This is a genomic window from Paraburkholderia unamae (assembly GCF_003268775.1).
Taxonomy (GTDB): domain Bacteria; phylum Pseudomonadota; class Gammaproteobacteria; order Burkholderiales; family Burkholderiaceae; genus Paraburkholderia; species Paraburkholderia unamae.
Genome location: NZ_QLSU01000054.1, coordinates 1 through 43,624 on the forward strand (window position 1 = coordinate 1; position 43,624 = coordinate 43,624).

Consider the following 43,624-nt stretch of genomic DNA (forward strand, 5'->3'; position numbering starts at 1 on the left):
AAGAGTTATCCACACCGGAATAGATGTACTACGCTGTCTCGGGGTGGGTCAAATTTAGATGAAAACTGTGGGTCAGGATTCGGTGAACGCCAACAACTCGATTTCTTCTGTATCCAACGCTACTTTCGAAGCATCTAAGCCTAACTTCCCCGGCGCACTCGTACATTAGGTGGCTAACCGTTTCAGCTCTTCGAAATCCGCAACGACATGCCGATCGCCCTGATCCTGTCCCTTAATCGATACCAGCTTGTCGGATGGCACAGCAAGAGAAACACGACCCGCTGAATTCCGGGTATTTTGCACTGTTGAATGACGCCGTTCTCCCGATGGCCCCGACAAGTCGCCGCGCCTGACCGGGTGAACGTCACCCTCGTGACGGAGGCTCAATTGAAGGGACACCGAGTCTTTCCGCTTCATCTCCTCATCTGGATCGTGTTCGCGTTCCTGCTTCTGTTTGTGGGCGTCCTGGTAACCAGTGCGGGGTTCTTCATCACGCGGGATATTCTCCAGTCCGCAGCTAGTGATTCCGCCCGGCGCATAGGCCGCGAAATTATGCTGGATGTTGAAGGTTATGTAACACCGGCCGAAATGGCGGTGAGGCTGATCAGTCACAGTAGCCTGGCCGACGCAACAACGCTCGATACAAGGATGACGCGGCTTGCGCTGCTGCGCGACGCGCTTGAAACGTCACCAGTGCTGCAGTCCCTGTATGTCGGCTACGCGACCGGCGACTTCTTCTATGTGAGGCATTTGTCGAACGACGCGGACCGGTCAATGTTCGCCGCCCCAAAGAATGCGGATTACATGGTCCAAAGCATTACCCGGGACCGGCAGGGACCACAGGGGCGCAACATCTACCTGGACAGAGCATTGGTGCCGATCGAGACGGCGGACGACCCAACCTTCGCGAGACAATACGACCCAAGAAGGCGCCCCTGGTACATCGAGGCAGTCTCCGCTGGCGATCTGATCCGAACTGCGCCCTATGTTTTCTTTACAGATAAGGGCGCTGGCGCAACGCTCGCGATTCCAGCCAGCAACAAGGGGGCCGTTGTCGGCGGTGACATCCGGCTGGACATGCTGGGACAGATGCTCTCGCACATGCGACGTACGAGCCACACCGTGATCGCTCTCCTCGACGTCAACGGCCACTTGCTGGCCTCCGGTTCGGACATCGGCGGTGCTTCTGCTGCGCAGGTCACCGAAGGCCACGCACTATTGCGGCCGGCCAGTGAATACGGCGTACCGGTTCTCACCCATCTGGCGTCGAGGGCCGCCGCACTCGGCGACGCTACGCAAATGGATGAGATTGCAAGGATCGGCGGGCGTGACTGGTACACGTGGGTCGAGCGTCTGGTTACCGGTGGCGGCAAGCCGTATTTCCTGGTATTGGCCATACCCCAGGACGAACTGCTGACTGGGGCGAAGCGACAGGCGCAGGCGGCATTGGGGCTGACGATCCTTGTTCTTCTAATCGCAATTCCGGTCACATGGCTCTTCGCTCGTGCCATATCCCGTCCGCTTCAGGTGCTTGCTGGTCAGGCCGCGGCAATTCGCCGACTCGAGTTCGGCGAAACTTTTGTGATCCGGTCGCGGGTCAGCGAGGTGAACGGCCTGTCGCGCGCGATGGACGAGATGCGCCTCGCCATTCGCAGGTTTCTTGACATCATGCGTGAGGTGGCTTCCGAACCTGATCTGGACCGTCTGCTGCCGCAACTGATGAAGGAAATTATGCAAGTGGCCGGCAGCACGGCGGGCGCACTGTACCTCGTGCAAAACGAGGTAATGGGGCCCGTGTATGGCTGGTCGGGTGGTGCAGGCGAGATCACTTCGGCGTTGAGCAGCATGCCGCTCTCGGCCGCGCCACCGATTGTGCATCGGGCTACTGCAGAAGGTGCAGTTTGTGCAAGTGCGCTTGCGGACGCCGCCGACTTGCGTGACCAGATTGGTCAGCTCGTCTCAGGCAACGCAACCCACGTGGCGATTGTCCCGCTGATCAACCGGCAGCGTGATCTGGTCGGCATGATGCTGTTGCCACGTGGCAGACCATTCGAGACCCCGGAACTGGCTTTTATCGGTGCACTGGCGGGGCTGCTTGCCAATTCGATTGAGGTACGCGGTCTGCTCAAGACGCAGCGCGAACTGTTCGATGACTTCATCCGAATGATTGCCGGTGCGATTGATTCGAAGAGTCCGCACACAGGAGCCCACTGCGCGCGCGTGCCCGAGGTAGTAAAACTGATCGCCAAGGCGGGCTGCGAGGCACGCAACGGTCCCTTCGCGGACTTCGCCATGAGCGCGGCCGACTGGGAGGTGTTGCATGTCGCGGCGTGGTTGCATGACTGCGGAAAGGTGACCACTCCCGAGTACGTTATCGACAAGGCCACGAAGCTCGAAACACTGCATGACCGGATCCATGAAATCCGCATGCGCTTTGAGGTGCTCAAGCGGGACGCCGGGATTCGGTGCCTGCAGGAAAGGCTTGCAGGCGCGGACGAAGCGACAGCGACAGCGAAGCGCGATGTCGAGTTCCGGCAGCTCGATGACGACTTTGCGTTCGTCGCGGCCTGTAACCTCGGCGCCGAGTACATGGAGGAGACGCGCATCGAACGGCTGAAGTCGATTGCGTCGCGGACCTGGCTGCGCACACTCGATGACCGGATCGGTATCTCACAGGAAGAGTTATCGCGCAAACTGCGCACGGCGCCTGCATCATTGCCTGCCGTCGAGCCTCTGCTTGCGGACAGGCCCGAACACTGCATTGAGAGGTGCGCATCGGACCGGATCCCGCCCGACAACCCCTGGGGCTTTCACCGCGACACCCCCGAGCTGCTTTATAACCGCGGAGAGATGTACAACCTTTGTGTCGGAAGAGGCACCTTGAGTGCCGAGGAGCGGTACAAGATCGAGGATCACATTGTGCAAACCCAGATCATGCTGTCCCGTCTGAACTTTCCAAAGTATCTGCGCCGCGTACCGGAGATTGCTGGCAATCACCACGAGACAATGGATGGTACGGGTTATCCGAGACGGTTGAGGAAGCAGGAGATGAGCACCCTTGCCCGCATGATGGCGGTGGCCGATGTCTTCGAAGCCTTGACCTCGAAGGATCGCCCGTACCGGAAATCGAAGACACTTTCAGAGGCGGTGCAGATCATGGCCTCCATGAAGAAGCGAGGACAAATCGATCCCGATATATTCGAACTCTTTCTGTCATCCGGCGCATACCGGACGTATGCCGAGCGCTTCATGTCTGCCGAACAGCTGGACGAGCTCGATATCCGGCGATACGTCGGATCGTGGCAAGAGCGCGCGGATTCGGCCGGGCGCTAGCCGCGGAGGTAGCTCCCGGTATCGTGGCGAACGGGGTTGCGAGCTGCGGGATGACCGTCCCACTCCCCTACCTGCGCCTGTAAATGCCACAGTGCGACCGGCAGAAACGGGTCGGTTTCGTTCAAAAACGCCCCAACGCCATCTGTTACGCGGCATAGATCACATCATCGATGACGGGCATCGAGGCATCGCCCAGACTGAAGCGATCGACCGGAGAGTCTCATAGGACCATCGTCCGATTGAATCTCACCCCGTGCGTGCCACTATTCGCAGCAGGCATGTAGCCGGCTTTGACGTTCGGCGCCAGACGCGTCTGATGGCTCACCAGGGGCAGTGGTAGAAAGCTGGATTCCTGACGAGCCTCGCCTGCATGGCAGGCATGACTCGCTTTAGGCACGCTCTGGTGGAAGGTGCCCGGCCACGTTTGAGGCTATCCTGCGCGTGAGATCAAACTGCGTCGCGTTATTGCCGCAGACCGGCAGAGACACACTCCACCAGGCGCCCGCTACCCTCATGTATCCGCTCTCCTCCGCGCTGGTGGTCCTCGCGCTGCTCTTGCTGGGCGCGCTGATCGGCGTCGTCGTGCGGCCGCTGCTGCCTGAAGAACACAAGGCTCACCAGACCGTTCAGCTCGTGCATCTTGTCGATGGCATGCTGGTTACGTTCGCGGCACTTGTCCTCGGTCTGATGACCGCATCCGCGAAAGGCACCTTCGACAGCGCGTCGGATGACTTCCGTGCCCTCGCCTCAGACATCGTCCAGTTCGATAACACGGCACGCGAGTTTGGCGGGGACGCTGATCAGGTACGCAGGCTGATGCGAGCATATCTGGCGGCGACCATTGCCAGCACGTGGCGTCACGAGAAGCCGCCGCCCGGGGACTTCTATCCGCGGGAACTCACGCCGAAGGATGTGACGGAAAATCTCGACGATGTCCAGCTCGACCACATGTTGAACCTGGCCGGCATCGAATGGCGCCGCCTCGTCGCACATGACCGCAATCATCAGGATCTGCTCGATGATGGGCGAGACCAGTTCTCGCGAATCGTCCAAGCTCACTGGAAACTCATCCAGGAGGTCCACAGCTCCATTTCGCTGCCGTTTTTCATGACCCTCGCCTTCTGGCTGTTTGTTATCTTTCTGAGCTTCGGATTGATGGCGCCGCGCAATCCGCTCGTGCTCATCACGATCACACTCGGCGCGATTTCGATCGCTTCCGTTGCCTACGTCATCGTCGACCTCGACACCCTCTTTCGAGGAATGATCGTCGTGTCGAGCCAGCCGCTACGTGACGCGCTCACTGCGATAACGCATTAGCGTTAGCAAACTGTCGGCGATCCACTGCCGTCTGATACGCGCCCCTTTAGAGCCAACCCTCGCTTACTGCTCGAGTGCGACAGATCGCCACACGGCCGCCCCGACGCAAAGGACCATATTGCAACGCAACACGACTGCGCGCGATGTGCTGCGGCTGAACCAAGGCGAGATTATCGAAAATCGCAGCTGTGTATTGCGCCCAGCCGGTGCCATTCTCCCGAAATTCGCATGTTCCTCCTGTTTAATTAAGGAATCCTGAAATGAGTGAAAACCTCTGCTACATGATCGTGGCAATTGTGTCGCTCACTGCGATCGCCCTGAGCATGGCGCACGTCATGCCGCTTTGACGCGAGGCGAACTACATGCTGCGTTTAGCTAATTGATATCTCGGGATGGAAGTTCAGATGGAAATAACCGGATCGCAAGAACAGCATGCTGAGTGCGCCGGGTGTGAAAACCCGCAACACCGCGCAAAGGCCAGGCACCGACATAAAAGGCACAAGCTGTGGCGGGACGTGAAGTGGGCGGTAATTGCGTTCGCCGTGCTGTGCGCGGCAAACGTGCTGGTGTTCGAACTCCACTGGTAGCGCCTGGCGACTGGAGTCAACCGGACCCGGCCGGCCTTCGCGTTGAATGAATAGTAACGTATGGAAGTCGCATCATGAGCGCACCTGCTGAAAGCGCACCCCGGCAATCGTTGGCGTTACCTGTGCGTCCTCGACGCGCTTCATGGCTGAACCGTGCATTGCCTGTCCTGGTTCTGATGGTGTTGCTGAATCTCGCCATGAATATCGTGCAGACATCGCTTGATTTCGGCAGTCTCAACGAGCAAGCGGCTCGCCGGCTCGACACGCTGGCAACGTCGATTGCGCTGCGCATCCAGGATCGCGCCAGAGCAGTGGATCTCACTTCGTTGTCCGTCATCAACGCCATCGACACGCAAACACTCAGCGACCGCAAACTTGCACAAATCGCCTCGCAATATCGTGATGTCTTGGGTGATGTGTCCATCGCTGTACTCGATCCCTCCGGGCGCATGCTCGCGGCGTCGGATCAGGCGCGAGATTTGCGTGAGTCATGGCTTTCCGTGCTACACAACGAAACAGTCGCGAGATCGGCTGCCTATGCGCAGCCCGTTCACGATGACTCACGCCGGGGTCTGCTCTTCGTGAAGACGCATCGCAGCGAAGCCGGCGCACCCGATGCACGCATTGCCGTGGTGATACCGCTGGACCAGGGGCTGATGAAGGGAGTCGATCTCAGGCCAGGCAGCGCGGCCCTGCTGCGTAACCATGACGACCGGGTGATCGCCCGATACCCCGCCGTTCCTGCACTCGACCCGGGGAATGTGGACCGCAGCGACGGCGCGAAGCATCCGGGGCCGACCGCGTCGACCTGGTACGCAGTCTCCCGATACGACGGTGTGAACCGGCTCGAGACCAAACGGAACATCGCCATCGGTTCATCAAACGACATCTGGAATCTGGATCTCGGCTACGCAGTCGATGAATACCGTCTCCCCTGGCAACGCAGCCTTTCCATAAATCTGCTAGGAATGGCTGTCCAGGTTGCACTGCTTGTCGCGGGAATCGTCATGCTTCGACGTGAGAAACGCCTCCATGAGGAGGTGGATAGCTGGGCAACCCTGGTGACGACTGTCATAAGCGGCATGCCCACGCCAATCGCCCTTGTGGACGCCAACACGGGAAAAATCAGGCTGGCCAACGAAGCGCTCGTAAGCCTTTTCGGCGTGTGGGCCGCTGCCGGCGAGCACTTCTCGGCACTGTATGCAGATCCGTCTGACTGGACAGACATGGCCGTGCACGACGCGGGCGAGCCAGTGGCCATGTCGACGTGCACAGGCCCCGTTGACATGGTTGTGCGATGTTCACGGCTTCCGGGCCAGGACAGCGGAAAACCAGACTTCGGAACGTTGCTGGTCACGCTGACCGACGTCAGCCAGCAATGCGAGCAGATCAGGCAACTGCGCACCGAGGCGGACTTCGACACGCTGACCAAACTGCCCAATCGACGCCATTTCGCCCGCGCAAGTGAGCGTGCTGTGGCGCATGCGCAGCAAAGCCAAAGTCCGCTCTGCGTACTGGCGGTGGACATCGACCACTTCAAGCGGGTCAACGACACGTGGGGGCACGCGGTCGGCGACCGGGTTCTCGAGGCCGTAGCTGACCGGTTCAGTGGCGCACTTCGTGATCAAGACCTGGCCGCCCGGGTGGGCGGCGAGGAGTTCGCGGCGATCCTGCAAGGAGCGTCTTCCGAACAGGCCGAGGCGATCGCCGAACGAATCAGGCTCGCTGTGGCTGGCGCGCCGATTGTGGTGGGAGACGGGACAACCGTTCGCGTGACCGTGAGCCTCGGCCTCGCAAAGTATTGCGCTGGCGAGCCTGATCTCAGCGCTGCGCAGGCCCGCGCCGATGCAGCGCTGTATCGCGCCAAGAACTCGGGGCGCAATCGGGTCGCGGCGGATTTCGACATTGCAGCCGAGGCGGCGCAGGCGTGACGTTCGTCGAATTGACCGGAAAGTCGCGGTCCACCTACAGCATGAAATTGTCCATATCCTGTCGCACCGCGCACTTTAACTACGGCCGCTCGATCCGGTCCTCCGCCATAACAATGGCTAGATGGCTGGTTTGACCTGGGAACGGTCGTCGTGCCAGTGACGGCTGAAAAGACCGCTTCGGGTCGAACTGGGACCGATAAACAATGGCCGAGCTGATTGGCCCGCGTCCGGGCGAATCACCTTGTCGGAACCCGCAGTCCGTCAAGCACCCTCATCTGCCTGCGCCTCGTCACATGCGCCGTCTGCCTTGCAAACCGCGCGCCAACTTGCCTGCTTCACGCCAGCACGATAGTCAGGATGCCTTCAGGTAAGTAGCGCAACGTGCGTGAATGCGTTGCACGATCGGTGAACGATAGTCGAGAAACCAACCGGTGCGCAGGTTGAAGAGCCGGTGCAATCCGCATCGCCCTCCGGAAAGGGGACACCGCTCTCCTCCGCAGCAATCGTGCGGGACGCCGCCTCCAGCCTGGCGCGCTCCAGCCAGTCGCACTCAGCGCCGTTCAAGGCCAGCCAGATCTGCGCCGATTCGATCAGATGATCGGTGCGCAGCCACACGCCCTCGCGGGCGAATGCAAAGATCTGTCCGACCACGAGAAAACACAGCAACTCAGCGCGGGCTTCGTCGTCAAGTTTTCTCTCCACTTCCGCTCCATTGCGTGGGTTGCTCGCGCGGCGGCTACCGGGCTGGCTCCCGCCTGGTGCCCCCTTGGCACTGCTCGAACAATTTACCGCGTCGGACGACAGAGCGCAGAGGCAGTTCGACCAGCAGTGGAATGGCCGATTATCCGCTGATCCATGCGCTGGTGGGACTTTGCTGGATGAACCGTCGTCGATTCGCTCCGACAAGCGCAACACGGCAGCCGACTAGTGAAATTTGTGCGCCTGCCGACGGCGCGCAGTCGCAAGCAGCGCATTATCGCCGGTGTTCTCGTCTGGCGCCGCACCTGAACTGTCTGCCACGACCACATGGACATCCTGCGCAAACGCTTCCTGAAACCGCTCCCGTGCGTGCGCTACGCACTCCGCCTCAGTCCCTTCGCCAGCCGCGGCTACGGCCTGAGCCGCAGCCTTTGCCGCGAGACCGAATACCGCGACGGCTTCGTCCCACGTCAGCCCGCTCGAAATTGCTTCTTCGATGAACCGTTCGACGAGTTCGCCTGCTTTCACCCTCAACATACCCATGAATTCTTCCTCGCCGATACTAGAGCAACTTCAATTGCGCGCGACTGCCATCATCCTGGCTGCGTGCTTCACGCACCGCCCCCGCAGCGACGCGCGAAGATGCAGGCCCGACCTGTTCCTGTCGCGATATCGCTTCCGTACCCTGACACTCTCGCCGCCAGTTAGGGCTCAGGACGACCGAAGAGAACACCACATTGGGCCCGATCTGTATGAAACTGTTCATGGCACCTTCGCCCCGGTTAGCGCCAGGTCGGCGTCGCCGATCACGGCAAAGACTGCTGACGACGTCCGCTCATTCAATCCTGCTACCCACCCGCCGTGAGGATAATCGAGCGCGACGGGCGCACGCAACATCGCCCGAAAGCTCGTCAGATGCCCATCCTCGCTTCGACGTCGCGTGAAGTGAACTGGACGCTCTTCACTTTCACGCACTGACGCGCAGGTGAATATCCACGACATTCGCATCACTTGTGACGTTCAGCGTCGGGATCAGGCACCGGTAGCGTCGACCAAGCGTAACATGCCCTCTGCAGTCTCCGGGTTGGCACTGCGAAACCGGTTCGGGCCCGCCTGCACGTCATCGTTCGCCCGTCGCTGTGTGTGAAGGGCAGAAGCGCACCAGAATGGTGACGCAGACCTGCCTTTCGAGTGTGACGAGGGAGGAATCCGTAATGCTTCGAAGTTTCGGCGACTCTTCCCAGGTGCCTTTCCTGTTCCGTTTCAGAATCAGTCTTCGCGGCGCAGCCATCCTATGCCGTCACCACGGATCAGAACGACAAATGTCAGCAATGTGCCTGGGTCCCTGAAAGCCGGACCTGTGTTGTTCGTGGAGCTGCTGATTGGCAGGTGTCATCCCGGCGTGGTAAAAAGTCGTCCCTTGCGGGTGATCGCCCTTATGCGATGCCGTACTCTCGCGCTTTTCAGGTTTCAAAATCGACAGGATTCAGAAAGTGGCAACTGGCACAGTGAAATGGTTCAACGATGCGAAAGGCTTTGGCTTCATCACCCCGGATGACGGCGGCGAAGACCTGTTCGCCCACTTTTCCGAGATCAAGACGGAAGGCTTCAAGTCGCTGCAGGAAAACCAGAAAGTTAGCTTCGATGTGAAGATGGGGCCGAAGGGCAAGCAGGCCGCAAATATCAAGCCCGCCTGACCGGGGCGCATCGCATCCCGATGTGTGGCCCGCTCTGCGGGCCATTTTTTGCCCTCTAACCATGCCAGACTGCCCACCGATGTCGCGGCCCACAGCACCTCGGGACGCATACGTGGCGAGCCGCCGCGGTCCCGCGCAAAATGCCGGTGACCGGGATTCCGTTTGCCATGTAGATTGCTCAAATCAGGCGAGGCAAGTACCGGAAATTGGCGGCGCTATCCTCGGCAGGTGACCGTCGATGCCACCACCCAGTCGATCGACGTCGGGCGCCGTGCTTTCAGGGGAATCTCGAATGTATCGTTCATTCTCGAGCGCGGCTTCGCTGGTGGCCGGTTGACGGTGGCCAGCGTCATGAGCGGGCTGTGCAAGCCCTCGCTCCATTCGTCGATCCGACGATTCAAGGTGGCAAGCAGAGTACCGCGCCCTCCTCGAAAAAAATATCGGCTTGCCGTCGGCACCGTCGTCCCCCGAGCTATTCGCCACTTCAACTGGCTCAAACGCCCTTGACGCCTCAAGCGGGGTCACGAATGGTTACCTGTATTACTACGGTACTTAATTCGCTATCCTATTTATTTCATATGCTCCACGGAGAACCCGTACTTCATGAAGCCCGTCATCCTCGCCCGGGCGTACATTTACGCATCCTTGTGCAAATGAAGCATCAAATATCAACTGCGCGGCGTTTATAATGATCGTCTTCAGGATGTCACCGCTCGCATGGAGCCCTACTATATGAGTCAAGCCCGCGGGCGATATGCGGGATCCCGCGACAGCGGCCAACGCCAACCTCGCCACGAAAAGAAGCCTCAGCCCAACCGGCAGAGACAGCCGTATGTGAAGGCGGCTGTCCAGGACTCCACACAGACGGCCTCCGTTTTCAAGACACGGTCGTTCCAGTTTCTCGTCAACGCAGTGGGCGCGGAAAATATCGCCATTGCGCTTGAGTCCACGATGACGCGCGTGGCCGAACTCATGAAGGGCGAGAGATTCACACCCGAGACCGCCTTTCATATGGAAACTACGCTCGGGTTGCCGCACGGTTTTTTTGACCAGCCCAATCCCGGGCTCACAGCCGAGACGATCTCCCGGCTGAAGTCGCCACTCGACTTCATTCAAACAGACGACGGACAGGATGGAGAGTCCGAAGCATCCAATCCGGCGTCTGCCCTGACCGTCGATCAGCAACCATCTCTTGAAGACAGTTTGTCCGAGGAAGCGCAAATGCCCAGGCAACCAACCGGCGGTACGACCAAGGCCGTCAAGACCAGTCCTGGCGCTGCGGCCGGACAGCCCGGAGCCCAGACGCCGAAAATAGCTTCGCGTGCAAAAGACAGAACGTCCCCTGAAACGACCAAGCAGCAATCGCTGGCACTCACCGATGGCGCCGACGTAGAGAACATCCGACGTGCGAACCTCCACGTTCTCACGAGTCACAACGGATCGAAAGCAAAGCTTGGTGTGGTCATGGACCTGAGTGGGTCCAACATGGCCCACCGGCTGCATGGCAAGAAACGCCTGGACACGGTTGAAGCAAACCGGTTCACGGAGCGCCTTGGTTTGCCAGCGGGCTGGCTGGACACCCCGCGCTCCGAAGACGATATTCCGGTGTCGGTGTCGCGTATGCTTGCGCCTGCGCCGCGCCGACGTGCATCCGCTCAACAGCCCGAATCGGTTGCGCCTGCAATGAACGATGTGCCAGCGAAGGCCGCCGTTACGAAGGCGCGTGGACGGCGCACGCGGGCGGGCGATGCAGAACGGCCGTCAGCTGTTTCTGCGGATGTCGCAGGTGAGAAAGAGGCGATCGTGACCAGCGAGCAAGATCCTGTAAATGGCTTTCCCGATGACTTTGCCGCTCGCCTGCCTGAAGAAATTAACGACGTTGCCCGGGCAGGCACACCAGCAACCCCTGAGTCGTTCGCCGCGTCCGCAGTACCGCAGCGAAACCCGGCAACCCTCCCCTTCGCTTCCGTGACGAGCCTGGACAATCTTCACGGTATTGAGCCGATAGCAGAAGCCTTGATCAAGACGCTGGCAGGCAAGGCACGCACGGGTCGCCTGGACGAACTAAAAGCCCTGGAACTGCTGCAGCAGGCAATCCTGTTATGAGCCTGTAGTAGCGGACCAGGCTCCTCGCGCCATGATGTACAAGGCGCATCAGGGGGCCCGGTTCCGGTATGCACAAAAGTTGCGCACTGTCAGGTCGACTTGCCATCGACCTGCCTGGCCGGGCTAAAGCAACGTAGACATCCTGTTTTCCATCGTCAGAACCTGATCGTATCGAACGGGACATCGATCCCGTGATGCTGAAGCACAGCGTCCCGAAATACCCGCCATTCACCTCCCCCAGCCGGCTCATGTGTGCAGTGCAGGCATTGGTCCGCACCGGCCAGCTGTTCGGTCACGGTTCGATGCACGTCGATTCCGAAGCGTTTGCTGAATCGCCCCACGCACGAGCCGTCGTGCGCGGTCACCCACACGGTATCGCCCAGCGAGGACACGTCAATGGCGTAAGGTTGCGTCACGTTCATTTCCTGTTAATCCGGCGGCAATCGTGCGTCAGGTCAGCGTTGCCCTGCTTCTGGCAGGCACGTCACCGTCAGTCCCAGCGAGCGGGCGAGCGCCACCGCCTCGTCAGGCGTGTCACAACAGTCGACCCAGAAGTCTGTTCCGGCAACGGCGATTGCGTAGGGAGGAACGTCATCGCCACATTCGTTCTGGCGGTAGATCACAACTTCCGGGCTGCACGAGAGGTAATGTGCCATCTCGCCCCTGCATTCCGGATACACCTTCGCAACATGTGCGCATTGCGCAGCTGACATCGTTTTCATCTTCTCTCTCCAATGCCGCGTCGCCATCATCACTCGAGGCATGACTCGCCTTCGAACGTAACGGGTGCTGCATGACGAATTTTACAGCGCACGGGCGGGCAGAAAAGCCCAGGCTTCACGCACGCCTTTTCTGCGAGCGCGCCACGCCAGCAACGTCGCTGACTACGTGTACGCAATATGCAGGGCTTTTCGGACCTTCGCGAACGCTGCGCTACGCGCCAACGCCGTCGATGGTGTGCGCTGGGTCAGTGCGATACTCCCTCCTCTGTCGAACAGCACGACAGCCAGCTCTGGAGCCATCATTCTCGACACGTAGAGTACTCCGTCCACATGAGCCGGATGCGTGTAGATCGCCCGTGACCAGCGCATCGGAATTCCGTAATTCGCCGTGCCAAACAGCCCGGCGTGTGCGCCAAGTACGTTCATGCCCTGGCCGGTCAGATCTGCAAGCGTCAGGTCCATCCCCTCGAACGTATGGATAAAGCGCCGCTTCACTTCATCGGCCGCGACCTGATATCGGGTCCCAACCGGCTCGAGATCATGCAGCAGGGACTCTGCGACCGCCGTGGCCAGATTCAGGCCAAAGTAACTGGTCCCGTATTCCCTTTTCGGATCGTCAAAGCGGTGGCTCGCAGTGCGTCCAAAATGCGGTTCGTTTGAGTCATAACTTGAGATCCTGACCAGACGTTTGGCCTTCACTTTGACGACCGGCAACGCAAACGTGCTGAAATTCTTCGCGGGGTTCCTGAGAGCACGGGCAACCAAATGCTATTCCTCCGCGTAGCCCGCTGCGGCCCGCAGGACCATCGACAGGTTGACCTTCCCTACCTGATCAATGCTGTTGCGACCGCCCTGCCTGCGCCCGGGCTGCTTGCCACCGATTACCTCCAGCGGGGTGAGGCCGCCGAGTGAGCGCCGCGGGTTCGTGAAAAACGCCCATTTACTGGCACCTGGCAACTCTTTGAGCTCCCTGGAGACGCGGGCAACCGTGCGGCGGTCGAGGCTCTCGTCCACAAAAAAAGCCGGGTAATAGCTCACCCCGTTGGGACCATCGACCGTGAAGATGGAACCGGTCTTCAGCCGCTGGTTGATTGCCTGCCGCGTGACACCTGCGCGGCCCATGAACTCCGCAGGCTCAAGCAGTTTGCCTTCCCTTGCGAGTTTCGCTCGGGCGGCCATTGCTTCTGCAAACATTTCCGCTTCGGCGGAGGACGCGCCGGCACGCCGCCCTGCCCTGGGGTCCACTGCGGTGCGGGCGCGCTGTGCGGGAGCACGGCGGCTGTGGCCCGCGCCTGGCGTGCTCGACGGCGCGACTTCACCCGCAGCGTCGGCTACGGCTGTCAGCGCATCATCGAATCCCTGTGCGAACAGCGCGATCGACTGCGCGAATCGCTGCTGCTTTTTAGCGGGAAGCTGACCGATGTCGGCCTGAATCGAAGCCGCCACGACCTTGCGGATCGCTTCCGGGGTGCGCGCGCCGGTACGATCCAGCACCTTCGCAGCCCGTACAAGCAGCCGCGAAAACTCTGACGCCTGAATGGTTGCCGTAGACATGAGCCTTCTCCAAGGGAACGGTTAAGCCTATCCCGGATATGGAGACATCGTCAAGCTTGTCAAGGAAGTAAAGGAAGTGAATCTCACCTGCCAATCCACTGGCCAGCTGTCGTGGTGGCGCAAACGGCTCCGCCCCTTATTAAATGCCGCCTTGCTGCACGCCATTGTTTTGCCGCCGGCAGGCGTTTGCGGTCAGGAGGAGAACTTGACGGTTAGTTGCGTCTCGCACCGATGACTTGCGAACCTGTCTGTCCGGCCATCATCTGATCGGGGGACGTCGGCGCGCGGTACACGGTCTTCCGCGGGCGCCCCGCGTTCGTCAGTACGCCGTCGGCGCAGCGACCTGTGAGGAGATGGGAAAGATGGAGGACCGCAGTAAACGTTACACAAGAAGGTCTCATGCACGGACCCACCACCGGGCTCGCAACCCCGATCGTGCAAACCTAAATCTGGCGCTCCCACTTGATTCCGGGCTGACGATCTCAATATCGCACGCAAGATCCTAATCAACCGGCAACCAGACATGCCCAACAAGAAGAACTCCCGATCGACGCGTCGGCCAGCTGCCGGAGCGCACGCAAAGTCGAACTACCGGCGCACCTCAACGACCTTGAGGCCGAGGGAGTGGACCAGCACTGTTGCATCCTCCGGTGTCTCGCAGCAATCAATCCAGAAGGCGGTACCGGCAACGGCGATTGCATAGGGCGGGACATCGCTGCCGCATTTGTTCTGCTTGTAGATCATCACTTCAGCACCAGCCTCGAGGGAGTCGGTCATCTCAGTACGACACTCCGGAAAGACCTTTGCAACGTGGTTAGCTTGGGCAACTGTAAGACGCATGGTGAAATAACTCAGTGGAAACGGACGATCCGAGAGACGAACTCGGTGACACCGATACGCGATCACATCGCGTCAGCCTGGCAAGCTGAGAGGGTGCCACGAAATTCTCGCCGTCTAGATGTGTTCCCCGGGCGCTTACACACCTTTTGCTTCGCTGGGTGCATCTCGAATCAGAACTTCCTCGACAAGGCTGTCGACCTGGGCCAGCGTCGCGTGCACCAACAGACGCTGACCAATTTCAACCAGTTGCCTCATCGGTGGCAGCGGCAGCTTGCGCAACTCAGTGGCATTGATTTGCGTACTCCCGGCGAGCGTACGGAAGTGTGCGTCCACCAGTTCGCTGCTTAGAAAAGCGGCGATCCCCTTAGCCTCGTCGACCGTCATCGTTCCGCCTTGGCGCACGATGTAGTTCAGATGGTTCTCGAGGCCAATCGTGGCGCCGGGTAATGCCCCGGAATACGGAGCCGCAGTGATCCAGCGTTCTGCCTCCTTGGGGCTGAACCGTCGGAGGACGACCATGGGTTGATTGGGCACGAGCATCCAGGCCGACGCTTCGACGGCGGCAATGTGTTCGAGTTTCTTCTGGATCGGCCACTGCATGCGCATGGGGTGAACGTGCTGCATCCACAGAAGGGGGACGGTCTTTTTGCCTACGTGACTTTGGATAAAGTCAGTCGCTCTGAACGCCACTACCGGCCCTGTTGCCCCCCTCAGGCCATGAGTTGCGAGGGTGTCGCTCCAGCGGTGAAACGCATCCTCATGTTCGCCGTGCAGGGCAATCATCCGCTCGTTGTCCGCTCCGACCAGCCGAGCGAACGCCACAGCCGTGACCGTTGCCGCGCCGAGGTCCGCCACACCCTGACTACGACTGACAAGGATATCCAGATTCGGCTCCCGCTCCGCGCGCGCTGTGGCCCAAAGGATAACTGCCTCCTGCAAAATCTGATCGTCGGAGAAGTGCGCTTTCCGGCTTTCGAACACATGCAATGCGTCGAACCGCAGCCAATGCAACATCTGTCTGCGAACCGCTGCGAAATACGAGCCACTGAGCCATGACCGTGGCGTGATAAAACAGTACCGGCCAGTGGCGTCGACGAGTCGTGCACACGCGGCAAGGAACAGGCCATAAATATTTGGCTGGCCGTACACGGCGTAAGCATGGGCCGAAGCACGCTCGTCCGACTTGTTAAGCTTCAGGTAAGGCGGGTTCGCGATGATGATGTCTGCCAGCGCTCGACCATTGATTGCCTCATCCGACAAGAGAAAATCAGTGTAGAGCACGTGAGCCGTACAGAACGTGCCCTGGCGGCCTTGCGCATACGATCTGCGAGTCGTCTAAGCGACGGCAACAGTCGGTCGTCTACCTCAAAAAGGGTGAGGTCAATGACCTCTGGCGGCGTAGGCCGATCCAGAAGCTCCGACACCGCGGCGGCTGCAAGAATGCCAGCACCCGCGGAGGGCTCGAGTATCCTGACGGTCGCACCCTCGACTCCAGCAATGACACGGCGCGCCATACACGCGGCGATTGCAGGAGGCGTCATGAACTGGCCAAGCGATTTTTGCTCATCGCGTTCGAGTTCAGCGATGAACGCGCGGCCACACCTATGTGCATATTCGACTAAAGACATGGTGCGTATTGTCCTATGGCGCACGACAACTGTCAGCATCAGAAACGCGTCTCGTTCATAGTGGAATACGCGTCACGCCTTGCGAAGATACCGAGCTGCTTGACGCGTTGAACGCAGGAGTCGCCGGCGACAGCCGTCTAGCGGCACGAGTTTCCGTGTGCACCGCGCTCGAAAACTTTCAATGCCGAATTATCCTGCATTCCGGCGGCAGATTTTCTGCAACCCCGACGCTATCAACACCCATATATTCTCGAATAATCTTTGAATTCAGAGAAATTAAACAGGAATTACTTTTATTCAATTTTGACGCGGATGAGAGGGACTGCCTTCGCGTGGCAGTCACGGATAACTGTTCGAATATGCGCGCTGCGAGGTGCGTGTCTGTGCACCGTTGCGAACCGCCGCAATGGAAGTCCACCTCACACCGGATCTTCGCTGCTCATGGTCGCCCCTGAAGGACGACCGGGCAAAACAACAGCCAGGTCATTGACATCGGTACCGCAAGCAGACCAGAGTCAGCCCCACGGCAAAACGATCTATTCGCGAATCAGAAACCGGTCGCGATTCTTCGCGTCCTTGATCCAGTTGGGTACGCGCCCCCTGCCGGACCACGTAGCCCCGGTCGCGGGGTCGCGATATTTCGCGGGTGACACACTATGTGAAAGCCTCGGCCTGCCGCGACGACTCCCGAAAATCTCCCGCTCCGTGTATCCGAACTCGATGACTTTTGCCCGGATATCCGCGAGAACCGCGTCGTACTCCTGCTGACGGAGGGCGATCGCCTGACTCTCGAGTTCGGCGAGTTGTGCTTTCAGTTCCCTGTACGTTGCCATGAATTATCTCCCCATGTAGAAACCACGCACTCATGGTAGTGATTTTCCCTCGACGCTGACTGGAACTGGGCCAGCTCATCAGCCGGTAAGACGATGGTCTGAGAAGCGAGAATTCACCAGCGGCGTCAACCCTCTACTACTGGGCTTACGGCGAACGCCCGCACTTTTTTATCAGAACGGCCCGTCACAACGCCAGACCCGTTAGCTAGCCGCGAGTCGATCTATGGATAATGCCAGCTTTGAAGCGTGGCCTCAGAAAACTGCAAATATCACGCGCAGCTGCGCCAGACACGTAAATGATCGACTGGGCAAAGCAACCGCATTACTCATTGACCGGTATAGTCTTTGCGCGCCCCATGGCTGTGAGTCTTTATGCCTGACTTACTCAGTGGAGGTTCTGAAATCCATGGAATGCTTACCGATCCTGCGATGACATCATCGATTTCCAGAAATGATGAAGCATGACGTTGTTGCGAATGGTTAATATCGGACTCCTATTTTTATGGATTGGAAAAAATCCAGTTAAGGAATCGAAGGTTAATCCATCCGTAGCCTGAACACCGCAAATTCGAAGCACCTGCCTACCCGCGTGCATTGGATCAACGGCGTAATCCAATGCCACTGGAGTTCGCGAAAGCCGGATCTTATTGGACGAAGGCAGCCTGGGGGCGAAGAGAGGATTGGAGGGGCCGTCTGCATCGGCCTGGATGAGAGGGACGTTGTGTCAAGTGCCGCCGGGCCGCCCGACTGCGCACAAATCTTGACGACCACAGCCTTCGCCCTTTAAATACGCGTTCCGGATCAATGGAGTTTCGACGTCTGGCGACGGCGAGCCGTCGCCAGAAGCGGATTCTCGTCGGCATCAGCGTCGCTCCTCTGCGCACTGCCGTCCGCAATGACGACATGGACCTCCTGCGCAAATGCATCCTCGAAACAACGGCGCGCGAGCGCGAGGCATTCAGATGCCGGGGCATGACCGCCACTCGCCGCAGCCTGTGCGGTCTCTTTCGCAGCCAGCCCCAGCGCAGCGACTGCCTCATCCCACGTCAGTCCGGTCAACATCACTTCCTGAACGAGCTTGCCAGCGATAGCGCCGATCCTTGCCTTCCGTTCATCATCCATTGCTTTGCTCCTGCGGTGCAGCATGCCGCTCACGTGCGGCATCCCTCGTCCATTCATTTTTGCATTTCAGGGGAGCGCGGCGCGCCTCGCCGCATCCTGCCGGGCTATCTCCACCGCACAGTCACCGGTTGTAGCCGTCAGCACCTTTCCGGTCTCGCCGTCATACATGACTGCTCCATCCTCGCAGTATGCGGACATAGCATCGAGAAAGCGTGAGCGGACGATTCCTCGCGCTTCATTTTCGGCGGCGCGACCGGGCTGGCAGCGTTGTTCTCTCCCTATAGCCTCTGAAGCACGAAATTCGCGGCAGCATACCGTGCGTTGCAGTTCCATATCTCCTCGCCGTCGCGGTAGAAAGTCGCCCAGCCGTGACTCACCGTAACCTTCGCCTTTGGGAATACGCCACTGTGTCCATTAGCGGCGGCAGACAGAAGGTTCCTTTCCCGGCAGATCGCCCAATATTCGCCGTCCTCGGGCACGTCAGCTTCGGGTCTTGCCATTTCTTCAAATCTCCGTGGACCTACTCCATCTCTCGAAATATCGCTGGGCCAACGATGAAGCCAACGACTTCTGTCATGCTCCGGCCGCAGTCCCGAGGCGTACGCCGGACCTCATGCGCGCGCAAACACCTGGGCATATTCGCGAGACGCGCAACTGCGCACAGGAACGACGAAAAACGGCTGTCGAGATCGCCAGCCAGTGCTCCGCGATCGATCCGGATGCCTTTGCAAAAGCCAGTCGAGGCCGCCTCAACGTGCGTCGAAATACCAGTCGAACTCACGGAAACCACGCCCCTCACCCCCTGTGATTTCGAGATCGGGATGATATTGGGACTGCATGCTCTAGTTTTCTACGCCTTGGAACGCAGCATTCGGGCGGCATCTCGCATCCGCTTCGCAGCGGCACGCGGCGTATCGGATACGAGCGCCCAGTCGTGATGCCACCATGCGATCACGGTAGCCGCCTCGATCACAGTGCGCGCAGCGATCACGTCGCGCACTTCGTCAGCGACCTCATCCCACCATGTAGCACCTTCGCCATCGCTTGCGCGCGAATCGACCGCCTCGCGATAGATCGCTTTCGCGGTGTCGAGGGTGATATGCATCACGAACTCCTAGATATTTGAGCGAATCTCGACGCAGCCTTCATGCGACTCAACGGTCTCTGTACTGATGTGCAAAGCTGCGCCACTCGCTGGTTCGACCATTTGCGCGTCGTTCCGGCTGCGCTTGAACAGGCATTCAAGCACTCCCGCACAGATGTTCGACGAAGCATGGCTTGCGCAAGTTAGCTACCCGATTTCACGGAAGATCGCTGGACCGTTGATCAATCCGACGGCGATTGTCGTGCTCCGGCCGTAATTGCGAGGCTCATGTCTAACCTCGTACCCGTCTTCGTCGCGCGCTACTCGGGCAATATGCTCTTCGACCGTCGAGTCCTGATCACGCACCGCCGCCAGATCCCGCATCACCAGGTCACCCGGCAAAGAGCGGAGGCATTCCAACAAACTCGACATTTTTCTTCCCTTGTTAATCAGTGGCCGGCCGGGCATCGCTTTCCGGTCAACCGAAGGCTCTGGTCAACGGAAATCCACGCCGCTCACGAAGGACATCTTCTGCCCGCGCCAGTGAGGCGAGCCGGTATCGCGCCGACGAGCAGTCCGGCGGCTCCAGCGCCCACACGTGCGGTTCGTGCGCCCTGGCCATATCTTCGATCTCGGCTCTCGTCGGCTCCTGGTGCAGGGTCTCATCGGTCGCCGAATTCCGCATCGTCATATTGGTTCTCCGACTCACCGCGGCTTGGACAACACGGCTGCGCGATAACGGGAGCGCAACATCAGGTCGGGTATCGGCGCAAGCAGCTCCGACATGAATTGAAGCTCGACGCACGAATCGACGCCATGCTTCGATGCTGCGCGATCGTACGCCGCACGCGCAGCATCAAGCTGGGTCTTGTCTTGTGCCGCCACGGCGCGGATCGCGGCACGCTCGGCATCGGTTAGGATCTCGCTCATATGTTCCAGTGTGTAATGGTTAGTCGAACATTACCGGAAAGCCAACACGTGTTTCGAGCCAGTGCGTAGGGTTGTATCCGAGGCGAACCGCGGCATTGCGAGCGCCAGGGAGCGTAACCTCACCGGTCAGTCGTACCGCCCGGATCTGCTCATCGTTCACTTGAACGCGGAGATAAAATGCCTCGTTCGCACGACGTTCCGCAACTTTGCTGTCCAAGACAATCACTTCTCTGGGAAAGTCCTTCAGCGGCGCCGCATCGATAGGTCGCATGTCTGTAGTCCTCCTTGTTCAAAAACGGATTGTGTCGACCGGAACGTCGATCCCATGATGCCTCAGGACAGCTTCACGGAAAACGTGCCATTCGCTTTCGCCAGCCGCCTCGTGCGTGCAATGCAGGCATTGGTCCGCGCCGGCCATCTGATCGGTTACGGTCCGATGTACGTCGATGCCAAAGCGCTTGCTGAATCGCCCTACACATGAGCCATCGTGCCCCGTCACCCACACAGTGTCGCCGGCCCGCGATACGTCGATGCTGTAAAGTTCTTCCATCTTTTCCCCGTTTTCCACTTCAGCAGTTCAAACCTGCATCGCGCAGAAGCGCACGGCCTTCATCGGTATCGACACCAACCGGCTCTTCGCAATAGTCACGACCTTCGACGGTCAACTGGACCAAATCGCCGGGCATGACTTCAACGATAACGACGTCCAATTCACTCACCTCGTCTTCGTCGACAACATGCTAATGGAAATACTGCATATCGCGCGCCGCGATCCTCTTGGCATAGAAAGTTCCTTCCTGGCCTTCATAGATCGTCGGGACGAACCCATTTGCGGTCAGTGCAGCTATGTCCATGCATTTCCCTTCTCGTTGTCTTCACTACTCAATAATCGTTTGAAGCCGGGCCAGTGCATCTTCGACCACTTCAGCGGGCGCGCATTCGATCTTGCGCGCGCCGCGCCCTTCCAGGTCGAGCATGCGCACCATGTTCACAAGCGCCACGCCCTGCGTTTCCGTTTCCGAACCCGAGAGTGGCACCGCGAAGCCTGCAAAGCGGGCGAATTCGCAGCCTTGGGTGATCGGTGCGACAAGCGCCATACCCAAGGCATTGAACGCGGCGGGAGAGAGCACGAGCGCAGGACGAAAATCGCCTTGCTGCTCGCGGCCGACAGCCGGATTCAAGCTCACGCGCACGATATCGCCTCGCTCGAACTTGACGCGCTTTACCATCCTTCACGCCCCACTGGCTTGACCTCGCCCCAAGCCGCCAGGTCGGCCGGAATCGGTGCTTTCGGGTCGCATTGGGCAACGAGATCGTCCAGTGAGTATTTACGACGGGCCGGGGTCAACAGTAAGCCGTCCGGGCGCACGTCCGCGTTCAGCGAACCGCCGACCGATGCGTTGATCTGCTCGAGGAGCACAGTAGGCAGACGAACCGCCGCGCTATTACCCCACTTCTGAATTTTAAGTTCCATATTAGCCCCTGATGTCTATCCATTGTAGAAACATCGCGAACTTAGCGCAAGCAGTATGTATCTACAATGAGGATACATTGAGCAGCAACATTCCAGGGGCGACCGAACTGGACATGGACAATTACCGACTGCATTCAAGGCTAACGCGAGTGGAGCACATCCAAGCGTCAACGGGATGCACCAGCGCAACGCCACCGGCATCCTTCGCATCACTAGCGCGCCCGTGGCATCACGACCGTTTGATGCGAGTCGGGCAATTCGGGTGGCGGGGAGTGCAGCGTTGACACTTCATACCGTCCACCCGACTCCAGACGCGCTTCAGGGCAACCGTTCACGAATGGCGAGGAGGAGATCGAGATGCCTTTCGACAAGCAGCGGAATGGCAGATTTTCCGCTGATCCATCGACTGATGGTTCGGCGGTCATAGCCCGAGTATTCGGCGAACGTCACCTGAGTCCAACCGAGGCGCGCCAAAGCAAAAGAGAGGTCCGCAGGCTTCATTGCGATTTTGATAAAATGTCCCGGTGAATCGGTATTTAGAGCGACATTTTGTCACGACTGGTGATAGTGTCAACCTCCAGATTTGCATTGGATGCCCCGCACCAGGCAATCTGGTCGCGAACTCACAGCCCCTGATTCGTGCTGCGCATCGTCGACAGGCCACTGTGACGGGCGCCGGCGTTTTGCTGCGCGACTGCGCTCGGCGGCCTGCATCTGCCGGAGGAACACGTATCGTTGCTCGAACCGAAGGGGGTTGAATGTGCAGGAGATGCATGCACCGCCGCGTCTTAGCTCAGATGGCACACCTGCTTTCCGGCTCAACGATGTTTGCTCCGGCCGGCAGCCCGCGCGGATTCATCCATGCCTGGGCCCAGCGCTCAGCATGCCTCCCCGCATTCGTCCGGCGCTGTCGTACTGGGGCGACTATTGCCTGTCCCGCCTGACACGTCGAACTGGGAAACCGCTGGCCAGACGTTTCGGCCGGTGCTATCGGCAGGCGCAGAGCTAAACCCGTTGCGGCGACAAAGCTCAACGTCATGTGAAAGCCACCGTGTCTCTGGACGCCCTTCTACAGCGCCTCCCGCCGGCGCATCGTCTCTTCTGCCGCCGGAACGGCGCGGGCAGTGTGCGGCAGCGGATGACAGTTAGTTGCGCGCAGATTGCGATACTCCTGGATCGCGGCACGTGAATACTCACTCGGTCGCCCCACGCTGCGTCGTTACATATCGCACCTGCGGATGTCCGTTACCGATACGGTGGAACGACTGGGAGACGAAGCCAGTTCAAAGATAAATTTGCCATTCGCTCTTGAGCCTGGCGCGAAGGGCCCCATATCCGCTACGAAATTCATCGACCGGCAACCAGACATGCCCAACAAGAAGCGCTATCGACCATCGCGTAAGCCACCGGCAGGTACGCATGCAAAGTCACTGTTTTTGCCGATGGCCCGGAAAGAATCCACAGATCTCGCGCTGCGCGCGCGGATAGCGGTTGAGCGTCTGCGCAACGGCGAAGCAGACCGCCCCCTCCTGAATCTCGTCTCCCAGATCATCATCATCGCGAGTTTCATCACCCGCGCGGGACACGGAGAGCTTGATATCGGGGAGATTGAACGCGTTGAACGTGACCTCGACGAGGTACTCAACGATGCCGATCGCACAGGCGTGTGGACTGTGCCCCAATCGTTGATCGAGGGCCTCACCGCCGTGGTGAACGAGTACGACCGCCAGCTCTGCGTGACCCGGATGGAGATCGTCGTCCGGGCGAGTGACCACCTCGGAAAGCTCGTCGATCTGGCCGCGCGTGGGACCCGCACCAATGACAGCCACCTTCAAGTTGCACGATAGCGCCGTCGCGCATTACGTACCCGGAACAGACATCCGTCAGTGAGCGTGCACTGAAGTCCGGCGATGAATGAAGACGCGTAGACGGGCGGGGGTCTCACGCAACATCATACGGATATTCCTGACACAGGCTGGCAACGCCCCGTAGACGGAGTTCAAACCACCGTATGCGCGTTGCAAGTAGATGAAATCGGCGGCGGCGTAGCCTACGCAGGCCGGCAAAAGTGCGCAAGCACTCACAACAGGCCATTCAGCGACGCCCAACGGAACGAAGCAAGGGGTATCCCGCGCTACACTGCGTCCAGCACGCTCAGCCCCGCGCACAAAGAACTCCCTGCCAGCAGCCACATCCCAGAACGAAAACAACATGGAAATTCGCGTCGCTTACGAACATAGCCTCGCCTCGGCGCCGGAAGAATTCATCGTTCAGGTGCCTTCGCAACTCGTGACCGATATTCCTGCAAACGTGCCGCGCGCCCTGTTGCCTGAGTTCATCACGAACCTGATCGTCGAACGCTCACCGTCGATTGGAAAAATTCGCAATCTCCGGATTCTCTAGCCGGATGCTTTCTGCGCAGCGAAACCAGGTCTGATCACAGCGCTAACTGCGAACTCGGAAAACTCAGAAAAGGCTTTGCTGCCTGACATCGCGTGCTGGAGGTAGTGAGGGCTTCTGGCGTCGTGCGCCTGTGCGGCGGCGAGCGATACGTCGGACATGGGCGATCAGTTCGAAACTCCCATCGGCAAAGCTGAGCTCAAGCCTGAACCGCGTGAGCCCATCCGGTCCGATACCGGGCTGCACCCGCAGTGTTGCACGCATGTCGAATCGACGGGCACAGCACACGAGCTGCGCGCGACTCATGCCCGACCATGCGGCCGATATCAGCTGGCCGACTGCCGAAGGCACAGACTCCGGGAGACAGTCAACCGGCAGCGCCAGCGAAACGAGCTCGAAGCGGTCGGTCATGGGGTGAAGGCGCGCGGCTCTCCGTCCGCGCTTCCTCGTGTATATACGTAGCGTCGCCCAGACGTGAGGAGACGCGCGAAATGACCTGAGTGATCACTCCTGGCAGGCCGACAATACAGTATGCAGCACCCCGCTCCGCCGGCTACGACTCGATCGCCCGTGACCTCGTCAGACTGCGGCGACTTCGGGCGTTGCAGCAGCCTCAACTACAGCCGGTACCTTCCTGGCTGCAACCTTGCGCGGTGCCGAAGCCTTTTTAGCGGGTGCAGCAGACTTACGTCCACGCACGCCCTTTGCCGGAGCAGCCGCAGATGCGCCAGTCTTTTTCGCGGCAACCAACGTCTTCGCCGTCTTTTTAGTCACGACTCGCTTCGCAGCAGCCTTCTTCACTGGAGCCGCCTTCGCGCCGGCAGTCTTCGACGTAGCACCGGCTTCAATCAGGAATTTCGAGCGATCCTTGACATCGCGAATCCAGAGCGGTGCCAGTCCACGGCCCGACCATGTCGCGCCTGTTTTCGGATCTGCATATTTCGGTGCAACGTGGTGAACAGCCGCACCCGGGTTTTTTGCTGCCGCCTTCGCCAGCGTCGCCCCAGGTTTACGACCGCGTCGTTTCGCAACAAAGCCTTTGATGTCAGCGACGGTCAGTCCGTGCTTTTGCATCAGGTCACGGATTTTCGTCAGGCCCACCGACGACTGCTTTTCGGCAATCGTTGCCGCCTGCTTCTGGAGTTTGGCAATTTTCGAGTTGATTGCGTCCAGGGTAATCATTTCTATTCCTCGCTGTGGGGTTTACCGTTCATGCGATCGTAGAACTTCCCTGGCTTGTTTCCCAAGCACTTCGAAGTTCGGTCTGCCCGTCAGAATTGACCTGATCGTCGCGGTCGTGATTGTGACTTTATCAGTATGCTTGTGCAAATTGAAAGCACAGCGCGCAACGGTTTAAATGTCACTGGAGTTCAGGAATAGATGCACACCCGATGTTGCCTGTGCGTCGTGCAACGCTGCCTTTCTTTGTTTGAATGCTATTGCGCCGCAAAATAGCCACCTCTCTATTATCCAGACATGTACCTGGTATCGTTGGTCGGGGAGGTAGGGTCTCGAGTCAGCGATGCGCCTGCTCGTATCGCATGATGAATCGCGAGCGCATAAAATAAGACTCAGCGTGCGCAAGCAAACCTGGTGTCGCATACGGGTTGACTTATACTGCTCTCATACCGGTCGCCAGTCGCAGCGCCTCCCGTGCGCCGCTCCCAGCAAAATGTGGTTTACACATGCTCTACCCTCTTCGCTGCCTCGACACGCGCAACGTTGGGTCGCGTGGCATCCTGGCGGCACGCGATTTGCAATCACCTGCCCAACGACAGAACGTCGCGCGGAGAATACACCAAATGGATGAGAGAAAGCGCGAAAGCATCGTCGCCTACCTGAGGCGACGGATGGTGGAATTCGGAATCAACCCGGAAGACGTCGCCACGTCAATTGCGGCAGACCAGGAGCGTCTGCGAACGGTACGTTTCCGGGACGCATCCGGCAACACATGGGATGGCAAAGGCGCCCCGCCACAATGGGTGGTTCAGGCGACCAGCGCCGGGCAGTCTCTTGAGCATTTTGCAATTGACGGCGCATCGAATCGCGACGCAGGCAAACGCACCGGTGCCGACTGGCGCAATGACCCGTTTGCAGGTACCAGACTGGCAACAGCCAGGACGGAGGACGTTTGAGCTGCCTTCGAGCAGAACGTGAGAATGCAGGCATTCTCCCCTTGAATATAGCTTTCAGGTCGTCACGCCGCTCCAGGTATTCAGATGACGCACAAAGGCCCCGAGGTTCAACCCGTCTCTCAGGCAGACTTGCCAGATTGTGGTGAGCATCCGCGTACGACGGGTCAAGCTCAAGGCAACGCCATAGCTTTCAGCGCCGTCAAGCCTCCCCGGTTCCTTAAGCGCAACGACCCGCTCTCCTGAGTTGAGATGCTCCAGAGATATCAGGCCGGCCGCAATTACGCCCACTGTTAGAATGGTTGCCTTTTTTCAGGAGACGCAAATGTCCTGGTTCATCTATGAAGTGCCCGAATACAACGAAGACGGGGCGCGCATCGAACCCTTCAGCGACCTGCGTAGTCGCGTCGTGAAACTAAGTGGGCAGGCAATGGCTGACGAACTGGAAAGCGTCCGGGAGAACGCCGCAACGACGGCGGACACGCCCACGCGCCCGCTACGCGCGGCGGAAAACCCTCACGTATTTCCGATCCCCTATGCCGACTCCATGATCCTGGTCGGGTTTATCTTCGAACTGAAGCGCGAGTTCCGGCAGCTGGTGGTGTCACCCGTGGAAATGCCCTGGCTCAAGGACGCGTAGAAAGCAAGACGATCGAAGCAATCCCGGACCTGAGAGGCGAACTACACGGCGGCGGCACCATGTCTCGAAGCCGCTCCACGGACTACAGACGGTTGATTCCGGTTCTTCAATTCTGCAACCGCATCCGCGATGCAGATCGTTGACGATCCGTACGGTAGTAACGAACGGCCGAATATGGTCAATTGATTCAGCCAGCCAATTGAACTCGTCCGTGCTTCGCTCGTAGACTGGTCGGCGCTCAAACGCCCATACGGGTGGAAAGTCCCCGACATGCCATGGACCCAAACGAGCGAAGCAGGCCATCGTACCGCCGCAATGGCTCGATCAAGCGCTCAGACTTGCCAGCGCAGCCTTCAAGCCGGGAAGCGTTACTTTGCCTCGGGAACCGGGCGCCCAAATATCGAAAGGGCGCTTAATTCTGGATATTTTCCTCGCAATCCTTCCAGTACCGCAACGGATCCAGATGTTGCGGGTAGTGTGAGTTGAGCCACACTGTCAGCCTGCCCCAATCCGGATGACTGGTACCCGATTTAGCAGACCAGATTGATGATCTCTCGAGAATCTGGCTGTTTGCGCGATCACGGACGACCAGGCTACCCAGACCAGTTGAACTGTTCGCCTGCGACTCAACCAGATACCGCGGCAGAATCCTGAGTTCAGCGTCCTCGGCCCACCCGTACAAGGCACGGACCACGCCTGACGAATCTCGCAACGCTATGGGCCCACTTTCCGGGCGAACGGCTGTCCATCCTTCAGGAAATTCGGCGACAACCTCGTTTTCCTCCTCTCGCACCCACTTCACGCGCCATGCCCGCGCCATCGCCTCGCGCATGCCGGATACTGACTCGTAGCCAGCAGGCAACTCGATCGCTACCGGGAGAGTGATGAGATTGTCTTTCCAGAGTTTGGCTTCGTCGTCGACGCGCTCGACCGCAGCGAACGCCCCTGGTTCGAATGGATTCTCGGGCCGGCTCGACACCCTCACGTTCCCGCTGGGTAATCCGTCGAAAAGTCGTTCAGCATCATGACGCGTAAGTTTCGCCTTTCCTTTCTTCATTTGTCCCTCTTCAGCATGATTGTCTTGCCAATGCACCGCCCTGAAATACCAACTCAGGAGCGTTTGAACGGGCCCGTGATCTCATTTTGCGCTATTCGCTCGATCGCATTACCCTGAGGTACTGGAGCGGCTTGTGTCGCCATCCCTGCCCCCGGATATCGGATGAATCAATCCAAAAAGCCCTGGACGACGCCGGGCAACTCTATCTCGTGGATGACCTTGGTGAATTGACGATAGCTGGCTGTTGCTGCCCGCGCGCGGTCTATTGAACCTCTCGGCCGCCGCCCACTGAAGAAATTAGCCCCCGGCCCGCTTCGCACTATGGCCGGACTTTTTGAGTTCTTCGATGACGCGGTCGCAGTGGTCGCCCTGCACTTCAATCACGCCATCCTTGACCGTTCCACCTGAGCCACAGGCCGCGCGTAACTGCTTACCCAGCAAAGCCAGGTCAGCGGGGTCAAGCGCCAACCCCTTAACGATCGTCACGCTCTTCCCGCCCCGACCTTTGGTCTCGCGAACCACCCGTGCAACGCCGTCGCCGACCTGTCGTGTACTGGCGATCGCCCTGCAAACACATTGCGCGAGTACCCGCCTGCAATCGGGACACATCCGCCCGCCTTCGGTGGAATAAACGAGGCCACCCTTCGCACTGCTCTTCATGATTGGCTTACTAAAAATACATCCAGATCGATAATTGCCGAGTCTAGCAGGTACTGTCTACCCATTCCCGCCGTGCCCAATCTCTTTCCGGGTTTCCAGGGCCGCCTCGTTCCCGACATTCGGCAGGGCGTTAGTCTGGCTGTGACCCGATGAACGTTCACTCGTGTACTCACTGCGGCATTATCCTCATCCAGGCACGACAATTCCTTATGCACTTCAGCAAACTCGCCCACGGCTGCTGCTAGCATCCAGTCGATGCAATCACATTGATCGTCGCGCCGATGCGTTGTTCACTTACTGCTGCAGATGGAGTCGGGATGTGACGCCGCACCGCGCGCATGCGTTCGCGCAACGAAAAGAATATCTCGCTGCGTCCCGGCAAATCCTCGTGACCGTTTTCGATGACAGGCAACGGCGAAACGTTGACCTCGCCGCGGTGCTTCCCGAGTTCGCGCAGGCGCGCTTTCGCCGTCGCCAATTCGGCCTGCTTCGCCGCGAGTGTCGCGCGCTGGTTCGTGAGTGTCTGCAAATCGGCCCGACTGGCATCACGCTCGCGCGCATCGACGACAGGAACCTCGATGCCGTCGAGTAGCGCGCTGGGTATCGACTTTTCGCCAGACGAAACACGGTGACCATGCGCCTCGTCCACATGATCTGGCTCAATACGGTTCCCGCCCTCCCATCACACCGGCAGTTTGCGTCGATGTTCTCAGGCTGGAAATGAGCCCGCTTTTTTGAACGCGAGCACTGCCACATACGCGCCGACTGGCCGCAAATGCTTTCCCGGCTTCTTTGCCTCTGCGGCCAGTCGTAAGCGATGGCCAGAGCGAAACTTGCATTCCCGGAAAAGGGAGCGAAGGTGGTGAAGTCAAAACGTAAAGGATAGCAAATCGATGAAATCAGCCAGCCTCAGCAAGATCACCGCAGAGCTTTCGGCCTGCGAATATAGGGTGAACATGAGCCTGCACGCACGCCAGCGGGCAGTCGAACGATCATCCATCGCGCCAGGCCGTGTGCTCGATCTGGTCACGACGCGCCATACCGTAACGCTGCCTTTTCGCGATGCAGCTCGCTCTTATCATGTCTTCTTCGACAAGGTGAAGATGGATTTCATGGTCGCGGTAGTGGCGATCGATGGTGGCATCAAAGGCAATTCAGCCAGCATCGTGACGATCCTGACGCGCAGTCAATTCGAGAATGACGCGGGTTCAATCGGAAAGAAGGCGCTGCGCACGGCAGCGAGCCGTGCTCTCGACCCCGTCGACTTCAGGCGTTGGGAGGCAGGCGAATTCGGACCGGGAGGCGTGCACCGCCGATACCGCGTCTTTACCTACTACAAGAATGAAGACGGCAATACGGAGTGCGAAATCTTCAACAACGCACCGGTCTGCGACCAGTTCGTCGACGAGCATTCGCTCACGAGCGCCGCCGGACATCCGGGATTCTGGAGCTGGTACGCCCGCCAGGCGAGCCGCACCAGTCTGCCCGTCGATTCGGTCGTCTCGATGCGCATCGCAGACACGGACAAGGTTCGTCTGGATCTCTGCGCGCCAGCCCGTGAATGCCTCAGTTGCGAGGCGAAGAAACCCGGCTGGGCATTTTCATCGCTCGTGCGGTCGTGATGACCGAGCCTCGGGTTGTTTCCTAAGGATAACAGAGCTTACATATCACGCAGGATCGAACGCATTCCTGAATCGTACGACACTTTCATCACCTCAGCGACAATCGCCGGGCCAGCGGCGGTGTGGGCGGGATTGAAAGGATAGTTATACGAATGGGGGAGAATTTCACCCAGAGCCTTGCGGAGCAACACCTGCCCTGCGGCCAGCCATCCGCTACCAGCGGCCTGCGTCCCGTTCGCATTCTCGAGCCAGTTATTGGGGATAACGTTCGCCGTGAGTTCCGCGACCGCGACATCTTCACCCGTCCCCACGTGAGGCATTTGATCGTTATCCGGCAATGCCTGTGGTGAGCCGAGTCCGGGGTGCAGCATGGTCTCAGGCAGGGCAACGGCGGGATTTTCTGCCAGACAGACAACCCGCGGCCCCCGATTATGCAACCGGGCAGCCCCCTCCATCCACCGACCCCGCGAACGCTCGCGAAGTTGCTGATCCTCCAGAATTCCCTCAGGCGAAGTATCCCTCGTCGATCTGAACCAGCGCGTCCTCAACAAGCCGTGCACCGTGTTCCGTTGCAGCCATCTCGAGCGGTGTTTTCCCGGCGACGTGCCGCGGAACCAGTTCATGGCCCTTCCCGGATTTCCAGACCTCGTCGCGGCTTGTGCAACTATCCTGGCAGGGCGAACTCGATCTAGCGCGGGATGACGCATCCTTCAGGACGATATTCAACGGTAGTCATGGCACCACCGAGCAAACTGCCCGAATACCAATGGCATCTAGCCACACGTCGGACATGCTTCCTGAGCCACGGGTTCCAGGCAGGCTTCACGCTCGCCGGGGTCGCAGATATTGCGCCAATCTGTAGTACTGGAATCAATCCGCGGCAACCATCACGACCTTCAGCACAGGGGTGACAGCTGGACGCCTTCGGCCCCTGGTTTGGCGGCACACGCAACGATGCGCGCAAGGTGCCCGCGTGCGGGCAAGAAGCGCCGGGGAAACGGCGCGCGTCACTCTCTCGTTCGCACCTGACTCCGCAAGTACGCTCGCCGGGAAAGAGGACACGCTCTGACGGCGACACCAGAATTTGCATGTGCGCGGCTGTGCCGCAAGACAGTCATCCCCTTGACTGCGCCCGCAAATCTTCGGGTTCGGATCAGAAGTGACCGCAGTTCTCTCACTGATCGGCGAATTTCACCCTCATTTGCAGTCCGTGGACTGTCGGGACAATGAACGGAAACGGCATGGCAATCGGGCCCGCCGTGACATATGAGGTGGTCATGAATCCGCTTATACCGCTGGTCGCTTTTGGCTGGCTCATCCGCATCATCGGTCTGTGCGTCTGGGTCATCGCGTACTCGCAGATCCCGCATGCAGGTCCGGTCGCGCCGGCTGTCGTCGAGAGGCTCATCTTCGCGACGATCGTCGTCCCTCTCCTGATCATGCTTCCGGGTTTCTTCAAGGCATGGAAGTTCCTGCTTGCCTATGTCCTGGTGACAGTCGGTACCTTCACGATTTTCCGGCTGCCGCACACGCACGGGTTGATCATGTTGACGATCTGGGGCATCTGGACGTTTCTCCTTTTCACTCACCCACGGATCAGTCGAGCGCTGCAGAAGGCACGGGCACGGCTGGGCGGCGATACACGCCGGCCGGCGAACCCGGTTCAGCCGCCCCCCGCCACCCAAGCTCCTGCTGCGCCAACTCCTCGGCCGGCAGCAACCGGCAGGCCGGACCAGCCGCCACAATCACCACAGCCGCCAATGCGTACATACGACTTCACGGACAGCATATGCACGCCGCGCTACAGCTTCGCGAACGTGATCGGCATGGCCGAAACAAAAAAGCGTCTGCTTGCGGCCGCAAGGGACATCGTCTCGGCGCGCACCCACCAACGCAACGGCATCCTTCTGTTCGGCGAACCGGGCAACGGCAAGACGATGTTTGCCGAAGCACTTGCAGGCGAACTCAAGGTGCCCTTCTTCTCGATTGCCTACAGCGACATCGCCTCGATGTGGGTCAACGAGTCGGTGCAGAAGGTGAAGGCAGCTTTCGCAGCAGCGCGAAGATCAGGTTCCGGTGTCTTCTTCATCGATGAAATCGACTCGTTTCTCAAGGACCGTAGCGGCAATCGCTCGCACCATATGGACCGCGACATGACAAACACGATGCTGACCGAAATCGTGAGCCTGCGGGGCACAAGGATCCTGCTGGTCGCCGCGACGAACCATCTGGACGACCTCGACAGCGCGGGCGTCCGCGAGAAGCGCTTCGACTTCAAGGTCGAGATCCCCGCGCCGGACCAGCAGGCCCGCCAGGCAATCCTGCGCCGTGCGATTGGCGGCATCGCCGGCTACGACGTCGCTGAGCCTGCTGTGGTCGCGGCACTCGCCGAGCGTTGGGCCGGGTTCAGTGCGGCACGTCTGAGTGCCATTGGCGAACAGATTGGCGAAATGCGTCTCGCTGGCGAGTTTGCCGGCAAGGTCACTTTCGATATCGGCATGCGGGCGCTGCGTGTGGTTCAGGGTCGCAAGGGCAAACTTCCGGAGACGGTGAAAGGCATCGATGAGATCCTGATGCCGGAGGGATCGCGCAACGTCCTGAAGGATCTGGCCTTCAAGATGGCGAATGTCTATGCGCTTGAAAAGATGGGCAGCCGTCTGCCCACCGGTCTGATCTTTGTCGGGCCGCCAGGTACGGGCAAGACGCAAGCAGCAATGGCGCTTGCGAAGCAGGCCGATTGCGCCTTCCTCAAGATCACCGGCGCCGAGATCATGGCAAAGCCCGACGCATGGGACAGACTGTTCAGGACGGCGTGCGACATCCGACCGGCGATCGTGTTCCTCGACGAAGCAGACGGCATCCTGCGAGACCGCCAGTTCTCGAACTACGGAATGCTCACGGAGAAAATTCTGACCACCATCGACGGAGCGGGTGGTCGCGTGCGCGACCTGCTGTTCATTGCCGCCACAAACCACCATGACCGGATCGATAGCGCGGCGCTGCGCGGTGGCCGTTTCGAGGAAAAGATCGTTTTCGACGTTCCGGCGGCCCAGGACATGCAGGCCTATATCCGCGCCAGGCTCAATGAAATCGCCGACTGGACTGTCGGTGATTCCATTGAATCGCTCCTCGTCAGATATCTGCGTCGCCATTCGATTGCCGATGCTGACGCTGTCATCCAGAAGACAGTCGACGCAGCGGCAGTCCGTCGCCTACGCGAAGACACAACCGACATTCGGGAGTCGGACGTGGAGCAAGCCGTGAAGCTGGTCCTGCAAGCGCCCAACGGTGCGATGAGATCCTGACCTTTGACAGGAATGCAGTCTGGTTTCTGCCCGTCCCGGGTTGCCCTCCTCTGATGTGCCGGATGTGTAAACCACCGAATACCTTAGCTCCGGGACTTTTGGCATCAGCGCGCTGATGTCATGTCCCGTCAGACAACTCGGCGCGGCCGCGCGGCGGGGATGAGATTGCGTCGTCACTCGCGTGACGAAAGATGACCAACCCGGATCGGGAAATTCCAAACGGTCCGTTTATTTTTTCTGGAGTTAGCATGCCCAATCGATCCAGGAAGTTTAGCCGCCGTCATCGGTGGACGCGCGACGATGCGCCTGAGCCCCTGCACCGTCTGCTGGTGCGCGTCCTTGCCGTCATGGCATGCACGGTCATGGTGGCCGGCGCGATGCTGACGTCGCTTGCTATCTTCTGGCGCGCGGCCGGGTCGCAGACCGCACTTGAGGCAAGCTTCGCAACCTGGTCTGACGATGGGCTCATCATGCTTGGCGGCGGTTTGCTGCTCGCGGCAATTGGCGCAGTCGGCCTTGTCCGATGGAATCTCGAATGACTGTATCCTCCATCAGCGCCTCAGAGCTTGCCACCTTCGCTCCAACCGGCAGCAGTCAGCGTAACGTGCTGTGCTCCTGCACACTGAGGAAAGAGTGCCGCGCAGGTGCTTATCCGCGACGCGTGTGCCCTCGTGAAGAGGGCCAGCAGTTCCCGTTCAAACGCGATCGCCAGAAATGACATTGTTGCGAAGCTCCGTATGGCTGCCGATCCAGAGATTAGCGGTCGGAATCAGCGGCTATGCGAAGAGGCGAGCATTGGAGAGTTTCGCAAGGTATCGGCAGCTTGCCATCGATAAACAGGTACGCCCACGTCCCTACAGACGGTGTGAAGCCCAAAGAGCCAACGCAACTCAACTATCCTTACCTGCGTTGGACGTGCGACGTTTGAAAAGCACCACACTGTCGTTAAGCGGCAGGTCCATTTGCCGTACGCCAAGTAATGCCTCGGCCCGACGTCGCGCCGCTACCCGGCCATTCTTGCCGGGGCGGACCGCCATCGGGGCCGACGTTCCGCCCCCACGCAGCACCGGCCGGGATTTCGCGCTCTGGGCGGCTCGTTGCTCGTCACTGACCTTGCGTGGCGCGCGACGGAAGCCCTCGAAATGGCCATAGTATGACCTCGTGACGCTCACTCGACTATGACCCAGCAGTTCACTTACCTGACCCATTGCGTGGCGGAGGTCTTCCGCCGGCAACTGCCCGGCTTTCCCGCCTAGCGTCGGTGGCACGAATGGCGTGTCGTTTGTCAGCGCTGCATTCTCGGCGAACTCCGCACGCAGGCCGTGGCCGCTTACCCCGGCGGCATCTTTTGTGATCCCGATCTCCTCCATGCGACGCAAGTATTCTTTCAGGTTGTACGCAAGCGTCGCGGGCTTGCTGCGCCGCGTCGTCTTCCAACCCATTGCATCGCCCTTCGGTAGTCGTGATTTCACGTAGTCGAGCATCTCCCGCTGGTACGTTGTCTTGATCGGCACAATCCGCGCGCGCCCTCCTTTCGGCCCTGCATTCGGATAGATAACGAGGTGGTCGCCTTGGTCGCTCTTCCACGGCCTCAGCATCAGGATTTCCTTGCGCCGCAGACCAAACGCAATAGCCACCCGCAGCATCAAGCCGAAGCGCTCGTTCAGCGCGTCCGCCTGCGCGATCTTGTCATCAATGTTGATCCCGTTCTCGGACCACGACTTGGAAACGTTGCTGACAGTAGTCCGCTTCAACTCCACGCTCGGCACGTCGGGAAGATAGTCAGCCAAACGCGTCACCATGCCTTTCTTTCCGATCCACAAGGCAAACTTGCGCAGCACCGATATTTCGTTTTGCATCGTGGCCACAGCCTTGCCTTGCCAGTGCCAATGCCTCACAAGTGCTTCGACGTGCCGGTGAGCAAGGTTTCGAGGGTTCTGGAGCTTGAAACCTAGACCGTTCAATGTTCCGAATACGGCGAAAAGCACCGACGCCGTTAGTTCCTGCGTCCGGTAAGAGGCCACGTTGCCATTCACGCGCTTCCGCGCGTACCGGTCGATAATGGATTGCAGTTCGCGTCGCCATCCCTGTCCATCCCCCCGCTCCGCGCGGTTCGCGGGCGTTGCAAGGTCTTGTTCCAGTGCGTTCATCCCAGCCTCCATGAGTGGCTCATTACACGATGGTCACGCCTCGTCGCGTGCCTGGCGCATTGCGAAATGCGCGCCCGACATTGCCGGGAACTTCACATAGCGTTTGAGGGGCATGAGCGGGCCCTTCTTAAAAATGTGCGTTTATGCCGCCGGCTCCCGCTACAACTCGCACCACTCAGCGACACCCCGACGCTTCCGCTAATCGGGTCTCCCACCCCTTCGGGTCGGAACTGGCCATTCAAGCAGGGACCATGCTGCACCGATTCGTCTTGCGACGATCCAGGCCCGGTACCGGCCTCTGTAGTTGAACTCCATCGCACCCTACGGCGCGTTGGCTGGGCCCTCAATCCGTCGGTCAATGGACCGGTGCCGGATTGCCCGCCCACCGAACGCTCGGTGGGCAGCAAAAGCCTCTTTTCCCGCAGGTCTTGCGACCTTTCGGACTTTTTCGTCTGTATGTGTTGTGATGTCCGAAACCGGCCGTTCATCCACACGTGGTAAGGGTTTCGCCCTTCCTCTGTGTCCGATTGCCGTCCGATTCGCCGGAGATAAAAAAACGCGCTTGCGCGCGCCTTTGCGATTTCAAGGTACTCGTCGTGCGACGAACTCACCTCGAAGAGATGGCCAGCGATATGGCTATCGCTCAGCTCTGGGATGAGCGAATCCGACGAGGGATTCGCATGCCGCCAACGCGGCGCAGGAAACAACCAAGTGGGACCCTATAGTCCCGATGGCCGAAGTAAATCACATCTACCGTCGTGCTGCAAGCGCCTCCGCACAACTCTTCATACACGGCAGACATATACAGCAACACAGCCGCGGGGATTCTGATCAGACGATCCTACCGCTCATGACCCGGTAGAACTCAGCGATACCTCTTGATCTCCTCACCGGGCAACGATACTTAACGGTCACCACAACATTACTTAACAATGCTTATCAGTTCATTCAACAATGCTCAACATTACCCAACGTTACTCATCGAGTAGGAAACAATGGATGACATATAATGTCAACATTGGTTAATGATAGTTAACATACGGTTAGCGATGCTATACGTTGAGCACAACGTTGCTCAACACTTCACAACAGCTTCTCTAACGATACTCAACACTACACTCAACGTTAATCAACGATTCTTTGCGCTGGCGGGGACGATATTCGATTTATCACTCAAATGAGGCCAGTTTTTTCGCCGCAATTGATCACACATTCCGTGTTGTGCTGTGCGATCCTATTCCTGTCCTCCTCATCGACTGAACGCGCACTGTGACTTCCTTACTTGATTTTTTTGCCGAACAGCGAAGGAAAAGAAGACGGGGAAAGCTTGCGGGACTCACTGAACAGATCCAGGAACTCAGGGACCTCGGCGCTAGCTTCAGGGAAATCGCCATATATTTGTCTCAAAAGCATGGCGTCGAAGTGAGTCGAGGCGGATTGTTTCGTCACCTGAAAAGGCATGCGAGCCACCGCGCAGCCCAATCAGCGCCGAAGCAGCAATTGCGGACTGCGATCGATCCTCCGCAAGATGCGCCAACGCAGGGAGATGCACTGAGAGAGCATCGCCCGATCGACGACAAAAGAACCGGGACTCCGAGCCAAAGCGACGAGGACGATGTCGTCATTAGATATCGACTCGGGTCGGCCGAGCATCGAGAAAAACTAGCAGCGCTTAGAGAACGCAAGGCACCGCGTAAATCCTGACCACCCCAAGTTAAAGGAACCACCATGCCACTGAAGATCCTCGTCATTCATTCAACCGGTTTGGTCGGAAAAAGTATCATCACCGCCTCCCTGCTTCACCCACGCCTTAGCTCTCCGCGGATCTTCTCGGTCGAAAGACAGAATCAGGACGCGGCTCGCTACGGCATTGACGTCAGCCGCTACCGTAGCGCCGACTTCAAAAAGCTGATCAACGACGTCGTGGTCGAACCCGGCGATCTGGTCGTGGATGTCGGCGCGTCTCAGTACGCCGACTTCATGAAAGAGTTCGCGCGCGTTCGGGGCGCGATCAACGACTTTGACGTGGTGATTGTTCCGACCACGCCAGACGGCCGCGTTCAGGAGGAGACCCTCGGGACGATCGAGACCCTGCTCAAGGTCGGCCTGCAACCGGACAAGCTACGCGTTGTATTCAATCGCGCAACCATCGACCAAGGCGATTCCCTCGAAACCGAATTTGAGCATGTCGTCGCACATCTCATTGGCACACCTAGCCTGCCTTTCTATGAAGATCTCGTAACGTATGAGAACCCAATCCACTCCGAACTTCGCGCAGAGGGCCTCTCGTTCGAGGAAGTCGCAACTGACACCACTGACTACCGCAAACTCGTCAGTGATGTCGCTCGCAAATCACCCAATAGCGCGGTACATCGGCGTCTCGTTGGGCGCCTCAATCTGCAACGCGCGGTCGCAAGCGCCACGTCCGACCTTGATGCGGCATTCGTCGCACTTCGCCTGCCAGGGGTTCAAATTGAAACCGACGGCCGGTTGGCGATCGATAACGAAATGGAGCATTAAGAATGCTACACGGTGGGCCACGCGGGTACATTGAGGCAACTTACGCAACATGGGCCGAGGAAGCTGCCGCCCTTCGCGCCTATGTCCAACAATCAGTCGACGAGATTCGAGCACATCACGCGCGCTACCAGAGTAGCGTCGACCAGCGGACCACAGCCGACCAACAGGTTCTTGAGGCCATCGCAGCCTTTACGGAAATCGCCAATTCGACTGACATTACTGCGATTCACAAGCAGCTCGCAGACGCGCTGGAAACGGACATTTGGGGACAGCTCTGCGTTCATTCGGAAAACGAAGCCAAGACATTGGCCGCCATCGGGGCCCGAATCGAAAAGTCCGTACAGTTGACAGTTCAACGCCTCCACGATGCGAACGCCGGCAAACCCAGCCTTCCCCCGCGCAGAACAGGCCACTCAACCAAACAGCGCCTGCTGTTTCGAATCCACCATTTCTACATCTCTCTGGTGCGCATCTGCGCCGACGCGCGCCACATCGCAATCACGTTTGCCGCGGTCAGCATGGGCCTGGCTGGTGTCGCACACTTGATAGAAGAGATTGCCAGAATATCGACAGGATCCTGACGGGCCCACTCTCCGCAACTGTGGATGTCAGCTGCGGACGCCGATAGCCACGCAGGCTCTTGTTTTTTTTGCTGTTTATCATTCACTGACCTCCCGAACTGATCATTCAGGGGGAAAAGAGAATGGCCGCGCTCTTTACCCAGAATACCCGGGATAGAGAATGCGAGGCTGCCCAACTCTTTAGTTAGGGGGTGACACCTCCACGGACATGCTGCGTTTGTCCTGTGTCGCTGTCGCGGCGCAACGCAAAAGCCCTGCTTCTACTGGCCTACGGGCAAAGCCACTAACCAGTTCTCGGCGCCCGGGTATGGATAAGCACGGCACGACTCTTTTGTATCGCTGTGCTCCTGACGAGAAACCAGAATCATCTCGGGCAGGCGGAATAAGAATCCCCTGGCGTCGCCGGAAAGACAATCAATTCGCGTCGACAACGCATTTAGCTCCACGAAGTTGATGACCTCGATTTGTGTTTCCCATTGATGACTTCATCCTTGTTTCAGGCGACCGGATATAGAACAGCAAATCCGCAAGCCCGATCACAACTTAAGGAGTTGATAGAATGAAAAAGCGCGACGACTATCCGACCTACGAAGAGATCATCAACACACCGAGGCCAGCCAACATGTGGCGACCGTTCCAGGCCAACGGTAAATACTCGAAGGCGCAAGCGATAGCCGCGAACGCGGGTGTACTCATAGCGTTCGCACTGCAGTTCGCGTTTGTGATCGGCGCCTACGCAGGCTGCCTCTGGCTGACCAACGCTTGTCGCGATAGCCTGATCGAAATGTTGCCCGGTTGCGCTGGCTCTGCGGATCTCATCGCCATGGCGTTGAAAGCGCTCGCAACGACTGCTGTTGCGTGGTGCATGAAGTTCTGCTGGGTTTGCGTGCCGTACGTACTGAACAAACTGCGTGAAGAAGCCGACCAACTGTTCTAGCGCCCGTGCGCTCGAGCTTACCTTCCCGACTTCAATCGTGGCTGTCACTGAGGAACGGTTTCAAAACGTGGTCGTTGAGGCTGACAATCCGTCGTGAAAACGGTTAACCTGGATCGAGGTGACAGCGGCATCTAATATCTGGGCAACCCGATCATTGACGACGAACCGCGGGCATCGATCGAGCCACTGCTACCGTAAGTGAAGCCACGCCACTTCACGTGCCCGGACCGCAAAGCAGTACAGAATCGGGCTGCGCTCACTGGCATCTTGTTCGTGCTGAAGAGCGGCATCCGGCGGCTAGCTCTGCCCGCGACGATGGGATACGGCTGTGGAGTCAGTCACTGGCAAGCCAACGCGATTGGCAGCAAGCCGGCTTGTGGGATCCACGGCGCACAATGCTACTGGCCAAACTGCGAGTTGCCGAGAGGATCGACTGCGTCCTCGTCGACTCATCGTGGATTCGTCCAGTTGGGGCGAGCGAAAAGCTGGCCCGGACCCCACCGATCGAGCCTGTCTCGGCTCCAATCGCCACATCGCGACCTACACAAACGGCACTCCGATCGCGACAAGCCTGACCGGCTCCAATCGTCACAACGTCACCCAACGGATCCCGTTGAACGAGGCCATTGTGCCGATTGGCGGCGTGCACGTCGGCCCCCGAGCCCTAGCTGAGTCTCCTCCGACCGTGGTTACGATGATGGCAAATACCGATGCGTCCTTCGCTCGCGAAAAATCTCCACCAGCCTCGCGCGACGCGGCCACCCGTACGCTACTGGTCATGGAAAAGTCCGTTGAGCGGTCGATCGGAACATGCCTAGTTGCATAACTTCCGCGGTCTACGTGTTTGCTTTGACCGTCGTGTGGGATTTCATGACGCATTCTTCGTGGGCGGCTGGTGCTTGATCTGCTGGAACACCTTTCTATGAGTCCGATAGCCTTTAGGAATTCGTCTCTAACTCCGCTCACTGAACTTGACCGCTACGTCTTAGGGCGCATGCTGGCACTCTTGATTTTGCGCGTCGTTCAGTGCTTTGACTCTCGCGTGACGAATGCTCCCTCGCAAAACCCAGCCGCTCGCTCGAGGACCTCTTACACGCGAACGATCGTCCTCTCCCCGTTTTGGACGAGCCTCTCAGCAGCGGCGAGGTAGTCCACTACATACGCGACATTGTCGCAATGCAGGGGCCTTGAAAATTTTCCTATGTGTCTTTGAAAATCTGGCATGAGATGCGATGCCTAGCCGCTTCGTCGGTCTAAAGGGAGCCACATACTTCGAGATGGCGGCTGCACACAAGGTAGCTGATATGCACCGCAAAGCTGCGTCAAACCGGATGGCAGTTTTGACGCCATTCACAGCAAGCCACATACGCTCATCTCGCACCCCACTCTCTCAGTGGTTCGCGAAGTGCGGGGCGATTCATCGATTCGGGACCGGGTGCGAGCTAGTTATCCCAATCGGCGTTCGCAAATAATTACATTTAACGTATTAAATGATACACCCCAGCAAGACCAAGTGACCGATGCGGCGCCCAACCCCTTGCGCGACGATTTGAGGTCTCGCACCCCTTATATTCGCGTGAAACAATCCCCAAAAATGAGCCTGAAATCCTTGTGTCACGCGGCATTGAGCGATGTTATTTTTCTTCCCATGATGTTTCACGGATGGGGGTACTACCCTACGCGAGATTCCAGCGCGACACAGGATATGTCGCGGAGATATGGCGGATTAATTCGGAATTCCCGCTCGAATGTATTTTCGTGAAAAAACCTGCCGTAAGAATCTCGAAATCGCCCGGGGCATAACGATTTGACGCCAGATCGGCAATCATTCGTTGCTGTTTCACGCATGCTCCTTACGCAAGGCGGGCTCACCCCACGCGGCGAGCAACAGCCGCATTGGCGCTGACGATAGCGGCACTGCTCTGTACCGTACCGTGCCGAGCCTGTCCGCACCGGCATGCGACGCATCATCACCGCCTTCAGACCGCACTCGATATGGCCCTTTTTATGGATGAAACAATCATCAGTACCAACTGCGCACAAAGGCGAACGGCCGGAGTGAAGCTTCAGCGGTTCCCGCCACACACTGAAAAATTGAGGTCAGGAAATAGATGGGATCCGAAGTAGTGGCCACCCGGTTGGCGGCTGGAGACCGACGACGATTTAGACGCTCAGGCACACGGCCGACGAGCATCACCTCTAAGCACGGCGTCTTTGGTTGGAGCTTGTACAGAGCGATTGTCTGCAACATTCACCTTCAGCCAATTCTCGAGGGTGCCCCCTCACCGGCGCGGGTGCGTTGCTCGCGCAGAAACCTGTTCGGGCCGCACTGTTCAACAATTGCCTTGAACAATGTGCGACGTGCCATTTCCTCTGCCAGTGAGATATCTGCGTGCAGATAGAGCGCAGACGCGGCATCGTGAAAATCGGTACGGGAGCGAACGGCTCGACCGCACGGATCTCCTGTCACATCGAAATTCCGCATGTCATTATCAATATCCCGGCGGCTCCCTGAATCGCTATCACGCACGCAATCAGACCGGAAGCCGGCATTGGAGAGAACGGGAACACACCCTCCTGCGGCGTGTATGTGTCGAACGACAGGCCACGTGTAGCCTGAGAGCCAACATGTGACAAACGCTACAAGGAGTCCCTCCGCACTTCGTCGCCAGACTGGGTGGACATTCCCGAAGAGAATCACGCCCGCTGACTCCCGACGATATCCTGTGCGCGTGCTGTGTAACCTTTCCAATCGTCCGGCTGCTCTTCGCCATCTGGACGTCAATCCGTGACTGCCGTTGGCGGCCCCTGTCGTCGGGCAAGTCAAGAACCACACCGCGATCAGGAAAGCAACCTCAGGGAAACGCCGTCCACGGCCGAGAAATCCTCGACCGAATACGCTCGCGCTACCCCGTTGCACTCCGGCTCGACCGCTTGTGCACCGAAGCCCTCAGCTGTCGGTGCATAAAATTTGTCGCCGCGCGGCGATGCCGCCGACAGGGCGCACCACACGCGACAGACTTAGGCCGATGGCTGAGCGCTGCGGCATCGAAGGCAGCTATGGGAGCCTGCTTTCCAAGGCCCGAGCCACAAATAGCTCAGAGCATTCTTTCTGGAGCCCGTGAATGACGCGTTGCACGCTCGATGGGTCGACGGTGCTCACGACTTCGACGCCGCCGTGCGAGAAGATGCAGCCCTCGGTGATCGTCTTGACTTCGAGCAGCACCGGAACGACACACGTCAGGACAGGGCCGTGGCCTTACGGGCGGTGACTTCGCACCCGTTGGCCTGCATTTGCCTCTAGTGTCAACATAGCTGCGTCTCGCCGAAGACGAGGGCCTTCCGCTCGAGCAAATTGAGCGCGCGCTGTGGTGCGAAGTGGCTCCGCGCTTCCTTCGCCCCCGTGGACCACCGATGCTCTAACTTCTTCTTCGGACCAGCCCCAACCATAGCTACACGATATTCCAATCATGCAATCCGGTCTTCGTATTGGTGTCCTACCTACCAAGAAGAAATCTTGGCCAAAGCAGCCAACAGGTGACCGACGCTCGCTCTAACAACGGTCCAGAAAAGCCCCAAAGATCTATCAAGGATCAATTGATAGGTCTGACTGAATGGAACACGGCCTAGGGCTGCTCAACCGTTCTCTTCATTGCGGCAGGGTGCATTGCCTTAAGGCTTGGGCTTGGGCTTGGGCTTGGGCTTGGGCTTGGGCTTGGGCTTGGGCTTGGGCTTGGGCTTGGGCTTGGGCTTGGGCTTGGGC

At 58.8% G+C, this 43,624-nt stretch carries 40 protein-coding genes and 2 pseudogenes; 17 read left to right on the plus strand and 25 right to left on the minus strand.

The window, feature by feature from the left end; genetic code table 11:
• The first annotated feature begins 309 nt into the window (after positions 1–309).
• From C7401_RS43165 to C7401_RS46230, 3 genes are all read left to right on the plus strand, one after another.
• A complete protein-coding gene (locus C7401_RS43165) occupies positions 310–3,333 on the plus strand; it encodes an HD domain-containing phosphohydrolase (RefSeq protein WP_112178179.1) in 3,024 nt (1,007 codons plus the stop codon).
• 513 nt (positions 3,334–3,846) lie between these two features.
• Complete coding sequence (locus tag C7401_RS43170) at positions 3,847–4,650, plus strand: bestrophin-like domain (protein WP_112178180.1); 804 nt, start codon at positions 3,847–3,849, stop codon at positions 4,648–4,650.
• 1,594 nt (positions 4,651–6,244) lie between these two features.
• Positions 6,245–7,168 (plus strand): GGDEF domain-containing protein, encoded by a 924-nt coding sequence (locus C7401_RS46230; RefSeq protein WP_373864499.1) that lies wholly within the window; start codon positions 6,245–6,247, stop codon positions 7,166–7,168.
• A 363-nt stretch (positions 7,169–7,531) separates the two neighbouring features.
• Here C7401_RS46230 and C7401_RS43185 read toward each other — a convergent pair whose 3' ends face one another.
• Positions 7,532–7,870, minus strand: a complete 339-nt coding sequence (locus tag C7401_RS43185; RefSeq protein ID WP_112178183.1) for a hypothetical protein — start codon at positions 7,868–7,870, stop codon at positions 7,532–7,534.
• Between the two features lie 222 nt (positions 7,871–8,092).
• Positions 8,093–8,410 (minus strand): hypothetical protein, encoded by a 318-nt coding sequence (locus C7401_RS43190; protein WP_112178184.1) that lies wholly within the window; start codon positions 8,408–8,410, stop codon positions 8,093–8,095.
• A 950-nt stretch (positions 8,411–9,360) separates the two neighbouring features.
• On the opposite strand from C7401_RS43190, the gene C7401_RS43195 reads away from it, so the two are divergent.
• Positions 9,361–9,564, plus strand: a complete 204-nt coding sequence (locus C7401_RS43195) for a cold-shock protein (protein ID WP_042293433.1) — start codon at positions 9,361–9,363, stop codon at positions 9,562–9,564.
• Between the two features lie 732 nt (positions 9,565–10,296).
• Complete coding sequence (locus tag C7401_RS43200; protein WP_112178220.1) at positions 10,297–11,670, plus strand: hypothetical protein; 1,374 nt, start codon at positions 10,297–10,299, stop codon at positions 11,668–11,670.
• Positions 11,671–11,825: 155 nt separating this feature from the next.
• On the opposite strand, the gene C7401_RS43205 is transcribed toward C7401_RS43200, so the two are convergent.
• The 11 genes from C7401_RS43205 to C7401_RS43270 form a co-directional block, all read right to left on the minus strand.
• Positions 11,826–12,092 (minus strand): hypothetical protein, encoded by a 267-nt coding sequence (locus C7401_RS43205; protein WP_181565837.1) that lies wholly within the window; start codon positions 12,090–12,092, stop codon positions 11,826–11,828.
• 33 nt (positions 12,093–12,125) lie between these two features.
• Positions 12,126–12,392, minus strand: coding sequence for a hypothetical protein (locus tag C7401_RS43210; RefSeq protein ID WP_165841821.1), 267 nt, complete (start codon positions 12,390–12,392; stop codon positions 12,126–12,128).
• Positions 12,393–12,554: 162 nt separating this feature from the next.
• Positions 12,555–13,157 carry an RES family NAD+ phosphorylase gene (locus C7401_RS43215; protein WP_112178185.1) on the minus strand — a complete coding sequence of 201 codons (603 nt, stop codon included), beginning with the start codon at positions 13,155–13,157 and terminating at the stop codon, positions 12,555–12,557.
• Positions 13,158–13,160: 3 nt separating this feature from the next.
• Positions 13,161–13,946 carry a hypothetical protein gene (locus C7401_RS43220; RefSeq protein WP_112178186.1) on the minus strand — a complete coding sequence of 262 codons (786 nt, stop codon included), beginning with the start codon at positions 13,944–13,946 and terminating at the stop codon, positions 13,161–13,163.
• A gap of 588 nt (positions 13,947–14,534) precedes the next feature.
• A complete protein-coding gene (locus tag C7401_RS43225) occupies positions 14,535–14,723 on the minus strand; it encodes a hypothetical protein (RefSeq protein WP_258397476.1) in 189 nt (62 codons plus the stop codon).
• A gap of 198 nt (positions 14,724–14,921) precedes the next feature.
• The gene (locus tag C7401_RS43230) at positions 14,922–16,067 is read right to left on the minus strand and encodes an Eco57I restriction-modification methylase domain-containing protein (RefSeq protein WP_112178188.1); all 1,146 of its coding nucleotides are present in this window, start codon (positions 16,065–16,067) and stop codon (positions 14,922–14,924) included.
• Positions 16,068–16,950: 883 nt separating this feature from the next.
• Positions 16,951–17,247 (minus strand): H-NS histone family protein, encoded by a 297-nt coding sequence (locus C7401_RS43235; RefSeq protein ID WP_112178189.1) that lies wholly within the window; start codon positions 17,245–17,247, stop codon positions 16,951–16,953.
• Positions 17,248–18,048: 801 nt separating this feature from the next.
• Complete coding sequence (locus C7401_RS43240) at positions 18,049–18,369, minus strand: hypothetical protein (protein ID WP_146758102.1); 321 nt, start codon at positions 18,367–18,369, stop codon at positions 18,049–18,051.
• Between the two features lie 850 nt (positions 18,370–19,219).
• The gene (locus C7401_RS43250) at positions 19,220–19,474 is read right to left on the minus strand and encodes a hypothetical protein (RefSeq protein ID WP_112178192.1); all 255 of its coding nucleotides are present in this window, start codon (positions 19,472–19,474) and stop codon (positions 19,220–19,222) included.
• A gap of 684 nt (positions 19,475–20,158) precedes the next feature.
• On the minus strand, positions 20,159–20,383 hold the full coding sequence (locus C7401_RS43265; RefSeq protein WP_112178195.1) for a hypothetical protein: 225 nt from the start codon (positions 20,381–20,383) through the stop codon (positions 20,159–20,161).
• 19 nt (positions 20,384–20,402) lie between these two features.
• Positions 20,403–20,654: a hypothetical protein gene (locus C7401_RS43270; RefSeq protein ID WP_112178196.1), complete on the minus strand. Its 252-nt coding sequence runs from the start codon at positions 20,652–20,654 to the stop codon at positions 20,403–20,405.
• 54 nt (positions 20,655–20,708) lie between these two features.
• Between C7401_RS43270 and C7401_RS45285 the strand changes: the two genes are divergently transcribed.
• Positions 20,709–20,864: a hypothetical protein gene (locus C7401_RS45285; RefSeq protein WP_165841824.1), complete on the plus strand. Its 156-nt coding sequence runs from the start codon at positions 20,709–20,711 to the stop codon at positions 20,862–20,864.
• Between the two features lie 88 nt (positions 20,865–20,952).
• On the opposite strand, the gene C7401_RS45290 is transcribed toward C7401_RS45285, so the two are convergent.
• The 4 genes from C7401_RS45290 to C7401_RS43290 all read right to left on the minus strand — a co-directional run bounded on the left by C7401_RS45290 (position 20,953) and on the right by C7401_RS43290 (position 22,358).
• Positions 20,953–21,102: a hypothetical protein gene (locus tag C7401_RS45290; RefSeq protein ID WP_181565838.1), complete on the minus strand. Its 150-nt coding sequence runs from the start codon at positions 21,100–21,102 to the stop codon at positions 20,953–20,955.
• A 159-nt stretch (positions 21,103–21,261) separates the two neighbouring features.
• Positions 21,262–21,612, minus strand: coding sequence for a type II toxin-antitoxin system ChpB family toxin (locus C7401_RS43280; protein ID WP_112178198.1), 351 nt, complete (start codon positions 21,610–21,612; stop codon positions 21,262–21,264).
• Positions 21,606–21,857: an AbrB/MazE/SpoVT family DNA-binding domain-containing protein gene (locus C7401_RS43285; RefSeq protein ID WP_112178199.1), complete on the minus strand. Its 252-nt coding sequence runs from the start codon at positions 21,855–21,857 to the stop codon at positions 21,606–21,608. The genes C7401_RS43280 and C7401_RS43285 overlap by 7 nt, the downstream gene beginning before the upstream one ends.
• A 318-nt stretch (positions 21,858–22,175) precedes the next feature.
• Entirely contained in the window at positions 22,176–22,358 is a 183-nt protein-coding gene (locus tag C7401_RS43290) for a helix-turn-helix domain-containing protein (protein WP_112178200.1), read from the minus strand.
• An 866-nt stretch (positions 22,359–23,224) separates the two neighbouring features.
• Here C7401_RS43290 and C7401_RS43295 point away from each other — a divergent pair.
• Both C7401_RS43295 and C7401_RS43300 read left to right on the plus strand, forming a co-directional pair.
• Positions 23,225–23,704, plus strand: a complete 480-nt coding sequence (locus C7401_RS43295) for a hypothetical protein (protein WP_258397477.1) — start codon at positions 23,225–23,227, stop codon at positions 23,702–23,704.
• Positions 23,705–24,068: 364 nt separating this feature from the next.
• Positions 24,069–24,260 (plus strand): hypothetical protein, encoded by a 192-nt coding sequence (locus C7401_RS43300; protein ID WP_112178202.1) that lies wholly within the window; start codon positions 24,069–24,071, stop codon positions 24,258–24,260.
• Between the two features lie 576 nt (positions 24,261–24,836).
• Here C7401_RS43300 and C7401_RS43310 read toward each other — a convergent pair.
• Positions 24,837–25,439 (minus strand): H-NS histone family protein, encoded by a 603-nt coding sequence (locus C7401_RS43310; RefSeq protein WP_112178204.1) that lies wholly within the window; start codon positions 25,437–25,439, stop codon positions 24,837–24,839.
• Positions 25,440–26,059: 620 nt separating this feature from the next.
• Here C7401_RS43310 and C7401_RS43315 point away from each other — a divergent pair.
• The gene (locus tag C7401_RS43315) at positions 26,060–26,392 is read left to right on the plus strand and encodes an H-NS family nucleoid-associated regulatory protein (RefSeq protein WP_373864498.1); all 333 of its coding nucleotides are present in this window, start codon (positions 26,060–26,062) and stop codon (positions 26,390–26,392) included.
• A 322-nt stretch (positions 26,393–26,714) separates the two neighbouring features.
• On the plus strand, positions 26,715–27,029 hold the full coding sequence (locus C7401_RS43325) for a helicase (RefSeq protein ID WP_112178207.1): 315 nt from the start codon (positions 26,715–26,717) through the stop codon (positions 27,027–27,029).
• A gap of 412 nt (positions 27,030–27,441) precedes the next feature.
• Here the strand turns inward: C7401_RS43325 and C7401_RS43330 are convergent, their stop codons facing one another.
• From C7401_RS43330 to C7401_RS44745, 3 genes are all read right to left on the minus strand, one after another.
• Positions 27,442–28,086 carry a hypothetical protein gene (locus tag C7401_RS43330; RefSeq protein ID WP_112178208.1) on the minus strand — a complete coding sequence of 215 codons (645 nt, stop codon included), beginning with the start codon at positions 28,084–28,086 and terminating at the stop codon, positions 27,442–27,444.
• Between the two features lie 297 nt (positions 28,087–28,383).
• Entirely contained in the window at positions 28,384–28,746 is a 363-nt protein-coding gene (locus C7401_RS43335; protein ID WP_112178209.1) for a translation initiation factor Sui1, read from the minus strand.
• A 241-nt stretch (positions 28,747–28,987) separates the two neighbouring features.
• Positions 28,988–29,395 carry a hypothetical protein gene (locus C7401_RS44745; RefSeq protein ID WP_146758103.1) on the minus strand — a complete coding sequence of 136 codons (408 nt, stop codon included), beginning with the start codon at positions 29,393–29,395 and terminating at the stop codon, positions 28,988–28,990.
• 244 nt (positions 29,396–29,639) lie between these two features.
• Between C7401_RS44745 and C7401_RS43345 the strand changes: the two genes are divergently transcribed.
• Positions 29,640–30,368 carry a hypothetical protein gene (locus C7401_RS43345; RefSeq protein WP_146758104.1) on the plus strand — a complete coding sequence of 243 codons (729 nt, stop codon included), beginning with the start codon at positions 29,640–29,642 and terminating at the stop codon, positions 30,366–30,368.
• A gap of 38 nt (positions 30,369–30,406) precedes the next feature.
• On the opposite strand, the gene C7401_RS43350 is transcribed toward C7401_RS43345, so the two are convergent.
• Both C7401_RS43350 and C7401_RS46235 read right to left on the minus strand, forming a co-directional pair.
• Positions 30,407–30,739 (minus strand): hypothetical protein, encoded by a 333-nt coding sequence (locus tag C7401_RS43350; protein ID WP_146758105.1) that lies wholly within the window; start codon positions 30,737–30,739, stop codon positions 30,407–30,409.
• 133 nt (positions 30,740–30,872) lie between these two features.
• Positions 30,873–31,051: pseudogene (locus tag C7401_RS46235) on the minus strand (antitoxin Xre/MbcA/ParS toxin-binding domain-containing protein); the annotation flags it as partial.
• A 594-nt stretch (positions 31,052–31,645) separates the two neighbouring features.
• On the opposite strand from C7401_RS46235, the gene C7401_RS43360 reads away from it, so the two are divergent.
• Together C7401_RS43360 and C7401_RS43365 are read left to right on the plus strand one after the other, a co-directional pair.
• Positions 31,646–33,673, plus strand: a complete 2,028-nt coding sequence (locus C7401_RS43360; RefSeq protein WP_112178223.1) for an ATP-binding protein — start codon at positions 31,646–31,648, stop codon at positions 33,671–33,673.
• Between the two features lie 191 nt (positions 33,674–33,864).
• Positions 33,865–34,212 carry a hypothetical protein gene (locus C7401_RS43365; RefSeq protein ID WP_146758106.1) on the plus strand — a complete coding sequence of 116 codons (348 nt, stop codon included), beginning with the start codon at positions 33,865–33,867 and terminating at the stop codon, positions 34,210–34,212.
• A gap of 351 nt (positions 34,213–34,563) precedes the next feature.
• Here the strand turns inward: C7401_RS43365 and C7401_RS43370 are convergent, their stop codons facing one another.
• The gene (locus C7401_RS43370) at positions 34,564–35,823 is read right to left on the minus strand and encodes a tyrosine-type recombinase/integrase (protein ID WP_181565839.1); all 1,260 of its coding nucleotides are present in this window, start codon (positions 35,821–35,823) and stop codon (positions 34,564–34,566) included.
• Positions 35,824–37,101: 1,278 nt separating this feature from the next.
• Positions 37,102–37,284, minus strand: coding sequence for a hypothetical protein (locus C7401_RS43375; protein WP_112178215.1), 183 nt, complete (start codon positions 37,282–37,284; stop codon positions 37,102–37,104).
• Positions 37,285–37,551: 267 nt separating this feature from the next.
• Between C7401_RS43375 and C7401_RS43380 the strand changes: the two genes are divergently transcribed.
• The 4 genes and pseudogenes from C7401_RS43380 (at position 37,552) to C7401_RS43395 (ending at position 40,787) form a co-directional block, all read left to right on the plus strand.
• Positions 37,552–38,343, plus strand: a complete 792-nt coding sequence (locus C7401_RS43380; protein ID WP_112178216.1) for a P-loop NTPase family protein — start codon at positions 37,552–37,554, stop codon at positions 38,341–38,343.
• Positions 38,344–38,345: 2 nt separating this feature from the next.
• On the plus strand, positions 38,346–38,924 hold the full coding sequence (locus C7401_RS43385; RefSeq protein ID WP_112178217.1) for a hypothetical protein: 579 nt from the start codon (positions 38,346–38,348) through the stop codon (positions 38,922–38,924).
• Positions 38,925–39,483: 559 nt separating this feature from the next.
• Positions 39,484–39,861 carry a hypothetical protein gene (locus C7401_RS43390; protein WP_112178218.1) on the plus strand — a complete coding sequence of 126 codons (378 nt, stop codon included), beginning with the start codon at positions 39,484–39,486 and terminating at the stop codon, positions 39,859–39,861.
• Positions 39,862–40,059: 198 nt separating this feature from the next.
• A pseudogene (locus C7401_RS43395) lies at positions 40,060–40,787 on the plus strand (transposase family protein).
• Positions 40,788–43,624 lie beyond the last annotated feature (2,837 nt).

Bases quoted from the DNA above. Each gene is read 5' to 3' on its own strand.
- C7401_RS43285 (WP_112178199.1), bottom strand. From the start codon at position 21,857: ATGGAACTTAAAATTCAGAAGTGGGGTAATAGCGCGGCGGTTCGTCTG.
- C7401_RS43315 (WP_373864498.1), top strand. From the start codon at position 26,060: ATGGATGAGAGAAAGCGCGAAAGCATCGTCGCCTACCTGAGGCGACGG.
- C7401_RS43365 (WP_146758106.1), top strand. From the start codon at position 33,865: ATGACCAACCCGGATCGGGAAATTCCAAACGGTCCGTTTATTTTTTCT.
- C7401_RS43265 (WP_112178195.1), bottom strand. From the start codon at position 20,383: ATGAGCGAGATCCTAACCGATGCCGAGCGTGCCGCGATCCGCGCCGTG.
- C7401_RS43375 (WP_112178215.1), bottom strand. From the start codon at position 37,284: ATGCCTTTTCAGGTGACGAAACAATCCGCCTCGACTCACTTCGACGCC.
- C7401_RS43345 (WP_146758104.1), top strand. From the start codon at position 29,640: ATGAAATCAGCCAGCCTCAGCAAGATCACCGCAGAGCTTTCGGCCTGC.
- C7401_RS43330 (WP_112178208.1), bottom strand. From the start codon at position 28,086: ATGAAGAAAGGAAAGGCGAAACTTACGCGTCATGATGCTGAACGACTT.
- C7401_RS43390 (WP_112178218.1), top strand. From the start codon at position 39,484: ATGAAAAAGCGCGACGACTATCCGACCTACGAAGAGATCATCAACACA.
- C7401_RS43200 (WP_112178220.1), top strand. From the start codon at position 10,297: ATGAGTCAAGCCCGCGGGCGATATGCGGGATCCCGCGACAGCGGCCAA.
- C7401_RS43295 (WP_258397477.1), top strand. From the start codon at position 23,225: ATGCCCAACAAGAAGCGCTATCGACCATCGCGTAAGCCACCGGCAGGT.
- C7401_RS45285 (WP_165841824.1), top strand. From the start codon at position 20,709: ATGATGCCTCAGGACAGCTTCACGGAAAACGTGCCATTCGCTTTCGCC.
- C7401_RS43385 (WP_112178217.1), top strand. From the start codon at position 38,346: ATGCTACACGGTGGGCCACGCGGGTACATTGAGGCAACTTACGCAACA.
- C7401_RS43300 (WP_112178202.1), top strand. From the start codon at position 24,069: ATGGAAATTCGCGTCGCTTACGAACATAGCCTCGCCTCGGCGCCGGAA.
- C7401_RS43270 (WP_112178196.1), bottom strand. From the start codon at position 20,654: ATGCGACCTATCGATGCGGCGCCGCTGAAGGACTTTCCCAGAGAAGTG.
- C7401_RS43235 (WP_112178189.1), bottom strand. From the start codon at position 17,247: ATGGCAACGTACAGGGAACTGAAAGCACAACTCGCCGAACTCGAGAGT.
- C7401_RS43280 (WP_112178198.1), bottom strand. From the start codon at position 21,612: ATGGTAAAGCGCGTCAAGTTCGAGCGAGGCGATATCGTGCGCGTGAGC.
- C7401_RS43290 (WP_112178200.1), bottom strand. From the start codon at position 22,358: ATGAAGCCTGCGGACCTCTCTTTTGCTTTGGCGCGCCTCGGTTGGACT.
- C7401_RS43205 (WP_181565837.1), bottom strand. From the start codon at position 12,092: ATGAACGTGACGCAACCTTACGCCATTGACGTGTCCTCGCTGGGCGAT.
- C7401_RS43380 (WP_112178216.1), top strand. From the start codon at position 37,552: ATGCCACTGAAGATCCTCGTCATTCATTCAACCGGTTTGGTCGGAAAA.
- C7401_RS43325 (WP_112178207.1), top strand. From the start codon at position 26,715: ATGTCCTGGTTCATCTATGAAGTGCCCGAATACAACGAAGACGGGGCG.
- C7401_RS43335 (WP_112178209.1), bottom strand. From the start codon at position 28,746: ATGAAGAGCAGTGCGAAGGGTGGCCTCGTTTATTCCACCGAAGGCGGG.
- C7401_RS43310 (WP_112178204.1), bottom strand. From the start codon at position 25,439: ATGATTACCCTGGACGCAATCAACTCGAAAATTGCCAAACTCCAGAAG.
- C7401_RS43165 (WP_112178179.1), top strand. From the start codon at position 310: ATGACGCCGTTCTCCCGATGGCCCCGACAAGTCGCCGCGCCTGACCGG.
- C7401_RS43250 (WP_112178192.1), bottom strand. From the start codon at position 19,474: ATGCATATCACCCTCGACACCGCGAAAGCGATCTATCGCGAGGCGGTC.
- C7401_RS43170 (WP_112178180.1), top strand. From the start codon at position 3,847: ATGTATCCGCTCTCCTCCGCGCTGGTGGTCCTCGCGCTGCTCTTGCTG.
- C7401_RS43360 (WP_112178223.1), top strand. From the start codon at position 31,646: ATGAATCCGCTTATACCGCTGGTCGCTTTTGGCTGGCTCATCCGCATC.
- C7401_RS43220 (WP_112178186.1), bottom strand. From the start codon at position 13,946: ATGTCTACGGCAACCATTCAGGCGTCAGAGTTTTCGCGGCTGCTTGTA.
- C7401_RS46230 (WP_373864499.1), top strand. From the start codon at position 6,245: ATGCTTCGACGTGAGAAACGCCTCCATGAGGAGGTGGATAGCTGGGCA.
- C7401_RS43240 (WP_146758102.1), bottom strand. From the start codon at position 18,369: ATGGATGATGAACGGAAGGCAAGGATCGGCGCTATCGCTGGCAAGCTC.
- C7401_RS43190 (WP_112178184.1), bottom strand. From the start codon at position 8,410: ATGGGTATGTTGAGGGTGAAAGCAGGCGAACTCGTCGAACGGTTCATC.
- C7401_RS43370 (WP_181565839.1), bottom strand. From the start codon at position 35,823: ATGAACGCACTGGAACAAGACCTTGCAACGCCCGCGAACCGCGCGGAG.
- C7401_RS43350 (WP_146758105.1), bottom strand. From the start codon at position 30,739: ATGCTGCACCCCGGACTCGGCTCACCACAGGCATTGCCGGATAACGAT.
- C7401_RS43225 (WP_258397476.1), bottom strand. From the start codon at position 14,723: ATGACCGACTCCCTCGAGGCTGGTGCTGAAGTGATGATCTACAAGCAG.
- C7401_RS43210 (WP_165841821.1), bottom strand. From the start codon at position 12,392: ATGAAAACGATGTCAGCTGCGCAATGCGCACATGTTGCGAAGGTGTAT.